Annotated in this window: 48 protein-coding genes and 4 pseudogenes (2 of these 52 only partly in view); 22 read left to right on the top strand and 30 right to left on the bottom strand. The window is 72.6% G+C overall.

The genetic code is table 11. The features are described 5' to 3' along the window. The 3 genes from E4N62_RS42785 to gap all read right to left on the bottom strand — a co-directional run. On the bottom strand, window positions 1-1,841 hold the 5' portion of the coding sequence (locus E4N62_RS42785; protein ID WP_230223541.1) for a bifunctional GNAT family N-acetyltransferase/acetate--CoA ligase family protein. Its footprint begins 853 nt before the window's first position; the window shows 1,841 of its 2,694 coding nt (coding positions 1-1,841); the start codon lies at window positions 1,839-1,841; the stop codon falls past the left edge of the window. A 123-nt stretch (window positions 1,842-1,964) separates the two neighbouring features. Next, window positions 1,965-4,340, bottom strand: coding sequence for a glycoside hydrolase family 65 protein (locus E4N62_RS42780; RefSeq protein ID WP_230223539.1), 2,376 nt, complete (start codon window positions 4,338-4,340; stop codon window positions 1,965-1,967). Between the two features lie 179 nt (window positions 4,341-4,519). Next, window positions 4,520-5,533 (bottom strand): type I glyceraldehyde-3-phosphate dehydrogenase, encoded by a 1,014-nt coding sequence (gene gap / locus E4N62_RS42775; RefSeq protein ID WP_230223537.1) that lies wholly within the window; start codon window positions 5,531-5,533, stop codon window positions 4,520-4,522. A 262-nt stretch (window positions 5,534-5,795) separates the two neighbouring features. On the opposite strand from gap, the gene E4N62_RS42770 reads away from it, so the two are divergent. Beyond that, window positions 5,796-6,503: a CBS domain-containing protein gene (locus E4N62_RS42770; RefSeq protein ID WP_230223535.1), complete on the top strand. Its 708-nt coding sequence runs from the start codon at window positions 5,796-5,798 to the stop codon at window positions 6,501-6,503. A gap of 151 nt (window positions 6,504-6,654) precedes the next feature. After that, window positions 6,655-7,122, top strand: coding sequence for a pyridoxamine 5'-phosphate oxidase family protein (locus tag E4N62_RS42765; protein WP_230223533.1), 468 nt, complete (start codon window positions 6,655-6,657; stop codon window positions 7,120-7,122). Window positions 7,123-7,239: 117 nt separating this feature from the next. On the opposite strand, the gene E4N62_RS42760 is transcribed toward E4N62_RS42765, so the two are convergent. Continuing rightward, complete coding sequence (locus E4N62_RS42760; RefSeq protein ID WP_230223531.1) at window positions 7,240-8,154, bottom strand: universal stress protein; 915 nt, start codon at window positions 8,152-8,154, stop codon at window positions 7,240-7,242. 259 nt (window positions 8,155-8,413) lie between these two features. Here E4N62_RS42760 and E4N62_RS42755 point away from each other — a divergent pair, with 259 nt between their 5' ends. After that, window positions 8,414-9,409, top strand: coding sequence for a hypothetical protein (locus E4N62_RS42755; RefSeq protein ID WP_230223529.1), 996 nt, complete (start codon window positions 8,414-8,416; stop codon window positions 9,407-9,409). A gap of 184 nt (window positions 9,410-9,593) precedes the next feature. Here E4N62_RS42755 and E4N62_RS48390 read toward each other — a convergent pair. The 3 genes and pseudogenes from E4N62_RS48390 to E4N62_RS42745 form a co-directional block, all read right to left on the bottom strand. Then, window positions 9,594-9,755, bottom strand: a pseudogene (locus E4N62_RS48390) (cation transporting ATPase C-terminal domain-containing protein); the annotation flags it as partial. 2 nt (window positions 9,756-9,757) lie between these two features. Further along, window positions 9,758-10,555 (bottom strand): HAD-IC family P-type ATPase, encoded by a 798-nt coding sequence (locus E4N62_RS42750; RefSeq protein WP_308186276.1) that lies wholly within the window; start codon window positions 10,553-10,555, stop codon window positions 9,758-9,760. Continuing rightward, on the bottom strand, window positions 10,455-11,003 hold the full coding sequence (locus tag E4N62_RS42745) for a hypothetical protein (RefSeq protein WP_230223527.1): 549 nt from the start codon (window positions 11,001-11,003) through the stop codon (window positions 10,455-10,457). Before E4N62_RS42745 ends, E4N62_RS42750 begins: the two co-directional genes overlap by 101 nt. Before the next feature lie 92 nt (window positions 11,004-11,095). Between E4N62_RS42745 and E4N62_RS48385 the strand changes: the two genes are divergently transcribed. Further along, entirely contained in the window at window positions 11,096-11,230 is a 135-nt protein-coding gene (locus E4N62_RS48385) for a hypothetical protein (protein WP_268270453.1), read from the top strand. Here the strand turns inward: E4N62_RS48385 and E4N62_RS42740 are convergent. Next, window positions 11,191-11,283: pseudogene (locus E4N62_RS42740) on the bottom strand (cation-transporting P-type ATPase); the annotation flags it as partial. The gene E4N62_RS48385 and the pseudogene E4N62_RS42740 overlap by 40 nt on opposite strands. A 116-nt stretch (window positions 11,284-11,399) precedes the next feature. Continuing rightward, window positions 11,400-12,281 (bottom strand): universal stress protein, encoded by an 882-nt coding sequence (locus E4N62_RS42735; protein WP_230223525.1) that lies wholly within the window; start codon window positions 12,279-12,281, stop codon window positions 11,400-11,402. Here E4N62_RS42735 and E4N62_RS49040 point away from each other — a divergent pair. The 8 genes and pseudogenes from E4N62_RS49040 to E4N62_RS42690 all read left to right on the top strand — a co-directional run. Then, window positions 12,171-12,944 (top strand): annotated as a pseudogene (locus E4N62_RS49040) (universal stress protein); the annotation flags it as partial. The gene E4N62_RS42735 and the pseudogene E4N62_RS49040 sit on opposite strands and share 111 nt — an antisense overlap. 634 nt (window positions 12,945-13,578) lie before the next feature. Continuing rightward, window positions 13,579-14,517, top strand: a complete 939-nt coding sequence (locus E4N62_RS42725) for an ABC transporter ATP-binding protein (protein WP_230223523.1) — start codon at window positions 13,579-13,581, stop codon at window positions 14,515-14,517. A 6-nt stretch (window positions 14,518-14,523) separates the two neighbouring features. Then, entirely contained in the window at window positions 14,524-15,693 is a 1,170-nt protein-coding gene (locus tag E4N62_RS42720; protein ID WP_230223522.1) for an ABC transporter permease, read from the top strand. Continuing rightward, the gene (locus E4N62_RS42715; protein ID WP_230223521.1) at window positions 15,690-16,865 is read left to right on the top strand and encodes an ABC transporter permease; all 1,176 of its coding nucleotides are present in this window, start codon (window positions 15,690-15,692) and stop codon (window positions 16,863-16,865) included. The genes E4N62_RS42720 and E4N62_RS42715 overlap by 4 nt, the downstream gene beginning before the upstream one ends. A gap of 1,320 nt (window positions 16,866-18,185) precedes the next feature. After that, entirely contained in the window at window positions 18,186-19,634 is a 1,449-nt protein-coding gene (locus E4N62_RS42705; protein WP_230223520.1) for a phosphoribosyltransferase, read from the top strand. A 557-nt stretch (window positions 19,635-20,191) separates the two neighbouring features. After that, window positions 20,192-20,644, top strand: coding sequence for an OsmC family protein (locus E4N62_RS42700; protein ID WP_230223519.1), 453 nt, complete (start codon window positions 20,192-20,194; stop codon window positions 20,642-20,644). Between the two features lie 101 nt (window positions 20,645-20,745). Then, window positions 20,746-21,006, top strand: a complete 261-nt coding sequence (locus E4N62_RS42695) for a DUF1876 domain-containing protein (RefSeq protein WP_374117237.1) — start codon at window positions 20,746-20,748, stop codon at window positions 21,004-21,006. Window positions 21,007-21,215: 209 nt separating this feature from the next. After that, complete coding sequence (locus E4N62_RS42690) at window positions 21,216-21,728, top strand: universal stress protein (protein ID WP_230223518.1); 513 nt, start codon at window positions 21,216-21,218, stop codon at window positions 21,726-21,728. A gap of 463 nt (window positions 21,729-22,191) precedes the next feature. Here the strand turns inward: E4N62_RS42690 and E4N62_RS42685 are convergent, their stop codons facing one another. Beyond that, on the bottom strand, window positions 22,192-22,596 hold the full coding sequence (locus E4N62_RS42685; RefSeq protein WP_230223516.1) for an Hsp20/alpha crystallin family protein: 405 nt from the start codon (window positions 22,594-22,596) through the stop codon (window positions 22,192-22,194). 263 nt (window positions 22,597-22,859) lie between these two features. On the opposite strand from E4N62_RS42685, the gene E4N62_RS42680 reads away from it, so the two are divergent. Then, on the top strand, window positions 22,860-24,818 hold the full coding sequence (locus E4N62_RS42680; RefSeq protein ID WP_230223514.1) for a PAS domain S-box protein: 1,959 nt from the start codon (window positions 22,860-22,862) through the stop codon (window positions 24,816-24,818). 87 nt (window positions 24,819-24,905) lie between these two features. Here E4N62_RS42680 and E4N62_RS42675 read toward each other — a convergent pair whose 3' ends face one another. The 9 genes from E4N62_RS42675 to E4N62_RS42635 form a co-directional block, all read right to left on the bottom strand. Further along, the gene (locus tag E4N62_RS42675; protein WP_230223512.1) at window positions 24,906-26,324 is read right to left on the bottom strand and encodes an NAD(P)(+) transhydrogenase (Re/Si-specific) subunit beta; all 1,419 of its coding nucleotides are present in this window, start codon (window positions 26,322-26,324) and stop codon (window positions 24,906-24,908) included. Between the two features lie 5 nt (window positions 26,325-26,329). Continuing rightward, entirely contained in the window at window positions 26,330-26,671 is a 342-nt protein-coding gene (locus E4N62_RS42670) for an NAD(P) transhydrogenase subunit alpha (RefSeq protein ID WP_230223510.1), read from the bottom strand. Then, complete coding sequence (locus E4N62_RS42665) at window positions 26,668-27,783, bottom strand: NAD(P) transhydrogenase subunit alpha (RefSeq protein ID WP_230223509.1); 1,116 nt, start codon at window positions 27,781-27,783, stop codon at window positions 26,668-26,670. The genes E4N62_RS42670 and E4N62_RS42665 overlap by 4 nt, the downstream gene beginning before the upstream one ends. Window positions 27,784-27,822: 39 nt before the next feature. Then, window positions 27,823-28,836: a zinc-dependent alcohol dehydrogenase gene (locus E4N62_RS42660; RefSeq protein ID WP_230223508.1), complete on the bottom strand. Its 1,014-nt coding sequence runs from the start codon at window positions 28,834-28,836 to the stop codon at window positions 27,823-27,825. A gap of 50 nt (window positions 28,837-28,886) precedes the next feature. Next, window positions 28,887-29,255, bottom strand: a complete 369-nt coding sequence (locus E4N62_RS42655; RefSeq protein WP_230223507.1) for a DUF779 domain-containing protein — start codon at window positions 29,253-29,255, stop codon at window positions 28,887-28,889. Window positions 29,256-29,270: 15 nt separating this feature from the next. Beyond that, a complete protein-coding gene (locus tag E4N62_RS42650) occupies window positions 29,271-30,791 on the bottom strand; it encodes an aldehyde dehydrogenase family protein (protein ID WP_230223506.1) in 1,521 nt (506 codons plus the stop codon). Window positions 30,792-30,847: 56 nt separating this feature from the next. Next, a complete protein-coding gene (locus E4N62_RS42645) occupies window positions 30,848-32,197 on the bottom strand; it encodes a GAF domain-containing protein (RefSeq protein ID WP_230223505.1) in 1,350 nt (449 codons plus the stop codon). 133 nt (window positions 32,198-32,330) lie between these two features. Continuing rightward, the gene (locus E4N62_RS42640) at window positions 32,331-32,633 is read right to left on the bottom strand and encodes a putative quinol monooxygenase (protein ID WP_230223504.1); all 303 of its coding nucleotides are present in this window, start codon (window positions 32,631-32,633) and stop codon (window positions 32,331-32,333) included. Between the two features lie 77 nt (window positions 32,634-32,710). Further along, window positions 32,711-33,673: a carbohydrate kinase gene (locus E4N62_RS42635; protein WP_230223502.1), complete on the bottom strand. Its 963-nt coding sequence runs from the start codon at window positions 33,671-33,673 to the stop codon at window positions 32,711-32,713. 250 nt (window positions 33,674-33,923) lie between these two features. On the opposite strand from E4N62_RS42635, the gene E4N62_RS42630 reads away from it, so the two are divergent. The 4 genes from E4N62_RS42630 (at window position 33,924) to E4N62_RS42615 (ending at window position 38,140) form a co-directional block, all read left to right on the top strand. Continuing rightward, window positions 33,924-34,952, top strand: a complete 1,029-nt coding sequence (locus E4N62_RS42630) for a sugar ABC transporter substrate-binding protein (RefSeq protein WP_184903148.1) — start codon at window positions 33,924-33,926, stop codon at window positions 34,950-34,952. Window positions 34,953-35,203: 251 nt separating this feature from the next. After that, window positions 35,204-36,217, top strand: coding sequence for an ABC transporter permease (locus E4N62_RS42625; RefSeq protein ID WP_230223500.1), 1,014 nt, complete (start codon window positions 35,204-35,206; stop codon window positions 36,215-36,217). Continuing rightward, complete coding sequence (locus E4N62_RS42620; protein ID WP_184903144.1) at window positions 36,214-37,044, top strand: ATP-binding cassette domain-containing protein; 831 nt, start codon at window positions 36,214-36,216, stop codon at window positions 37,042-37,044. Before E4N62_RS42625 ends, E4N62_RS42620 begins: the two co-directional genes overlap by 4 nt. 73 nt (window positions 37,045-37,117) lie before the next feature. Beyond that, window positions 37,118-38,140: a LacI family DNA-binding transcriptional regulator gene (locus E4N62_RS42615; RefSeq protein WP_230223497.1), complete on the top strand. Its 1,023-nt coding sequence runs from the start codon at window positions 37,118-37,120 to the stop codon at window positions 38,138-38,140. A gap of 326 nt (window positions 38,141-38,466) precedes the next feature. On the opposite strand, the gene E4N62_RS42610 is transcribed toward E4N62_RS42615, so the two are convergent. Further along, entirely contained in the window at window positions 38,467-39,159 is a 693-nt protein-coding gene (locus tag E4N62_RS42610) for a response regulator transcription factor (RefSeq protein ID WP_230223495.1), read from the bottom strand. 295 nt (window positions 39,160-39,454) lie between these two features. Here E4N62_RS42610 and E4N62_RS42605 point away from each other — a divergent pair. After that, window positions 39,455-40,413, top strand: a pseudogene (locus tag E4N62_RS42605) (bifunctional acetaldehyde-CoA/alcohol dehydrogenase); the annotation flags it as partial. A 174-nt stretch (window positions 40,414-40,587) separates the two neighbouring features. Here the strand turns inward: E4N62_RS42605 and E4N62_RS42600 are convergent. Both E4N62_RS42600 and E4N62_RS42595 read right to left on the bottom strand, forming a co-directional pair. Beyond that, window positions 40,588-41,028, bottom strand: coding sequence for a pyridoxamine 5'-phosphate oxidase family protein (locus E4N62_RS42600; RefSeq protein WP_230223493.1), 441 nt, complete (start codon window positions 41,026-41,028; stop codon window positions 40,588-40,590). Window positions 41,029-41,202: 174 nt separating this feature from the next. Beyond that, complete coding sequence (locus E4N62_RS42595; protein WP_230223491.1) at window positions 41,203-42,270, bottom strand: zinc-dependent alcohol dehydrogenase family protein; 1,068 nt, start codon at window positions 42,268-42,270, stop codon at window positions 41,203-41,205. A gap of 311 nt (window positions 42,271-42,581) precedes the next feature. On the opposite strand from E4N62_RS42595, the gene E4N62_RS42590 reads away from it, so the two are divergent. Next, window positions 42,582-43,172: a hypothetical protein gene (locus E4N62_RS42590; protein ID WP_230223489.1), complete on the top strand. Its 591-nt coding sequence runs from the start codon at window positions 42,582-42,584 to the stop codon at window positions 43,170-43,172. Window positions 43,173-43,237: 65 nt separating this feature from the next. Here the strand turns inward: E4N62_RS42590 and E4N62_RS42585 are convergent, their stop codons facing one another. The 3 genes from E4N62_RS42585 to E4N62_RS42575 form a co-directional block, all read right to left on the bottom strand. Continuing rightward, complete coding sequence (locus tag E4N62_RS42585; protein WP_230223488.1) at window positions 43,238-43,996, bottom strand: HAD family phosphatase; 759 nt, start codon at window positions 43,994-43,996, stop codon at window positions 43,238-43,240. 10 nt (window positions 43,997-44,006) lie between these two features. Further along, window positions 44,007-44,798: a CBS domain-containing protein gene (locus tag E4N62_RS42580; protein WP_230223487.1), complete on the bottom strand. Its 792-nt coding sequence runs from the start codon at window positions 44,796-44,798 to the stop codon at window positions 44,007-44,009. 107 nt (window positions 44,799-44,905) lie between these two features. Then, entirely contained in the window at window positions 44,906-46,624 is a 1,719-nt protein-coding gene (locus tag E4N62_RS42575; RefSeq protein WP_230223486.1) for a GAF domain-containing protein, read from the bottom strand. Between the two features lie 203 nt (window positions 46,625-46,827). Between E4N62_RS42575 and ppdK the strand changes: the two genes are divergently transcribed. Further along, the gene (gene ppdK, locus E4N62_RS42570; RefSeq protein ID WP_230223485.1) at window positions 46,828-49,533 is read left to right on the top strand and encodes a pyruvate, phosphate dikinase; all 2,706 of its coding nucleotides are present in this window, start codon (window positions 46,828-46,830) and stop codon (window positions 49,531-49,533) included. A 124-nt stretch (window positions 49,534-49,657) separates the two neighbouring features. Here the strand turns inward: ppdK and E4N62_RS42565 are convergent, their stop codons facing one another. Together E4N62_RS42565 and E4N62_RS42560 are read right to left on the bottom strand one after the other, a co-directional pair. Next, window positions 49,658-50,554 (bottom strand): universal stress protein, encoded by an 897-nt coding sequence (locus tag E4N62_RS42565; protein WP_230223484.1) that lies wholly within the window; start codon window positions 50,552-50,554, stop codon window positions 49,658-49,660. Between the two features lie 26 nt (window positions 50,555-50,580). Then, a complete protein-coding gene (locus E4N62_RS42560) occupies window positions 50,581-51,411 on the bottom strand; it encodes a universal stress protein (protein WP_230223483.1) in 831 nt (276 codons plus the stop codon). A 266-nt stretch (window positions 51,412-51,677) separates the two neighbouring features. Here E4N62_RS42560 and E4N62_RS42555 point away from each other — a divergent pair, with 266 nt between their 5' ends. Next, window positions 51,678-52,070: an STAS domain-containing protein gene (locus tag E4N62_RS42555; protein WP_230223481.1), complete on the top strand. Its 393-nt coding sequence runs from the start codon at window positions 51,678-51,680 to the stop codon at window positions 52,068-52,070. An 18-nt stretch (window positions 52,071-52,088) separates the two neighbouring features. Here E4N62_RS42555 and E4N62_RS42550 read toward each other — a convergent pair whose 3' ends face one another. After that, complete coding sequence (locus E4N62_RS42550; RefSeq protein ID WP_230223479.1) at window positions 52,089-54,467, bottom strand: phosphoketolase; 2,379 nt, start codon at window positions 54,465-54,467, stop codon at window positions 52,089-52,091. 49 nt (window positions 54,468-54,516) lie between these two features. On the opposite strand from E4N62_RS42550, the gene ppk2 reads away from it, so the two are divergent. Beyond that, a complete protein-coding gene (ppk2, locus tag E4N62_RS42545; RefSeq protein ID WP_230223477.1) occupies window positions 54,517-55,320 on the top strand; it encodes a polyphosphate kinase 2 in 804 nt (267 codons plus the stop codon). A 17-nt stretch (window positions 55,321-55,337) separates the two neighbouring features. Here ppk2 and E4N62_RS42540 read toward each other — a convergent pair whose 3' ends face one another. Together E4N62_RS42540 and adhP are read right to left on the bottom strand one after the other, a co-directional pair. Further along, on the bottom strand, window positions 55,338-56,216 hold the full coding sequence (locus E4N62_RS42540; protein ID WP_230223476.1) for a universal stress protein: 879 nt from the start codon (window positions 56,214-56,216) through the stop codon (window positions 55,338-55,340). Between the two features lie 5 nt (window positions 56,217-56,221). Continuing rightward, window positions 56,222-56,267, bottom strand: the 3' end of a protein-coding gene (adhP, locus tag E4N62_RS42535) for an alcohol dehydrogenase AdhP (protein WP_230223475.1). The gene runs 977 nt beyond the window's last position; only the last 46 of its 1,023 coding nucleotides appear in the window; its start codon lies beyond the right edge, outside the window; its stop codon occupies window positions 56,222-56,224.

Below are 56,267 nucleotides of genomic sequence, written 5' to 3'. Positions count from 1 at the left end.
CCGCCGCCGGTGGCGGGCAACAGCCTGACCGGCAGGTCCTGTTCGAGTCGTACCGCGACGACCGGTTTCGGCCTGGGGCCGGGGGCGTCGGTGAGGGCCCTGATGAGGTCGTCGCCGGTCGCCGCGGCGACGGCCGTGGGGACGAGGGCCAGCAGCACGGCGTCGATCCCGCCGTGCCGCAGCACCCGTTCCACGGCGTCCCCCAGCTGTTCCTCCGTGACGGCGGCGGTGGCGTCCACGGGGTTGCCGACGGAAGCGCCGCAGGGCAGCACGGCCAGCAGGTCGTCGACGAGTTCGGGGGTGAACGCCGGGAGGAGCAGTCCGGCCTCCACACAGGCGTCGGCGGCCAGGACGCCCGCGCCTCCGGCGTTGGTGAGGATGGCGACGCGGAATCCCTTCGGCAGGGGCTGGGAGTGCAGGAGGGCGGCGGTTTCGAGGAGTTCGCCGACCGAGCCGGTGGCGGTGACACCGGCCTGGGTGAACAGGGCCCGGCGGGTCATGGTCGGGGTGGCGGCGGCGGCCGTGTGCGAGGCGGCGGCCCGCCGCCCGGCCTCGGTGCGGCCCGCGTCGACGGTGAGCACCGGCATACGGCGGGTCACCCGGCGCGCGGTGCGCGAGAACGCCCTGGGGTTGCCGAAGGACTCCAGGTGGAGCAGGGCGAGGTCGGTGCGGCCGTCGCTCTCCCACCACTGGAGCATGTCGTTGCCGCTGACGTCGTACTTGTCGCCGAGCGAGGCGAAGGACGACACTCCGATGCCGAGCCGGGAGAGCCCGTCGAGCAGAGCGATGCCCACCCCGCCGGACTGCACGGCGACACCGGCGGTGCCGGGGCTCGGATGACCGGCGGCGAAGGTCGCGTCGAGGCGGACGGCGGGGTCGGTGTGCGAGATGCCCAGGCAGTTGGGGCCGACGAGGCGCATACCGTGTGCGCGGCAGGCCTCCCGCAGAGCGCGCGCCTGGGCACGGTCCAGGCCCGCCGTCACCACCAGCAGGGCCCGTACGCCGGCCTTGCCGCACTCCTCGGCCGTGGCGGGGATCGCGGCGGCGGGTACGGCGACCACCGCGAGGTCGGGGGTCTGGGGCAGTGCGGCGACGGACGGGTGGCACGGCACGCCGAGGAGGGATGTGGCGGCGGGGTTCACCGCGAACAGCCGTCCGGTGAACCCGCCGGTGCGCAGGTGGTGCAGGACTGCGCGTCCGACGGATCCCGGCTTGCGGCCCGCCCCGATCACGGCGACGGTGCGGGGTCGCAGCAGCGGTTCCAGGCTGGCGACGTCGGCGGCCCGGCCGCGGGCCTCGACGGCCGTGAGGTAGGTGTCGTCCTCGGTCAGGGTGATGGTGCAGCGCACCTCGGGGCCGTCGAAGCTGCGGGACATGCTCAGCCCGAGGTCGGAGAAGAGCCGGAGCACCTCGCTGTTCTCGCTGAGCGCGTCGGCGGTGAAGGTGGTGACCCCCTCCGCGCGGGCGGCCGAGACGAGATGCTCGATCAGCAGGGTGCCGACGCCCCGGTGGTGCAGTCCGTCGGCGACCGCGATGGAGATCTCGGCGGTGCCTGCGTCCTCGCCGGTTTCGTACTCGGCGAGGCCGATCACCTGGCCGGCGCGCTCCGCCAGGAGCGCCCGGTACCCCTGACGCGGTGGGGCACAGGCCCGGTCCGCCGCCAGCTTGGCCGAACGCCGGCTCGCCGCGAAGAACCGCAGCCGCAGGTTCTCCGAGGACATCTCCTCGTAGAGTCCTTGGAGCTGATCGTGATCGCCTCGCTCCACGGCCCGGATGCGAACGGTCGTTCCATCCGCGAGCAGGGCGTGGACAGGGGGGCGGCTGAGCAGGTCGTCCGTCATGGCAGGTCTCCTCCGGGCCGGTGACACTTCGAGCATCCAGCGGATCGGAAGGTGATTCCATGGGCTGTCCGGGGCGGGCAGGGGGCCGGTCGGCCCTCGGTGGGAGGGCCCGGCAGCCCTCCGTCAGTCCGGCAGGGCGAGCGTGCGGGACTCCCCCGGCGCGACCGAGACGGTGCGGTCGCCGAGGGCCACGGTGATGGGGTCGCGGTCGGAGTCGGGCACGGTGATGTGCAGTTGTCCGGACCGCAGCCGCAGGTGCACGCCCCAGTGGCCCCGGTAGCGGATGGAGAACCCGTACTCGGACAGCTCCGGGATCGGCACGGGGGTGAGCCTCAGCGTGTCGCCGCGCGTCTCCAGTCCGGTCAGACCGCGCTGCACGAGGTCGAGGGTGCCCGCCATGGCGCCGAGGTGGATGCCCTCGCCGGTGGTGCCGCCCTGCAGGTCGGCGATGTCGCCGGCGAGCGCTTCCTGGACGAAGGTCCACGCCTCCGAGCGGCGGGCCCTGGCGAGTACCCAGCCGTGCACGAGCGCGCTGAGCGTGGAGCCGTGGGACGTACGGGCCAGGTAGTAGTCCACCGTCCGCCGCCAGGTCTCGTCGTCGAGCCGGTACCCGAGCCGGTCGAAGAGCGCGCGCAGTTCGGCGGGTGAGAAGAGATGGCCGAGCATCAGCGCGTCGGCCTGCTTGGACGCCTTGTACCGGTTGACGGTGTCGCCCTCGGCCTCCAGGATCCGGTCCAGCCGTCGGATGTCGCCGTACTTCGCCGTGTACGCCGCCCAGTCGAGTTCGGCGAGCTCGCCGTACCCCTCGAACTGGCTGATCACACCGGCGTGGAACGGTACGTGGAGGGAGCGGGAGACGTCCTCCCACAGTTCGAGCTCGCCTCCGTCGAAGCCGGTGCGGTCGGCGAGCTCGCGGCGGCGCGGCCACGGGAGCGTCTCCAGCAGTTCGCAGGCGCGGGCGAGGACCCAGGCAGCGGTGACATTGGTGTACGTGTTGTCGTCGAGTCCCGGCCGGTCGGCCCCGGGGTATGCCTCGTGGTATTCGTCGGGCCCGACGACACCGCGGACGCGGTAGCGGCCGAGGCCCTCGTCCCAGGTGGCCGCGTTCGCCCAGAAACGGGCGATCTGGAGCAGCATCTCGGCGCCCTTGGTGTGCAGGAACTCGGTGTCGCCGCTGGCTTCGTAGTACCGCCACACGTTGTAGGCGATGGCCGATCCCACATGGTGCTGCAGGTGCGAGTGGTCGGGAAGCCAGCGCCCCGAACGCGGGTTGAGGTGCAGTCGCTGGGTCTCCTCACGGCCGTCGCTCGCGCTCTGCCAGGGGTACATGGCCCCGGTCCGCCCGATGTCCCTGGCCGCGGTCAGGGCCCGCGCCAGGCGGCGGTGACGATAGGTCAGCAGTGCCCGGGAGACCTCGGGGAAGTGCAGGTTCAGATAGGGCAGGACGAACAGTTCGTCCCAGAAGACGTGTCCGCGGTAGGCCTCGCCGTGCAGTCCGCGCGCGGGGACGCCGACGTCGAGGTCGGCGGTGTGCGGGGAGAGCGTCTGCAGGACGTGGAACAGATGCAGCCGGAGGATGTGGCCCGCCTTCCCGGGCACCTGCAGATCGGCACGCCGCCACAGCAGGTCCCACGCGGTGAGGTGGGACTCCAGCAGCTCGTCGAAGCCGGGGGCGTGGCCGACCCGGTCGACGGCCGCCTGGAGCGGGTCGTCGATCGCCGGGTCGCGTGAGGTGAACAGGGCGACGGTCTTGTCCACGGTGACGGTGCGGCCGGGCGCCAGTGCGAGGCGGAAACGCTGGACGGCCCGCCGCCCCGCGTGCCGGGCCTCGGACGGCTCCCCGCTCGCGCTGACGGTCCGTGCCGCCATGCCGATACGGATGTCGGAGGCGCTGGTGCGGCAGCGCAGCCACACCGTGTCGGCGTCCGCCGAGTCGGAGTGGACGTGCACGAGGTGCCTGGCCTCCAGGTCCCGGTAGCGCGCCACTCCGGTGTTGCGCACCCGGCCGTCCAGGGTGGCCTCCACCTCCAGTTCCCCCGAGAAGTCCTCGGCGGTGAACTCCGTGCGCAGCGCGGCGAGATGAGGGTCCCCCATGTGCACCAGCCGCAGCTGTCGTACCCGCAGACGGCGTCCGGCGCCGTCCTCGTACGTGGAGCGGCGCTCCAGGAGGCCGGTCCACAGGTCCAGGCCCAGGCCGTGGTCGAGCAGCCGGTGGCGGTCCGGGGTCAGCCAGTCGCCGCCGGTGAGACGGAAGCGCAGCGGCAGCCAGTTGGGCAGGTTGACCATGTCCTCGTTCTCGACGTGGTGGCCCGCCACCTCGGAGGTGAGCCGGTCGTAGCAGCCGGCCGCGTAGGTGCCCGGGTAGTGCACGGAGTCGGCGCCGCACTCGGGCAGTGCGCCGCGGGTGGCGAAGTAGCCGTTGCCGAGGGTGCACAGCGCCTCGCGCAGGCCCTCCTGCCCCGGGTCGTAGCCCTGGTACTCCCAGATCCAGTCACGCATCCGGTCCTCCGGCACGTCGGGCTCCGCGCGGCCCGCTTCGCGGCGGGGCCGCGCGAAGCCCGTGGGCGTCCCATCGTTCTGTCGAGCCTAGGCCCGCCGGCCCCGGTTCGACGCGGGTACGGCGGCGGACGGGGGACAGTGCTTGCTCGTGCCTCCCGTGTGTCCTCCGTCGTCGGTCGTCAGTCGTCGGCGACCAGTGCGGTCAGGTCGAGGAGGCGGTTGGTGTAGCCCCACTCGTTGTCGTACCAGCCGAAGACCTTGGCGAGGGTGCCGTTGACCTGGGTGAGGGCCGGGTCGAAGACGCAGGACGACGGGTCCCCGATCACGTCGCGGGAGACGATGGGAGCCTTCGACACGCGCAGGACGCCGTGGAGCGGCCCGTCGGCGGCCGTCGTGAACGCGGCGTTGACCTCCTCGGCCGTGGCCTCGCGCTCCAGCACGACGGCCAGGTCGGTCAGGGAGCCGTCCTCCACGGGCACCCGGACCGCGATCCCGTCCAGGGCGCCGGCCAGCTCCGGTACCACCAGTCCGACGGCGCGGGCGGCGCCCGTGCTGGTCGGGATGATGCTCAGTGCCGCCGAGCGTGCGCGGCGCAGGTCCTTGTGCGGGCCGTCCAGGAGGGCCTGGTCGTTGGTGTAGCCGTGGATGGTGGTCATGACGCCGCGTTCGACGCCGAAGGCGTCGTCGAGGACCTTCACCATCGGGGCCACGCAGTTGGTCGTGCAGGAGGCGGCCGAGACGATCCGGTCGCGGTGGCGGTCGTAGGTGCCGTCGTTGACGCCCATGACGATGGTGGCGTCCACGCCCTTGCCGGGAGCGGACAGCAGCACGGTGTGCGCGCCCGCCTTCAGGTGCAGGGCGGCGGACTCACGGTCGCGGAAGCGGCCGGTGGACTCCACGACGATGTCGGCGCCGTGGTCGGCCCAGCGCAGGGCGGCCGGGTCGCGTTCGGCGGTGACCGTGATGCGCCGGCCGTCGACGGTGATCGAGCTGTCGTCGTGGCTCACCTCGCGTCCGATGCGTCCGAACGTCGAGTCGTACTCCAGCAGGTGCGCGAGCGTGGCCGGCGAGGTGATGTCGTTGATCGCGACCACCTCGACGTCCTGGGTGCCGGCCTCGGCGCGGGCGAGGGCGGCGCGCAGGTAGGTGCGACCGATACGGCCGAAGCCGTTGATACCGACGCGAACGGTCATGGCGGTGTGCTCCTCATGGGGTCGGCCGACTGCGGGCGGGTCGGGCGGGGACGACGGTCTCCCCGGCCCCTCGCCGGGAGGCCGTCTCCCCGGCCTCGTGGCCGGACTCCCCGATTGCAGCGTCGTGGTGGCGGGTCCCCGGGGAGCAGGGGCCGCAGGTCCCTCGCCGGGGCCGACCGGCCCATGGAGCCCGGCCCGGCGCAGATGGAGAGTGGGTGGGAGGCAACTGGAGAGACACGAGTGATTTCAGGAGGCGAGGGCCATGCGGCACCGGTTGGTGAGCGACCTCATGACCACGTCGGTCGTCCGGGTGCACCCCGACACCGGGTTCAAGGAGATCGCCAAGCTGCTCGCCGAGTACGACATCACGGCCGTACCGGTGGTGGACGACGACGACCGTCCCGTGGGTGTCGTCTCCGAGGCGGACCTGTTGCGCAAGGAGGCCGCACAACTGGATCCGGCCGGTCTGCTGCCGGTGCTGCACCCGAAGCCCGCAAGCCGCGCGAAGGCTGAGGCGGCGACGGCCGCGGGGCTGATGAGCGCTCCGGCCGTGACCGCCCGACCGCAGTGGACGGTGGTGGAGGCCGCCCAGGTCATGGAGCGCCACCGGGTCAAGCGGCTGCCGGTCGTCGACGAGACGGGCCGGCTGGTCGGGATGATCAGCAGGGCGGACCTGCTCCGCGTGTTCCTGCGGGGCGACCGCGCCATCCGCGAGGAGATCAACGGAGACGTTCTCCTGCGCACCCTGGGCATCGCGCCCGACGCGATCCTCGTACGAGTGGTCGACGGACGGGTCACGCTCCGTGGCACCGTCGAGCGCAGGTCCCTCGTCCCGGTCGTGGTGCGGCTGTGCGGCGGTGTGGACGGAGTCGTCGACGTCTCCGCCGACCTGGAGCACCGCATCGACGACTCCGACACGTCGGCGGGCTCGGACCCGGGCACGTCGCGCCGGTCCCAGCTGGCGAGCTGAGCGATCCCGCCGGCGTCCTCGCCAGGAGGGGCCGGTTCGCCCGAGGGCCGGGGCCGAACGGCCCTACCGCGGCACTGGCGGTCACCGTTCCATGGAGGCCGCTCGTGCCGAATGCCGTCAGCACGCACACCCACCCGCGCGGAAGACCACTATGCCGATCAGCAAACCCAACGGAGCCGCCAAGCCCCGGAGGTCAGTCGACCTCGACAGCCACGAGGCACTGCGGCTGCTCGGCAGTGTGTCCTTCGGACGGATCGTCTTCACCCGGCACGCGCTGCCGACCGTCCGTCCCGTCAACCATGTGCTGGACAACGGCGACATCGTCATCCGCACCCATGAGGGCACGGCACTGACCGCGCGGGCCCAGGAGGCGGACGACCTGGGCGTCGTGGTGGCGTACGAGGCCGACGCCATCGATCCGGAGACGCACCTGGGCTGGAGCGTGGTCGTCACCGGCTACGCGCGCCCGGTCACCGATCCCGAGGAGCTGGCCCGCTACCAGGCGATGCTGCGGCCCTGGGTGAGCGGAACCATGGACCACGCGGTCCGTATCCGCCCGGATCTGGTCACCGGCATCCGCCTCACGGCCGTCGAGGCCGACGCCTCGGACCGACGCTGAGACCGACGCCTCGGACCGACGCCTGAGGCCGACCGGGAGACCGGTTGGAACCGGGGCCCCGGTCGGGACCGGTACATGGTCGTCTCAGGCGTCAGGTCGGCGCAAGGCCGGATCGGCTCAGGGGTGCGGGACGACGGCCACGGGGCAGCCGGCGTGGTGCAGCACCGCGTGGGTGACCGGACCGACCTGCGGACCGATCCCGAGACGGGTGTCCCGGATCCGGCGTCCCACGACGACCAGACCGGCCCCGGTCGCGGCCTGTACGAGCGCGGTGGCGGCCCGTTCCCGCACGACGCCCACCACGACGGGAACCCCGGGGAACTTGTCGCACCAGGGGCGCAGCGTCGCCACGACGGCACGCTCCCGCGCCGCGAGCAGCTCGGGCGCCGGTGTCGGTGCGGAGGTGTCGTCCGCCGTGTGGGCCGCGGGAACCCGGTACGCGTGGAGCACGCGGAGCCGGGCGTCACGCCGGGCGGCCGCGGCGAAGGCGAACTCGACGAGTTCGTCGCAGGGACGCGAGGTGTCCAGCCCGAGGACCACGTCCCGGTAGGGAGTCTCCGGTATCTCCTCGGGCGAGATGCCGTCCGGGGCCGGGAGGTGTTCGCCGGCGAGGGTCTGCCGGGCCCGGACGAGCACCACGGGACTGGGCGACCTGGCGACCAGACGCTGTGAGACCGAGCCGACGACGAACCCCGTGACCGCGCCCAGTCCACGGGAGCCGAGCACCAGCAGTTCCGCCTTGTCGGCCTCCTCCAGCAACGTGTCCACCGGGGAGTCCGCGACGAGCCGGTCGACGAGCCGCAGTCCGGGGTGTGCGGACCGCACGCTGACGACCGCCCGGTCCAGCGTCTGTTCGGCCCAGCGGCGCTCACTGAGGTCGGCCGGAACGGAGGCGGGCGGACGGGGGTGCCACGCCCAGGTGTGCACGAGCCTCAACTCGGCGCCCCGGCGCAGGGCTTCCCTGGCCGCCCAGTGGGCCGCGGCGAGGCTCTCGGTCGATTCGTCGACTCCGACGGTCACGTGTCGCTGCATGGTGCGCGCCTCCTGCGCTCGGGCCCGACTGCTCCTGTGTGCAGCCTCGTGGAGGACTGTCGCGCGCGCAGGGGGCCGCACAGTCCTTTCGCCGGGCCCTTCGGCCCCAACTGCCGCGCGGAGGCGACGGACCCGGGCCGACCGGCGGGGGACGGGACCGTACGGCCCATGCCGCGCCCGGCGTGGGGCCACCACACTGGGCAGGGTCCGCCTCCAAGGCCCACCGGCTCCGCGTACGCGGGACGGGGAGGAGTTTCTGATGTGGTCCGAGACCCTCGACGCCCGGACGCTGGAGACACTGATCTCGGCGGCCGTGGCCGCGCCCTCCATCCACAACACCCAGCCCTGGCGTTTCCGGCTCGATCCGGACACGGTGACGCTGGAGATCCGCGCCGTGGCGGATCGCGGCCTGCGCCACATCGACCCCACGGGCCGCGCCCTGCACCTCTCCGTCGGATGCGCCGTCCTCAACCTCAGGGTGGCGGTGGCCCACTTCGGCCGGGAGCCGGTGACCCGGCTGCTGCCCCGGCCCGACGAGCCGGACCTGCTCGCCACCGTACGGTTCGGCGGCCCGGTGCGGACCACGCCGTTTCCCGGGTTGTTCGAGGCGCTGTGGCGCCGACACAGCAGCCGGTTCCCCTTCTCCGACGTGCCCGTGCCCACCCCGGTGGCCGCGGAGCTGGCCGAGGCCGCCCACGGCGAGGGGGCCCTGCTCAGGCGTCCCGGGCCACGCGCCACGGACCGTCTGCTGCGGCTCACCCGTGACGCCGAACACCGCAACACCGCCGACGCCGACAGGGCCGCGGAGAGCCGTCGTTGGGTGCACGAACCCAACGCGGGGTCGCTGGGCATGCCGCCGGCGACGGTGGGTCCGCAGGACTTCCGCGAGCGGGTCCCCCTGCGGGACTTCGGCGCCCACCGGCACCCCTCCGCACTGGCCAGCCGGCCCTTCGAGTCGCGGCCGTCGATCAACGTGCTGTTCACCGCGCACGACCGCAGGGCCGACTGGCTGCGTGCCGGACAGGCCCTCGAACGCGTCCTGCTGGTGGCCACCGCCCGCGGGCTGCGGGCCTCCCTGCTGCACCAGGCCCTGGAATGGCCGGACCTGCGCGAGCGGCTCGTCCCGCCGGAGGAGGACCACCGCGCCCATGCCCAGATGGTGATCCGCCTGGGCTACGGGCCGGAAGGCCCCGCCTCACCGCGGCGGTCGGCGGGGCAGGCAATGGACGAGAGCGTGCTGCCCCTGTCCCGGTGAGCCGGGCCCGATACTCCCGTCGGGCCGGCCGCACGGGTCGAGGGTCGTCAGGGTCGTCGCAGCGTCGATCGCGCTCCGCGGACGGCCAGTTCGGCCAGTTCGGCCAGGAGCACGGTGGACGCGTGAGCGCGCACACGGCCCACTCGGCCGCGGTCAGGGGCACGGTGCCGAAGACGGTGCGCCCCCAGGGGAGGTGGACGGCGAGGACCTGGACGGCGAGGACGCCGGCCAGGCAGAGCCAGAGCGCGCGGTTGCGGAACTGATGGCGACCCAGGAGCGGACCGTCGTCCGCGCGGGCGCCGAGCGCGTTGAACAGCTGGAACAGTACGAACGTGGTGAACGCCATGGTCAGCGCGGTGTCCGTGCGACACGGGGACGGGCCAGGGCAAGCAGGGTCACCGTGCCGACGGACATCACCGCACCGGCCCGCCCGACGGCGAGGAGGCGGCGGAGGTCCAGGATCCGCTCGCCCGGGTCGCGCGGCGGGTGTCGCATGACGTCGTCGCGCGCGGGGTCGACGGCCAGGGCCATCGCCGGGGGCCCGTCCATGATGATGTTGATCCACAGCAGCTGGGCCGCCGTGAGCGGGGAGGGCAGTCCGGCGAGTGTGGCGCTGAGGAGGGTCAGGATCGCGCCGATGTTGGTGGCCAGTTGGAAGCGGACGAACTTGACGATGTTGGCGTAGATGGCCCGTCCTTCGCGGACGGCCCGCACGATGGTGGAGAAGTCGTCGTCGGTGAGGACCATGTCGGCGGCTTCCTTGGCCACGTCCGTGCCGGTGACGCCCATGGCCACGCCGATGTGGGCGGCCCGCAGGGCGGCCGCGTCGTTCACCCCGTCCCCGGTCATGGCGACGATGTGCCCCCGGCTCGCCAGCGCCCGTACGATCGCGACCTTGTGCTCGGGAGCGACCCTGGCGAACACCCCGATGCCCTCGATGCGGGCGGCGAGCCCTTCCCCCGTCGTCGCGTCCAGCTCCGCACCGGTGACGACCCCGCCGCCGATGTCCAGTTCACGCGCGATGGCGGCCGCGGTGTCCGCGTGGTCACCGGTGATCATCTTGACCTGGACGCCGGCGGTGCGGCACAGGTGGACGGCCTCCCGCGCCTGCGGGCGGGGCGGGTCGGCGATGCCCGCGACGGACACCAGGGTGAGGGCGGGCAGTCCGCCGGGTTCCGGCACATGGTCGGTCACGGCGGTGGCCGCGCCGAACCCGCAGTCCTTCGCCGCCCAGTCGCGCCATCACGCCGAGGATCTCGTCCCGGCGCGGCTCGTCGAGGTCGCGCACCCCGTCCTCGGTCCGCACCCGGACGCACAGTCCGAGCAGCACGTCCACCGCGCCTTTGACGTGGACACGAGTACGGCCGTCGGGTTCGGAGTGGAAGGTCGCCATGTACTTGGTGGTCGCGTCGAAGGGCACCTCGCCGACGCGCGGCCGGTCGCGACGTTCCTGGTCGGCGTCGACACCTTCCTTGGCCGCGAGCACGACCAGCGCGGCCTCCGTCGGGTCGCCGAGAAAGCCCTCTCCGGTCAGACGGGCGTCGTTGCACAGCGCGAAGGGCAGCACCGCCGCTCGGACCCTCCCGGAGGGCACGCACGAGCATGCGGCGCAGGGCTTCGAGACTCCGTTCGGCGCGCCGCTCCTGGAGATAGCCGAGCACGGCGTTGATCTGGAGGACGACGGTGATGACCACCGCGTCCTTGACGTCGCCGATGGCTTCGGCCACCACGGCGGCGATCAGCAGAATGCCGATGAGCCAGTTGCGGAACTGGTCGAGGAACTTCAGCCACTCCGGCCGCCGGGCCGGTTCGGCAAGCTGATTGGGACCGTACTCGGCCGCCCGCTCGGCGGCCTCCCGGGCACTCAGCCCCACGGCCGGATCGACACCCGCCCGGTCCGCCACCAGCGCGGGCGGCAGCCGATGGGCGTCCCGCACCCGGTGGGTGGGCCGGGGCCGTCCGGGGCCCGTGACGTCGGTACGTCCACCCGTCACTCCTTCGCCGAGCGGACGACGGCGACAGGGCAGTGCGCGTGGTGCAGCACGGCCTGGCTCACCGACCCCAGACGCAGCCCCGTGAAGCCTCCCCTCCCGCGTGCCCCGACCACGAGGAGCTGGGCCTCGGCGCTCGCCTCGATCAGCGACGCCCGTACCCGCCCCCTGACCAGCCGACGGTGCAGGGTCACCTCCGGGTGCCTCTCGCGCATCCCCGACAGCGACTCGGCGCACAGGCGCTCCTCCTCGTCGCGGAGCCGGTCCTCGTCGTACGTCACGAAGGGCGGGTCGGCGGCACCGTCGTAGACCCGTTCCGTCCGGGTGTTCCACACGTGCAGAGCGACCAGGTCCGTGCCGCGCATCGAGGCCTCGGCGAAGGCGAACTCGACGGCGCCCTCGGCCGCCGGGGAGCCGTCGACGGCCAGCAGCACGGGATCCTCCGGATGCGGGGTGCCGCGCACCACCATGACCGGGCAGTCGGCGTGGGCGGCCAGGTGCGCGGAGGTCGAGCCGAGCAGCAGGGCCGCGAAGGCACTCAGTCCCCGGCTGCCCACCACCACCAGCGCCGCGGTGCGCGACTCGATCTCCAGCACCATGATCGGTTCGCCGGCGACGACCTCACGGCTGATCTCCACACCGGGCGCCACGGTGCCGGCCCGCCGCTCGGCCTCCGCCATGGTCCCGTCCACCATCTCGCGCAGGCCGGCCCCGGCCGGATTCCAGGGCGGCGCACCGGGCGGCACACGGGCGCCCGGCCATCCGAAGGCATGGACCAGCCGCAGGCCGATCCCGCGCGCACCGGCCTCGCGCGCGGCGGTCTCCACGGCGGCCAGGCCGGACGGCGAGCCGTCCACTCCGACGACGACGGGAGCACTCATCGCGGCTCTCCTCTCTCTCGGCCCGGTCCGGGGCGCGGACGCGCACACCGGCCGGAGCGCCGAGTCAGACGGACGAGTGAGGGCAGCGCTGTGCGGCCGGACCGCGTGGCCCGGCCGCCCCGCACCGTTCCTTCGTACCTCAGCCTCTCCCCGCCGACCCCATCCCGCACTGGGCCGGACGGCCCCGGGGTACGTCCCGTCCGGCCCTCGCCCCGCCGCCTTCCCGCGAACACACTGAGTGACGACTTCAGCGGGGCGGACCGATGTCGCGGTGGCCGCGGCGACGCCCGCAGGTCACCCCGGAGGTGCGCCATGGCCGGCCCCGTCATCGTCGGGCTCGACGGCACCCCCGCCGGCGTCACGGCCGCCTGGTGGGCCGCGCGCGAGGCGACGCTGCGGCGGTTGCCCGTCGTACTGCTCCACTCGTGGACCACCCAGCCGCTGGACGTGCGGACGGTCCCGCAGGAGGCCCGCAGCAAGGAGCGGTACGGCCGCGAGATCCTGCACCGGACCGCGGCCGAACTGCTGCACCGTCACGGCGATCTGGAGCTCAGCACGGATCTCGTGTCGGCCCCGGCCGCGCGGGAACTCGTGGAGCGCGGCAAGGACGCCTCCCTGCTCGCGCTCGGCACCCGCGGTCACGGCTCCGTGGGAGGTTTCCTGCTGGGCTCCGTCAGCCTGCACGTGCTGGGACTCGCGCGCTGCCCGGCCGTGGCCGTACGGGCCGGTGACCCGGCCGTCGAGAACGGCTGGGCGCACCCGGCGGCCGCGGATCGGGACGAGGTCGTGGTCGGCGTGCGGGAGCCGGGGCCCGCAGCCGACCCTCTGCCGGAGTTCGCCTTCGCCGAGGCCGCGTCCGGCAGAACGCCCGTGCGTGTGCTGCGGGCTGTGCCCAGGGCCACGCTGTGGCCCCGCCCGCACGCACCGCACACCGCGGCGCACGGCGACTCGGTGGCCGGGGCGCGGGAACAGGCCCGCCTGGCCGCCGCGGTGGCGCCCTGGCGGCGGAAGTTCCCCGAGGTCTCCGTCACCGAGGAGGTCGTCACCGGCCGCCCTTCCCAGGTGCTGACGACCACGGGGCACGGCCGGCTCCTGGTCGTGGGACGCCGGCAGCACCCGGGCCCCTCACCTGGCGGCTCGGTCCGGTCGCGCACGCGGCGCTGCACCATGTGCCGACCCCGGTCGCGGTCGTCCCGCACGACTGAGGTCCGCGGCCGGCAGGGCGTCCGTCCCTGTCGGCGGCCGTCGCGTCCGCCGGAAAGTCCGCCGGGAAGTCCACACCTGTCGAGGGGATGCCATGAACGCCGTGCTCGAATGCGCCCATCTGGTCCGCCGGTTCGGGGACCGCACGGCCGTCGACGACGTCGGCCTGCGGATCGCGCCCGGCGAGACGTACGGTCTGCTCGGGCCGAACGGCGCGGGCAAGACCACCACGATCAGGATGGTCTGCGGACTGCTGCGGCCCGATGCCGGAACCGTGCGGGTGGCCGGCCGGCCGATGACGACGGCCGCGGGACCGGCAAAGCGGCTCATCGGTTTCGTCCCGCAGGACGTGGCGCTGTACCCGGACCTCAGCGTCCGTGAGAACCTCCGCTTCTTCGGCCGGCTGTACGGTCTGCGGCGCGGGCTGCTGGACCGGCGGGTGGACAGGGTCCTCGACCTCGTGGAACTGGGCGACCGGGCCGGCGACCGCGTCGACTCGCTGTCCGGCGGCATGCGCCGACGGCTCAACATCGGCGCCGGTCTGGTGCACGCGCCGACGCTCCTGGTGCTGGACGAGCCGACGGTCGGGGTCGACCCGCAGTCTCGCCACGCGATCCTCGAGAGCGTCCACCGTTTCGGCGAGGAGGGCATGGCCGTCCTCTACACCACGCACTACATGGAGGAGGCGGAACGGCTCTGCGACCGCGTCGGCGTCATCGACCGGGGCCGCCTGGTCGCCGAGGGCACACCGCGCGAACTGGTGGCGCTGGTGGCCGAGCGCGACCGAGTGCGGCTGACGGCCGTCGGGGACCTGGTCGGGTACACGGACGCCTGCCGCCGGCTCTCCCGCGTCGAGGGCGCGGCACGCCGCGGCGACGTGCTCGAACTGGTCGTCAAGGACGCTCGCAGCCTGCTCCCGCAACTCCACGACCTCGCCCACGACCTGGCCGTCGACATCCGCGGCGTGGAGATCGACGAACCGGACCTGGAGGCGGTGTTCCTCCATCTCACGGGCACCGCGCTGAGGGAGTGAGCCGCCGTGCGTGTGGTGATCGCCATCGCGGCCAAGGACCTCAGGCAGCGCCTGCGGGACCGTTCGGCGTGGGTCATCGTCTTCCTGGCGCCGGTCCTGATCTCGGCCCTGATGGCCCTGGCGTTCGGGAACAGCGGCGAGTTCCGCGCGGAGATCGGGGTCGTCGACCTGGACCGGGGCCCCGCCGCCACGGGCCTCACCCAGGTGCTGCGGAGCCCTGAGCTGGAAGGCACCGTCCAGGTGCGGTCGTACGACACCGAGCGCGCGGCACGCGGGGCCGTCGACGCGGGGGACGTGCATGCCGCGATCGTCGTGCCGGCGGGGTTCAGCCAGTCGCCGCACGGCGACGGCGCGGCGCCGGTCAGGGTCCTGGGCAGCGTCGACCACGGCCTCCAGGCCCAGCTCGCGCGCGCGGTCACCGAGTCGTACGTCGCCCAGGTCAACGCGGACCGGCTCTCGGTGGCCACCGCCGTCGCCGCGGGCGCCCCGGAGGCCGACGTGCCCGAACTGGCCGCCAGAGCGGCCCTGCTGCGGCTGCCCGAGGAGGTCGGGGCACAAGGGCTGAGCGGTGATCCGCTGAAGGTGATCAGCTACTTCGGACCCAGTATGGGCATGTTCTTCGTGCTGTTCTGCGTCGGCTTCGGCGCTCGCGGCTACTTCGTCGAGCGTCAGCAGGGGACCCTCGACCGGATCGCCGCCGCGCCGGTCGGGCGCGGTGCCCTGCTGCTCGGCAAGTCGTTGTCGACGTTCGTCTACAGTCTGGCCGGGCTCACCACCGTGACCCTGGTGTCCTGGCTCGCCTTCGACGCGCGGTGGGCCGATCCGGTGGGGGTCGCCGCGCTCAGTGTGGCGATGGCGGTGTGCGTGGTGTGTCTGACCGCCCTGGTCATCTCGCTCGTCCGGACCGAGCAGCAGGCGCAGGGATTCGCCTCGATCCTGGTCTTCGCCCTCGTCCTGCTCGGTGGGAACTTCGTGTTCGCCGCGAACACCACGCCGACGATCCGTATCCTCGCCCTCTTCACGCCCAACGGCTGGGCACTGCGCGGCTTCACCGACCTGGGCACCGGAGTACGCGGCTGGGACGCGGTCGGTGCCCCGCTGCTCGGCATCGCGGTGTTCTCTCTGGCCGTGGCCGCGACGACCACGCTGATCCTGTGGCTGAGGAGAACGCCATGACCGCACTCGCCGTGACCGGGGCCACCCTCACGCGCATGTTGCGCGACCGCACCGCGCTGTTCTTCATGGTGCTGCTGCCGGTCGCCGTCATCGTGCTCATCGGGGTCACCGTCAGCGGGTTCGACCGGTTCCGGGTCGGGCTCGTCCCGGCCCACCGAACCGGCCCCGTGGCAGGCGAGTTGGTGTCGGAGCTGCGGGAGGCTCCCGGGCTGCGCACCCTTGGTTACGACAGTCCGGACGACGCGCGCACCGCGCTGCGGCGCTCGGAGCTGGACGCGGTCGTCGTGATACCGGACGGTCTCGACAGGGACGTGCGCGCCGGGCGGCCGGTGACCGTGCGGGTGCTGGTGGAGCCCTCGGGCAGTGCCGGGCACGGGGCCGTGTCCTCGGTGTCGGCCGTCGTCGCCGGGCACGCCGCTCGTCTGCAGGCAGCCCGGTTCGCCGCCGACGAGACCCAGGGCTCCTTCGACGACGCCCTCGCTCTCGCCCGTGGCGCCGAGCAGGCCGCGTCCCCGATCGTCGTACGCGGCGAGACCGTCGACGGCCACAGCGACTTCCTGCCGCTCGGCTACGGCTACAGCACCCCGACCATGCTGGTGTTGTTCGTGTTCATCAACGCCCTGGGAGGCGGGGCGACCATCGTGCAGACCCGTCGCACGGGTGTGTACGCCCGCGCCCTGGCCGCCCCGGTCTCCGCCCGCACGCTGGTCGCCGGCGAGACCCTCGCCCATCTGCTGCTGGCGCTGGCGCAGTCCCTGTTGATCGTCACCGTCGGCGCGCTCGCCTTCGACGTCGCCTGGGGCGATCCGGTGGCCGCCGGAGCTCTTGTCACGGTGTGGGCGCTGGTCGGCACGGGCTCCGCTCTGTTGGTCGGTGCCCTGTTCCGGACCCCGGAGCAGGTGCACGCGATCGGCCCGGCCTTCGGCATCGGGATGGGCATGCTGGGCGGCTGCATGTGGCCCCTGGCCTTCGTGCCCGACTGGCTGCGCACCGTGGGCCACGCCGTGCCGCAGGCCTGGGCCGTCGACGCGTGGACCACCGTGCTCTCCCGGGCGGGCGACCTGTCGGCGATCCTGCCCGAACTCGCCGTCCTCGCGGCGTTCGCGACCGCCCTGCTGGTCCTGGCGGCGCTGGCCCTGCGGCACCGGCTGACGACGGGCGCGGGGACCTGACCGGCACAGGGCCCCCGCAGGGCCGGCCTCGCGGGCCGGGCAGCCGGTCGGGCGAGGGGGCGGCACCCTCAAGTGATGTCGAGGACGTCCCGGACGGGGCGGCGGGCCGTGCGGGCCGTAGCCGAGACGCAGCACCATCTGGACGTACCCCCGCCCGGAGACCGGGTCGCGGGCGAGGGTGCGCAGGTCGTCGTTCTCCAGCGGGTGGGAGGTCAGCGCGCCGGCCAGTCCGGCTGTCGTGGCCTCCAGCAGGACGTGTTCCAGCGCCTGCCCGGCGCGCAGCCAGTCGAGGAGCCCGTCACCGCGGGTGTACAGCAGGGCCAGGTGGGGGCTGCTCTCGAAGGCGGTGCTGCCGCGGTCGGCCACCGGCCGTCGCCCCGCGAAGTCACGCAGCGGTGCCCGGCCGTCCCGGCGGCGCGGGCCGAACGCGTACTCGGGTACGCCGTCGGTGGCGATGTCGGCCTCGGGGCCGAGCCGGGTCCAGCGCTCCAGGTCCTCGCGGCCTCCGGGGTCCAGGATGTCGCGGCTCTCGGCGTCCCGGACCAGCTCCAGGACGGTGTCGAGGTGCCAGGCACCGGGGAACGTGAGCTCGGCGTCCTCCCTGGCGGCGGCCACCCGCAGCCGCGACCGCACGTCCTCGGGGACGTCCCGGTCGTCGAAGGGGTAGCGGCTGGTGTGCCGCCGGCGGATGGCGGGGTACAGCCGGGCCAGATCCCGCTCGTCCGCTGTCGGCCCCCTGTGGTCCGCCGGGTGCGCGGCGGCCAGCTGGACGGCGGCCAGCAGCCGGGGGTCGCCCGGGTCGGGCAGCAGCCGGACCAGCGGGGACAGGCCCGCGTGCGCCGCGGCGACGCGGAGGTTGAACAGCGCCGCCCCGCATCCGATGTGCAGTGCCCGATGGGTGGGGTCGGTGCGGCGCATGGCCCGGTCGAGGTCGGCGCGCAGCAGCAGGACGCGCTCGTCGGTCACGAAGTGGAAGCGCCAGGGCTGCGCGTTGTGCATGGACGGGGCGGCCGTGGCGTCGGCCACGAGATCGGTCACCGTCTTCGTGTCCAGCTCTCGCGTGGTCATCGCAACCTCCCGGCGAGACAGTCCGGTATCCGCTCCACGAAAAGTCTGCGGCGCGTTGAAAAATTCGCGGCCCATGAAAAGTCTGCGGCGGTGGCGCCGGAACCGCGAGGGACCGTCCGGCCCTCACCTGGGCCGAAGGCCCCTCGCGCGCTCGCGCCACGACGCGGTGCAATGGGGGGAACGACAGGAGGCGCCTTTCTTCCGACACCGACTCCCCCGCTTCGTCGCGGTGGGCGCACGAGGAGGTGGCGTATGCCCTTCGACGACCGTACGGACGCCGGACGCCGACTGGCCCGACGTCTCGGGCATCTGCGCGACGAGGACGTCGTGGTCCTGGGACTGCCTCGGGGCGGCGTACCGGTCGCGTACGAGGTGGCCGGAGCACTGGAGGCACCGCTGGACGTGCTGGTGGTGCGCAAGCTGGGGGTGCCGTGGCAGCCGGAGCTGGCCTTCGGCGCCATCGGCGAGCACGGGGTCCGTGTCCTCAACCAGGACGTGATCGACAGCTGCGGGCTGCGGGACGAGGGGCTGGCCGACGTCGAGCGCGCCGAACGGGCGGAGCTGGAGCGGCGTGTGGCCCGTTACCGGTCCGGGCGTGCCCGTGTGTCCCTGGCGGGTTGCACCGCGCTGGTCGTGGACGACGGGCTGGCCACCGGCGCCACGGCCGAGGCGGCCTGCCGGGTGGTGCGGGGCCAGGGCGCGACGCGGGTCGTCCTCGCCGTCCCGGTGGGATCGGTGGAGGCCGTCGCCCGGCTGAGCGCGGTGACCGATCACGTCGTCTGCCTGGAGACGGTGGCAGACCTGGGCTCGGTCGGCGCGTGGTACCGCGACTTCACGCAGACGCGCGACTCCGAGGTGATCGATCTCCTCACCCGTGCCACCCCGACCCAGACGCCGCCTCCCGCCCCCGGCGCTGTCCTGTTCGAACCGTCGCGTCCGGGCCGACGGACGGATGTCCCGGTGGGCCGGGCCGGGGCCGGGGTGAGGTCCACGGGCCTGTCCCGGCGCCCGTCCCCGGCCCGCCCGGCCCGGCGGTCGCAAGGGCCCGTGGTCCGCGAGGTGCGGGTGCCCGCCGGACACGTACGGCTGCCCGCGCGGCTGGTGCTGCCCGACGCGGCCCCGGTGGTGGTCGTCTTCGCGCACGGCAGCGGCAGCGGCAGGCACAGTCCGCGCAATCGGTACGTCGCCGACGTCCTCGACCGGGCGGGCCTGGGCACCCTGCTGCTCGATCTGCTCACGGCGGAGGAGGAGGGCGACCGCCGCAATGTCTTCGACGTCGCACTGCTGGCCGACCGGCTGCACGCCGCCGCCACCTGGCTGCATGCGGGAACCGGGCTGCCGGTGGCCTTTTTCGGTGCCAGCACCGGAGCCGCGGCCGCCCTGGAGGCCGCCGCCGCGCCGGGGGCCGACATCCGCGCGATCGTCTCCCGGGGCGGGCGCCCCGACCTGGCGACCCCCGCGGCTCTGGCCCGGGTGCGGGCCCCGACCCTCTTCGTCGTGGGGAGTCTGGACTCCATGGTGCTCAGCCTCAACCGTCTCGCCGCCGACCGGCTCCGCTGTGAACACCGGCTCGCCGTCGTGCCCGGCGCCACCCATCTGTTCGAGGAACCGGGGACCCTGGCCATGGCGGCCGAACTGGCCCGCGACTGGTTCACCACCCACCTCGCCAGGCCGGACACCGGACACCGCCGCCCGGCCTGAGCACGGCTGGACACGCGCGCCGCCGAGCCGACCGCTGCCGTCGCCGCCCGGCGGGGCGGGACGACACCCGCCCGGCAGCCGCAGCCCGTACCCGGGCCCGTCACCCCACCCGGGCAAGAGCCCCACGTACGGGCCCGGTTCACCCGTCGCGGTCGAGGCGTGGCGGCAGGGGCCCAGCGTCCCGGGACCAGGGCCGGTGGGCCCTGCGGCCGCGACGTCGAGGGGCCGAGACTGTAATCGGGCACGAACGTCACGGGTGACTTGCCGCCACCCGCCTCCGCTGGAGGGCCTTCGTGCCGGGGACCGCTTTCGGGCGAGGCGGTGGCCGCGCGTGGATCGTCGGTCGGCGTGCCCGTGAGCAATGGCTCACCCCCGGCGGGCACGTCCCCACAGGCCCTCACCCCCCAGAGGGTGGGGGCCTGCCCGCGCCTCCCGCGGCCGGTGGTCGCGAAGAGGGACGGACGGCACCGGTCGCGCCCGTTCGGCCCATTCCGGGACCGTTGCCCGCGCGGTCCCCTGAAGGGGAGACGAGGTCCACCCGACGAGGAGGTCCGGTCATGACCGGCACCGCAGCACAGACGGCCACCGCTCCCGGCGCCCCGGAGGCGCAGGTGCACCATCTCGACGTCACCCATGTCCACCAGGACGCGTACGCGGTCGACATCCGCGGTCACCGGATCATGGTCGACCAGCCCACGGAGGCGGGCGGCACGGACACCGCGCCGACGCCGACCGAACTCTTCGCCGCCTCCCTGGCCACCTGCGTCGCCTTCTACGCCGGCCGGTACCTCAGGAGGCACGGCCTGAGCCACGCCGGGCTGCGGGTCCACGCGGAATTCGTCATGGCACCCGACCGGCCGGCCCGCGTCGGCGCCGTCCGCATCGTCATCGGTCTGCCGCCGGTGTTGTCCGAGCAGCGGCGGGCCGCCCTGCTGGCCGTCGCCTCCCACTGCACCGTCCACAACACGTTGCGTGAACCTCCGGAGATCCGCCTGGAGCTGGAGTCCTGAACGCGCGGCTCCGCGAAGGCCGGGGCCGACGGGCCCTGGACCGACCCTCGGGACCGGCGCACGCTGAGAAGTGGAACACGAGGAGCGGGACGGAAGTGATCATGATGGAAGCCAAGCGGTGGACCGTCCAGATCTACATCAGCGAAGAGGGTGACGAGACGCACGCGCGTGCCGTCCTGGGCACGCAGGACACCGCGCACCTCACCGGCAGGGGGGTGGCCCGGCGCAACCCGATCGACCGCCCCATTCCGGAGATCGGCGACGAACTCGCCGCGAGCCGTGCGCTGGAGGACCTGGCCATCCGCCTCCACGATGTCGCGTCCGACGACATCGTTCAGCTCACCGGCCCTGTCCAGGCGTGAGAGCGAACCGTGGGCCCGGGGGGCGGCCGGGGCCCTCCGAGGCGGTCGCCCCGGAGCAGTCGCCACCCGACGGCAGGGTGAGGGAGTCGCTCCCGCCGGGCGGCCGGGCGGCAAGGGGCCGTTGAGCCGCCCGGACGGGTCCCCCGGCCCACGTCCCGCGGCGTCGGTGAGTGGCACGGTGGGACCAGAGACCGTCCAGGGAGGCCGTCATGCCGGACCCGACCGCCGGGAACCATATCGTCGTCGGCGTCGACGGATCCGACGCGTCCGTGGCCGCGCTGCGGTGGGCCGTACGGCAGGCCCACGCCCAGCGCGCGGACGTCGTCGCCGTCCACGCCTGGGAGACCGCCGGCTCCGCGCTCGCCCCCTACGCTCCGGCGTCGGCCCACCCGGACGCCGCCGAGGAACGTCTTCGGGCCGCGCGGTTGCTCGCGGGAACAGTCCGCCGGGCCCTCGGCCCGCGCTTCGACGGCGCCGTGCGCGCCGTCGTGGTGGAGGGGTCGCCCGCGCGGGTCCTGCTGAAGCACGCCCGCGGCGCGCAACTGCTCGCACTGGGGCGCGGCGACCACCACGAGTACGGGCACCCCGCTGTCGGCGCGGTCGCCCGTGACTGTCTGCGGCACGCCACGGTCCCGGTCGTCACGGTGCCCGTCCCCGAACGGCACGCCTCACCGCCGGACCCCTCCGGGACGCCGCCCTTCGCCGGACGTGGGGCCGCGTAGGCGCACGGCGGCGGGGTGTGGTCGTTCCTGCGCCCGGGCGCCCGGTCGGCGGCGGAGATTGCCTCGGGCCCCCGCGCACGCGCGGCGGTCGTACGACGAGCGTGTCGAGCCCGCACGGTCAGGACGAGGGTGACACCCGCGGCCACGACCGGCAGAAGGGCCGTCGACCCCCTGGTGCTCTCGTACGTCCCTCGGCCATCACCCGGACGGCCGCGGTGCCTTCCCGGCCCGCGAGCCGTGCCGGCACCGGGGCGGCGGTTCTTGCGACGTTCGGCCGGGACCGGTCCCGGCCGGTCCTTCGTCCGGGACCGGCCGCCCCGTTCCCGTACGGGCGACGCCGGACGAAGCTCGTCGGGCGGGCCCTACGGAGCCCGGGCGGTCACGCGCGCGAGTGTGTACAGCGGACATGGGCGCAGCCGGAGGTGATCGGCTGCGCCCGTGGTGTGGTCCGGAGTCGTCCCGGTCAGGCAGCCCGCACCTGGATCGTCCGGGTGGCCGTCCTCGTCTCCGGCACCGGGACCGTGACGGTCAGTACGCCGTCCTTGTACTCCGCGGTCGCCTCGTCGCCCCTGGCTCCGGCCGGGAGCCGTACGGACCGGGTGAAGGTCCCGTAGCGGAACTCGGCGCGGTGCTTCTCCGCGATCTCCTCACGGCGCTCGGCCCGCAGGGTCAGCATGCCCTCGGTGACCGTGATCTCGACGTCCTTCTCGGGGGTGATCCCCGGCAGTTCGGCGCGCACCACGTACCTGCCGTCCGCCAGGTGTTCCTCGACACGGATGCCGTGTGGCCCGGTCAGGCCGGTCTCGGCCCAGCCGAACAGGTCGGGCAGTGCCGGCCAGAGGGGCAGCCGCTCGATCATGCCGCTCATGTCTGCCTCCTTCCTCGTCACTTTCAGCGTCTCTCCGCGGGGCATCCACCCGTGTGAGCCGATCGGTCCCGAAGGGAGCCTGTCGGCCCTGGACTTCCGACGTGTCCTGGCTCTCTCGGACAGCGAACGCGGCAGGACGGGCATTTGAGGCGCCAATCATGCAAATTCATTCGATAAAAGCACAGTTGATGACAAACAGTGGCCCGTCCGGCACGGATGCAGTGGGATGACCGGATCGTCAGGGAAGGCGGGGTGGGACGGACATGAACGACTTCGTCCCGGTGGCGTCGGCGCGACGCGCCGGGACCACCGATCGGGAGTGCGGTCGCTGCGCTGTGCGACTGGAAGGCGGCGGTGGACCGAGCGTGGTCGAGGAGCGCTTCCGGGGGCTGCTGGAGGCCGCGCCGGACGCCATGGTCATCGTCGACGACACCGGAACCATCCGGCTGGTCAACGCCCAGACGGAGGCACTCTTCGGCTACCGGCGCGAGGAACTGCTGGGCAGGCCGGTCGAGTTGCTCATCCCGCACCGCTTCCGTGACCACCACACCCGGCACCGCGACGGTTACGCCGCCAACCGGCAGGTGCGCCCGATGGGCGCCGGACTGGAGCTGCACGGGCTACGGAGGGACGGCACGGAGTTCCCGGTCGAGATCAGCCTCAGTCCGCTGGAGACCGCGGACGGACTGCTGGTGTCCGCCGCCGTCCGTGACGTCAGCGACCGCAAGGCCGCCGAGCGGCGCATCAACGAGCTGGCCGCGCTCGTCGAGTCGTCCCAGGACGCGATCCTCGCCAAGACCCTCGACGGCCAGATCACGTACTGGAACGCGGCCGCCCACCGGTTGTACGGCTACACGGCCGAGCAGGCCATCGGTCGCCACATGTCGTTCCTCGCCCCGATGGACCGCAGGCACGAGATCAGCGCGCTCATGGAGCGGCTGCGGCAGGGCGAGAAGGTGGAGCACTTCGAGACGCTGCGCCTCACCCGGGCGGGGGCCCTGCTGGACGTCGACGTCACGCTGTGGCCGACCAGGGACACCGACGGCACGGTCGTCGATGCCTGCGCCATCGTGCGGGACATCAGTGACCGCAAGCGAGCCGAGGCCGAACTCACCGCCCTGTACGAGCAGCAACGGCACATCGCGCTCACCCTGCAGCGCAGCCTGATGGGGACCCCGCCCGCGATCGCCGGGCTGGCCACCGCGAGCCGCTACCGACCCGCCACCCAGGGCGCCGGCGTCGGCGGCGACTGGTTCGACCTCGTGCCGCTGGGCGCGGGCCGGGTCGGCGTGCTGATCGGAGACGTCATGGGCCGCGGTTTGGAGGCCGCCGCCGTGATGGGCCAGCTGCGATCCGCCGCGCACGCGCTGGCCAAGACCGGTATGCAACCGCGTCAGCTGATGCAGGCCCTCGACACCTGCGTCGCCGACCTCGACGTCCCCGACCAGCTCGTGACCTGCTGCTACCTGGTCATCGCGCCGGACACGGGCACCGTGACCGTCTGTTCGGCCGGCCATCTGCCGACGCTGATCGCCTCTCCCGGCGACCACGTCCGCCGGCTCACCACACCCGTCAACGCGCCCCTCGGCGTCGGGGGCATCCTCTACCAGCAGTCCTGCGAGGAGATCCCGCCGGGGGCCACGCTCGTCCTCTACACGGACGGCCTGGTCGAGACCCCCGGCAGCGACATCGACGACCACATCGGGGAACTCGTCTCCTCCCTCGACGGGTTCTTCGTCCAGGACTCGTGTCTGGAGGCGGCCGCCGACCATGTGCTCGCCCGGCTGCTGCCCGACGCCGAGAGCCACAACGACGACGTCACGCTGCTCCTCGCCCAGCTGCCGGCCGCCCCGCTCGCGTCCGTCACCACCGATCTGCCGGCCGTTCCCTCCTCGGTGCCCGAGGGCCGGGCGTTCCTCACCAAGACGCTCACCTCCTGGGACTGCGCCGCGCCGGCCGACCACGCGCTGCTGCTGCTCTCCGAGACCCTGACGAACGCCGTCCAGCACGCCGAGGGCCCCGTCGGGCTGCGGGTGTGCCGTACGGCCACGGATCTGACGGTCGAGGTCAGCGACAACAGCCCGCACCTCCCCCAGCCGCGCCTCGCGGCGGAGGACGAGGAGTCGGGACGTGGTCTGCATCTGGTCCGCGCGCTCTCCGAGAGCTGGGGAGTGCGCCCGACGGACGACGGGAAGACCACCTGGTTCACGCTCAAGTTGTGACACCACCGACGGGACCCGGCCGAGCCGGAGGGCTCCCTCGCCCTCCGGCTCTCCCCCGGACCTCTCCCCCCGGTCCCGTCCTCCCTCTCAGGCGACGAACTCCCTTACCGCCGACTTCAGTTGCGCCAGTCCCTTCTTGGCGTCGGTGAAGAACATGCCGGTCCTGGGGTCGGTGTAGAGCTCGTTGTCGACGCCCGCGTAGCCGTGCCCCATGGAACGTTTGATGACGACGACGCTCTTGGCCCTGTCGACATCGAGGATCGGCATTCCGGAGATGGCGTTGCCGGGGCGGCGGGCCATCGGGTTGGTCACGTCGTTGGCGCCGACCACCAGGGCCACGTCCGCCTGGGGGAACTGCGGGTTGATGTCCTCCATCTCCTTCAGCTGCGTGTAGGGCACGTTCGCCTCCGCCAGGAGCACGTTCATATGGCCCGGCATACGGCCCGCGACCGGATGGACGGCGTAGCTGACGTCGATGCCGTGGTCGGTCAACAGCTGTGCCAGGTCGCCGAGTTCGTGCTGGGCCTGGGCGGCGGCCAGTCCGTAGCCCGGGACGAGGACGACCTTGCTCGCGTACGCCAGCTGGACGGCCACGTCGTCGGCGAAGACCGCCCGCACCTGGGCGGGTGTCCCGCCCGCGGGGGCTGTCGCCGGGGCGCTGTCACCCGTACCGAAGCCGCCCACGACGACGTTGGCGACGGACCGGTTCATGGCGTCGGCCATCAGCTTGGTGAGGATGCCGCCGGAGGAGCTGACGAGCATGCCGGCGACGATGAGCGCGGTCTCGTCGAGCACGAAGCCGGCCATCGCGACCGCCGACCCGGTGAAGGCGTTCAGCAGGGCGATGACCACCGGCATGTCGGCGCCGCCGATCGGCAGCACCATCGTCACGCCGAACAGGAGTGCCACGGCCGTCAGCCCGTACAGGGCCGTGCGGGAGTCCGGGGCGAGCACCAGCCAGACCGTGCCGACGACGAAGGAGACCGGCAGCAGCGCGTTGAGCAGCCGTGCCCCGGGAAACACCACCGGCGCCCCGGACACGACGCCCTGGAGTTTGCCGGCGGCGATCAGGGATCCGGAGAAGGTCACCGCGCCGATGACGATGTCCAGCGCCCCGGGAAGCGCGACCCGGGCGCCGATCGCGGCCGGGTCGTCGGCCTGGAGCAGATCGTTGATCGCGATGAGGGCGGCGGCGCCACCGCCGACGGCGTTGAAGACACTCACCAGTTGCGGCATCGCGGTCATCCGCACCTCACGCGCGGCCCACAGACCGAGCGCCGCGCCGACGAGTCCGCCGGTGCCCAGGACGAGCCAGCCGGCGCGGTCGATCACGCCCTCGTCCGCCACCAGCCAGACGGTCGCCGCGATCGCCGCCGCCATGGCCATGGCGGAGAGGGTGTTGCCGCGGCGGGCGGTGCGGGGATGGTTCATCAGGTGCAGACCCAGCACGAAGCACGCGGCAGCGCCGAGGAAGATGTAGTGGACGGCGTTCGAGACGGTGTCCATGCCGCTCACACCTCCGCCTTCTCACGTGTGCCGGTGGCGGACCGCTCCGGCTTCGGTACGCCCGGCCTGGCCTTGAACATCTCCAGCATCCGGTCGGTGACGACGTACCCGCCGACGACGTTCATGGCACCGAACACCATCGCCACGAAGGCCAGCGTCCAGCCGATCCAGTCGTGCGACTCGGCGGCGATCAGCATGGCGCCGATGACGACGATCCCGTGCACGGCGTTGGAGCCGGACATCAGGGGTGTGTGGAGGGTCGCGGGGACCTTGCTGATGACTTCGACACCTACCAGCACGCTCAGCACGAACACGGTGATCGCGGTAAGCAGATCGAGGTCGTTCATGATGTTCCGCCTCCCATCAGGGCTCCGGTGATCTCGTCCGTCGGGTCGAGGACGAGTTCTCCGTCGCGCACGAGGTGGCGAAGCAGCGCGACGAGGTTGCGGGCGTACGCCGTGGACGCGGCGGTCGCCATCGCCGACGGCAGTCGTCCGGCGCCGATGACGGTGACCCCGCCCGCTCGCACGTCCGTCTTGTCGGGCTCGGAGCCCTCGACGTTCCCGCCGAGTTCGCTCGCCGCGAGGTCGACGACGACCGAGCCCGGCTTCATGCCCGCCAGTGCGGTGCCGGTCACCAGCAGCGGGGGCTTGCGTCCGGGGACCTGGGCGGTGGTGATCACGACGTCGGAGCGGGCGATGTGCGCGTCCAGCGCCTCGCGTTGGGCCCGCTGCTCGTTCTCGGTCAGCTCCCGTGCGTAGCCCCCCTGTCCGGCGCCCGATTCCGCTTGGTGAGGGCTCCGGATGTCGAGGAACCGGGCGCCGAGGGATTCCACCTCCCCTCGGGATGCGGGGCGTACGTCGTACGCCGTGACGACGGCGCCGAGGCGCCGGGCGGTGGCGATCGCCTGGAGCCCGGCGACACCGGCGCCGAGGACCATCACCTGAGCGGGACGCATGGTGCCCGCGGCGGTGGTGAGCATCGGGAAGAACCGGTCGTAGGCGTCGGCGGCGAGCAGGGCCGCCTTGTAGCCGGCGACGCTCGCCTGGGACGTCAGCGCGTCCATGGACTGGGCGCGACTGAGGGTGCGCGGCAGCAGATCGAGGCTGACCGTGTGCACTCCGCGGTCCGTCAGCCCGGCGACGACCTCGGGGTCGCGCAGTGGTTCGAGCAGGCCGACGAGGGTCTGGCCGGGGTGGAGCAACCCTGCGGCGTCCGCGTCGGGCGGCCCGACGCACAGGACGACGTCCGCGGCTGCGAGCAGTTCGCCCAGGACCACGACGGTCGCGCCCGCCTCGGCGTACTCGGCGTCGGTGAACCAGGCGCCGCTGCCGGCACCGGTCTCGACGAGAACGTCGATGCCGGCCCGGCGCAGCAGGGTGACGGCCTCGGGGACGAGGGCGACGCGACGTTCGCTGGGCGCTCGTTCCCGTACGGCTCCCACGATGACGGTGGCCATGATCTGCTGCCTCTCCCTGTGGTCCGGGGTGCCCGGGCCTCAGAACCGGAAGACGAGCCGTGCTTCGGCACGTCCGCCGAGCACCTCGTCGAAGGAGTCGTTGACCTGGTCCAGGCGGCGCGGCTCGGCGATGACCTGGGTGCGTCCGGCGGCGTGCAGGGCGAACACCTCGCTGAGGTCCTGACGGGTGCCGACGATGGAGCCGATGACGGAGATCCCGCCGAGGACGGTCTCGAAGATCGGCACGTCGATCGCCGCGTCGTCGGCGGGCAGGGCGACCATGACCAGGCGTCCACCGCGGTTGAGCGACCGGTAGGCCTGCTCGAACGCCTTGGGTGCGGCGGCGAGCACGACGGCCACGTCCGCGCCGCCCGCGTTCCTGATCTCCTCGACCGGGTCGTGCGTACGGGCGTTGACGAGGTGGTCGGCGCCGAGCCGGTGGGCGAGGCCGAGCTTGTCCGGTTCCAGGTCGACGGCGGTGACGAAGCCTCCGACGAGCCGGGCGTACTGGACGGCGAGGTGGCCGAGTCCGCCGATGCCGAAGACGGCGACGCGTTCGGCGGGGACCACGTGCGCGACCTTGACGGCCTTGTACGTGGTGACGCCCGCGCAGGTCAGGGGTGCCGCGTCGAACGAACTCACGCCCTCGGGGACCCGGACGACGGCGCCCGCGTCCGCGACGGCGTACTCGGCGTAGCAACCGTCCACGGAGTAGCCGGAGTTGACCTGGCTCTCGCACAGGGTCTCCCAGCCGGAGACGCAGAAGCGGCAGGTGCCGCAGGACGAGCCGAGCCAAGGGACGGCCACGCGTGTGCCGACCAGGTCGGCCGGTACGCCCGCGCCGACGGCGTGGACCGGGCCGATGCCTTCGTGACCCGGGACGAACGGGGGCCGCGGCTTGACGGGCCAGTCGCCGTGGGCCGCGTGGATGTCGGTGTGGCAGAGTCCCGAGGCCTCCATCCGGACGAGCACCTGACCGGGGCCGGGCTCGGGGACGGGACGTTCCTGGATCTCCAGGGGCTTGCCGAAGTCGGTGACGACCGCTGCCTTCATGATCTTTCCCTCTCCCAGCGTTGTACTGCGGTGTGGTGGCTGTCGGCCGGTCAGCCGGCCTTGCGGCGGGGTTCCTTGACGCGGGTCACGAACCTCAGCCCCTCCCCGGCCGGGAGGGAGAACCCGCCCGGTGTGCCGGGCTCGACGTCCAGGACGAAGAGGGGGCGGCCGAGGGCTTCGTACTGGTCGGCGTCCATGTGGAAGGTGCAACCGACGATCACACCGACCAGCATGTCGCCCTCACCGACGGCGAACTCACCGGCGGGGAAGCACATCGGGTCGCTCCCGTCGCAGCAGCCGCCGGACTGGACGAACATCACCGGCCCCCCGTGGGCGGCATGCAGGGCCTCGATGGCCCGGCGCGCCGCCCGGGTGGCCGTGACGCGCCCGGCGGTGCCGTACTCGACGTGCGCGGGCATGTCCGACCACTCCCCTCAGAACAGTCCCAGGGGCTTGTCGCTGTAGCTGACCAGCAGGTTCTTGGTCTGGCTGTAGTGGTCCAGCATCATCTTGTGGGTCTCGCGGCCGATGCCGGACACCTTGTAGCCACCGAACGCGGCACCGGCCGGGTACTGGTGGTAGCAGTTGGTCCAGACGCGGCCCGCCTTGATGGCGCGGCCCATGCGGTAGGTGCGCCCGGTGTCGCGGCTCCACACGCCGGCCCCGAGGCCGTACAGGGTGTCGTTGGCGATGCGCAGTGCCTCCGCCTCGTCCTTGAACGTGGTGACGGAGAGGACGGGTCCGAAGATCTCCTCCTGGAAGACCCGCATGCGGTTGTGGCCCTTGAGGACGGTCGGCTCGTAGAAGTAGCCGTCGGCGAGTTCTCCGTCGAGGGTGGGCCGGTGGCCTCCGACGAGCAGTTCGGCGCCCTCCTTGACGCCGATGTCGACGTAGGAGGCGATCTTCTCGACCTGCTGCCTGGACACCTGCGGGCCGATCATGGTGTCGGTGTCGAGCGGGTGGCCCTGCTTGATGGCGCGGATGCGCTCCAGGCAGCGGCCCATGAACTCCTCGTAGATGTCCTCCTGGACGAGTGCGCGCGAGGGAGCGGTGCAGACCTCGCCCTTGTTGAACGCGTACAGCACCAGTCCCTCGACCGCCTTGTCCAGGAAGTCGTCGTCGCGGGCCAGCACGTCGTCGAAGAAGATGTTCGGCGACTTGCCGCCCAGCTCCAGGGTGACCGGGATGATGTTCTGGGCCGCGTACTGCATGATCAGCCGGCCGGTGGTGGTCTCTCCGGTGAAGGCCACCTTGGCGATGCGCTTGTTGGTGGCGAGCGCCTTGCCGATCTCGGCGCCCGGTCCGTTGACGACGTTGAGGACGCCGGGCGGCACGATGTCGCCGATGACCTCCATCAGCTTCAGGATCGACCACGGGGTGGGCGACGCGGGCTTGATGACGGTGGCGTTGCCCGCGGCGAGCGCGGGGGCGAGCTTCCACGCGGCCATCAGCAGCGGGAAGTTGAACGGGATGATCTGTCCGACCACGCCGAGCGGCTCGTGGAAGTGGTAGGCGATGGTGTCCTTGTCGATCTCGGTGATCCCGCTCTCCTCCGCGCGGATCGCCGCGGCGAAGTAGCGGAAGTGGTCGGCCGCGAGGGGGATGTCGGCGGCGAGGGTCTCACGGACCGGCTTGCCGTTCTCCCAGCTCTCGGCGACGGCGAGTTCCTCACGGTGGGCGTCGATGGCGTCGGCCACCTTGTTCAGCACCGCGGCCCGCTGGGCCGTGGAGGCCTCGCCCCACGCTTCCTTCGCCGAGTGCGCGGCGTCGAGGGCGAGTTCGATGTCCGCGGGCCCGGACTTGGGGATCTCGCAGATCGGCTTGGCGGTGGCGGGGCACAGGTTGGTCGAGTACTGACCCGTGGTGGGTGCCTCCCACTTGCCGCCGATGAAGTTCTCGTACCGGGGGGCGACGTCGACGACGCTGCCCGGCCTGCCCGGAGGCTCGTACTTCATGGCCGTCCCCTTTCCCTTCGGTGTCCCGTCACGACGATCGGGGTGATGTCACCACGCTAGGAAGGGGAACGCTGCAACTGCGCTGCATACCGCCGGGCCTGGGGTGGCACGAGGATCTCGGGGTCCAGTGCGCGGGCGCGCGCCGCGGCGGCGGCGCGCTGTGCCGAACCGCCGGGAAGCAGGTGGGCGAGCGTCCGCCACGCGACGGCGTCGTCGGCCCCCCAGGCCGTGTCGACCCAGCGGCGCAGCAGCCGGGGGTCGCCGGCGCCGAGCACGGCACCGCGCACCTGCTGTTCCAGGGCGCGCCGGTGTTCCACGACGACCGGCGCCTCGGAGCGTGGCAGCAGCGGTCCGCGGTACCGGTCCAGCGCCTGCTCCGCCCGCCCCTCGGCGAGCAGCGCGGCGACGTCCCCGAAGTCGCTGCGCACGGGCCGCAGCAGCGCGTAGGGCCGGGAGCCGAGGAGGCCGGGACCGAGCGCCGCCCGCAGCCGGGTGAGTTCGGCTCGCAGTGTCGACGGGGGCACCTCCCGTTCGGAGAGGTCCACGGCGAGTCGGCCGCCGGGCACGCCCCGGCCTTCCAGGGCGAGCGCCACGACGATCTCGCTGTGCCGTGGGCTGAGCCGGTGCACGCGGCCGGCGTGCGCCAGCAGGACGCTGTCCCGGCCCAGCGCCGTCAGCCCTACGTCGGTGCCGTACCGCGTGGCGACGGCTTCGGGCGGGCTCAGCGGTCGTCCGTCGGGCCCGAGCAGGACGGGCGGTGCGGGGAGTCCGCGCGCGAGTTCCGCCTCGGCGGCCAGCGCGGCGGCACGCACCGCCGCGAGCGCGGGGGGCGTGGCGATGGTGCGGCCACCGGTCAGGTCGACCACGCCCAGCAGCAGCCCGGTGGCGGGGTCGCGTACGGGGGCCGCCGCGCAGGACCAGGCGTGTGCGGCGGAGTTGTAGTGCTCGCCGTTCACGATCTGGACGGGGTGGCCCAGCGCCAGTGCGGTGCCGGGGGCGTTCGTTCCGGCCTGCCCCTCGGACCACCCGGCTCCTTCCGCGAAGTGCATCCTCTCGGCGCGCGCGACGGTCCTGGTGTCACCCTCGACCCACAGCAGGGTTCCCTCGACGTCCCCGACCGCGAACACGTGCCCGTCGTCCGCCGCCCCGGAACCGAGCAGCTCCCGTAGCAGGGGCATGACAGCGGCCAGGGGGTGCGTGCTCCGGTAGGCCGCCAGGTCCTGGGACGTGCGGCGCAGCGGCGGCAGTCGGCTTCCGTCGGGCCGCACGCCGCACGACTCACAGCGTTGCCATGACTCGAACACCAGAGGTCGTGTCTCGGGCGGGGCTCCGCGCGAGGGCTCGGCCACGTACGGCTCGTGCGGGGCGAGCGACGCGGGCATCGACGGGGAGGTCGACGCGTCCATGGCACCTCCCGCGTCCTTGCTTCCTGCCTGCCCCCACAGCCTCGCCCGGGTGCCGCGACGCTCCGCAGATGCCGAACGGCCCTCGGTTGAGGGCCTGTTGGCCCCACCCGCGACGCTCACGGCCGTGAGCGGGTCACCCTCGCGTGTCCAGCGGTTCGAGGAACGTCAGCACCGAGGCGTCCTCCTCGATCAGCGGAGTGAGGGCGGCGTTGAACGGGGCGCCGTAGGGAGCGTTCAGGTGCGCCTGGAAGGCGTCCTCGTCCCGGTAGACCTCGAAGATCCAGTAGGCACGCGGCGCGGCCTCCTTGGTGTAGACGTCGAAGGCGAGGTTGCCTTCTTCGGCGCGCACCTTGAGGGCGTAGTCCCGGATCAGGCGGGTGACTTCGTCCTCCGCTCCCTCACGGGCGGTGAACTCGGCGAGCAGGGTCTTCGTCATGGTGGCGTGTCCTTGTCCGTGGCTGGGCCGGGGGGGTGCGGGGTCGCTGGTTCAGGAGCCGGGCGGCGTACGCGCCGTCACGCGTCGGCGGCGGTGACCGGCTGCGCCACCTGCTCCCGCCAGGGCGGATTGGGGCCGGCGACCGAGCAGGTCAGGGCAGCGACCCGGGCGGCGAAACGGCAGGCCTCGGCCACGTCGCCGACGTCGGGACCGGCCAGCCGGCCACCGAGGAGGTCGCCTTCCGCGAGGTGGTGCAGCAGCCCGGCGGTGAAGGAGTCCCCGGCGCCCACGGTGTCGACGACCCGGGTGGTCACCCCGGGCACCCGTACCCGTTCGCCGTCGAGGGAGGCGAGGGCACCGTCGGCGCCGAGCGTGATCACGACCAGGCGTACCCCCGCGGCGTGCCAGATGTCGCAGGCCTGCTCCGGCGAGGTGCCGGGCAGCAGCAGTTCGAGGTCGTCCTCGCTCAGCCGCAGGATGTCGGCGACGCGGCACCAGCGCGCGAGCCGCTCCCGGTAGACGTCGGGGTGGACCAGCAGCGGCCGGACGTTGGGGTCGATGCTGACGGTGGCCCGGGGCGCCGCCCGGTCGAGGAACTCCTCCACCGCGGTCGCGCCCGGCGCGCGGACCAGCGCCAGTGAGCCGGTGTGCACGCAGACGGCTTCCGACAGGTCCACCCGCTCCAGTTCTCCCGGCGTCCACTGCCAGTCGGCGGTGTTCTGGGCGTGGAAGGAGAACGCGGCCTGCCCCCGCGCGTCCAGCTCCGCCACGGCCAGCGTGCTGGGCTCGGCGGCGGCCACGGCGTACGACAGATCCACGCCGGACGCTTCCAGATGGCTCCGGAAGAGACGGCCGAACAGGTCGTCGGAGAGGCGGGCGAGGAAACGAGCCGGGGTGCCCAGACGAGCCAGTGCCACCGCCGTGTTCGCGGGTCCGCCACCGGGCAGGACGCGCAGCGCGAGTTCGTTCGGGGCGGCCGGGGTTTCGGCGAAGGCGTCCGCTACGCACTCCCCCAGGACGGTGATCTGGCGCGGGCTCATGGGCTGCTCTTCTCTCCGGGAGGACCGGGACAGCGGGCGCTCGGTGACACGGCCGTGGAACGGGGCGCGGGGACCGCGGTCGTGGACGTTGCCGATTTGTGACGGGTGCAAGGCATTGACGTTGCCGCGAGACGGAGTCCATCATCCTCGCCATGCAGTGTCAACGATGACATAAGTCAGCGATGACACATCGGGGCGGCATGCTCCGAACTCCCGGCCCCGTGCCGCTCGAAATCCCACAGGAGTGTTCATGTCTCGCACCGCTCGCCTGTCTTCCGCCGTCCTCAGAGCCGCCGCCGTGACCGGTGTCGCGGCACTCGCCCTCACCGCCTGCGGGCCCGGTTCCGGCGCCGACTCCGGCTCGGACTCCTCCGGCTCCGGCTCGGGCGACGTCAAGGTCGGTCTGATCACCAAGACCGACACCAACCCGTTCTTCGTGAAGATGAAGGAAGGCGCGGAGAAGACCGCGAAGGCCGAGGGCGTCGAGCTGATGACCGCGGCCGGCAAGTTCGACGGGGACAACGCCGGTCAGGTCACCGCCATCGAGAACATGGTGGCCGCCGGGGTGAAGGGCATCCTGATCACCCCCAGCGACTCCAAGGCGATCGTCCCCGCGATCGAGAAGGCGAAGGCCAAGGGTGTCCTGGTCATCGCCCTGGACACCCCGACCGAGCCGGAGAGCGCGGTCGACGCCCTCTTCGCCACCGACAACGTCAAGGCGGGCGAACTGATCGGCGAGTACGCCAAGGCCGCGATGAAGGGCAAGGAGGCGAAGATAGCCGCCCTCGACCTCGCACCCGGGGTCTCCGTCGGCGTGCAGCGCCACGAGGGCTTCCTGAAGGGCTTCGGCGCCACCGACAAGGACGTCGCCTGTGCCCAGGACACCGGCGGCGACCAGGCCAAGGGGCAGACGGCGATGGAGAACTGCCTCCAGAAGGAGCCGGACATCAACGTCGTCTACACCATCAACGAGCCGGCCGCCCTCGGCGCCTACACCGCCCTGAAGGCCAAGGGCCGGGAGAAGGACGTCCTGATCGTCTCCGTCGACGGCGGCTGCACCGGCACCCAGGCCGTCAAGGACGGAAAGATCGCCGCGACCTCGCAGCAGTACCCGCTGAAGATGGCCGCCGAGGGCGTCAAAGCCGTGGTGACCTACGCGAAGGACGGCAAGAAGGCGTCCGGTTACACCGACACCGGCGTCACGCTGATCTCCGACAAGGCACAGGACGGCGTCGCGTCGAAGGACACCGCCTACGGCCTGGAGAACTGCTGGGGCTGAGCCGTCCCCGAGGAGTTGTCGTCCGGATCACGCCTGAGCCGCGGGGCCCGGTACGCACCGAGCCCCGCTCACCGGTGGCCTTCAGGCGCCGCGGCCCGAAGCCGACGTGATCCGAACGACAGGCCCCAGACTCGTACGAGACCGCCACCTCCCTGTGCGGGGCGGCCGGCCCGCCACCTCCCCGACTCCGGCGGGGGCGGCCGCCCCCCTTGTCCTGGCGACAAGGATCTGTCTTCCGACAAGGACTTCGCATGACAGCCACGTCCACGCCCCCGAGCACCTCCTCGCCGTACGCGGAGCTGAAAGCCCCGACGACGGCCCGCAGGCTGCTCACGGCTCCGACCACCGGGCCCCTGGCCGCCCTGCTCCTGGCCTGTGCCTTCTTCTCCCTCTCGACCGACCAGTTCCTCACCGGCGGCAACTTCTCCCTGATCATTCAGCAGGTCATGGTCGTCGGCACGCTCGCCATCGGCCAGACCCTGATCATCCTCACCGCCGGCATCGACCTGTCGTGCGGTGCCGTGATGGCGTTCGGCAGCATCGTGATCGCCAGGATGGCGGCCGAGGGCACACTCCCGCCGCTGGCCGCCATCGGCCTGGGCCTGGTCGTCTGCGGCGGATTCGGCCTGCTCAACGGGGTGTTGGTGCAGAAGATCCCGCTGCCGCCGTTCATCGTCACCCTCGGCATGCTCAATGTGGCGTTCGCCCTGACCCACATCTACTCCGAGGAGCAGACGGTCACCAACCTGCCCGGTCCGCTGACGGCGCTCGGGGAGACCTTCCCGCTCGGCCACACCGACGTGACCTACGGCTCGCTGGTCACCATCGCCCTGTTCCTCCTCCTCGCCTACGCGCTGAGCAGCACCGGCTGGGGCCGGCACGTCTACGCGCTGGGCAACAGCCCGGAGGCGGCCCGGCTGAACGGTATCCGCACCTCCCGTCTGACCATCGGCGTCTACACCGTGGCGGGCGTGCTCTACGGCATCGCCGCCCTGCTGCTCATCTCCCGTACCGGCGTGGGCGATCCGCAGGCCGGGCAGACCGACAACCTGGACAGCATCACCGCCGTGGTCCTCGGCGGCACCAGCCTGTTCGGCGGACGCGGTTCGGTCCTGGGCACCTTCATCGGTGTGCTGATCGTCGGTGTGTTCCGCAACGGCCTGCAGCTGATGGGTGTCGCCTCGATCTACCAGACCCTGATCACCGGTGTGCTGGTGATCCTCGCGGTGACCGTCGACCAGATCTCCCGGAAGAAGGCCCGATGACCGCCACCCCGACCCCCGTTCTGCAGGCCCGCGGTCTGGTCAAGCGGTACGGCCATGTCACCGCCATCGACGGCGCCGACTTCGACCTCATGCCGGGCGAGGTGCTGGCCGTCATCGGTGACAACGGCGCCGGCAAGACCAGCATGATCAAGGCCCTCACCGGCGCGGTGACCCCGGACGCGGGCGAGATCCGCCTCAACGGCGAGCCCATCACCTTCTCCGGTCCGCAGAGCGCACGCGCCCACGGCATCGAGACGGTGTACCAGGACCTCGCCGTGGCCGCGTCCATGGACATCGCCTCGAACATGTTCCTCGGCCGTGAGCTGCGCCGCCCCGGTGTGCTCGGCAGCGCCTTCCGCATGCTGGACAAGAAGCGCATGCGGCAGGAGGCCGCGGAGCACATGGCCGATCTGAAGATCGGCCTGCGCTCGCTCACGCAGGCCGTCGAGACTCTCTCCGGGGGACAGCGGCAGGCCGTCGCGGTGGCCCGTGCCGTCGCCTGGGCCCGCAGCGTCGTCGTCATGGACGAGCCCACCGCCGCCCTCGGCGTCAAGGAGTCCGGTCAGGTCCTCGACCTCATCCGCCGGGTCCGTGACAAGGGCATGCCGGTCGTCCTGATCAGCCACAACATGCCGCATGTCTTCGAGATCGCCGACCGGATCCACGTCCACCGCCTCGGCAGGCGCGCGGCCGTGATCAAGCCGTCGGACTACTCGATGGCGGAGGTCGTCGCCATCATGACCGGCGCGCTCACCGTGGACGCGGCCGGCGCTACTGTCGTAGCGGATTCGGAGGCCGCGAAGGCCGCCGGAGTACAGGCCACCTGACAGCACGACACGCTCTCGCAGTTCCGGCCGAAGGCCGCGGCCGGGACCGAGAGCCCACAGGAGACTTTCCTCCATGGCAGCGAACCGCCGCCCCACCCTGGCCGACGTCGCCCGAGAAGTCGGCGTCAGTGCCAAGACGGTCTCCCGCGTCCTCAACGAGGACGGACCCGTCTCGGCGCAGACCCGGGAGCAAGTCCTCGCCGCGGTGGCCCAGTTGGGCTTCCAGCCGAACCTCATGGCCCGCAACATGCGCGTCGGCGGCCCGGACACCACTGTCGGACTGGTCGTTCCCGACCTCGGCAACCCGTTCTTCGGGGCCGTCGCCCGGGGCATCGAGGACAGCGTCCGCGAACGCGGGCTGACGCTGCTCATGGGGTCGTCCGCCGACGACCCCGACCGTGAACGCTCCCTGACGGCCAAGTTCCTGGCCCGGCGCGTCAGCATCCTGATCGTCGTGCCGTCGGTCGGCGCCGACCACTCCCACCTGCGGGCGCAGCGTACGGCGGGGCTGCCCGTCGTCTTCCTCGACCGCCCCGGGGTCGGACTCACCACGGACAGCATCGTCAGCTCCAACCGGGCGGGTGCCCTGGACGGCGTCACCCATCTCATCGCCCACGGGCACCGACGCATCGGCTTCGTCGGCGACCTGCCCGCCAAGCTGTACACCCGCCGCGAGCGGCTCGCCGGCTACCGCGCCGCGCTGGGGGAGGCGGGCATCCCCTACGACCCCGCGCTGGTCGCCGACGCACACGACCAGCGGGGTGCCGAGGCCGCGACCGCCCAGCTCCTCGAACTGCCCGACCCGCCCACCGCCCTGTTCGCCGGGAACAACATCATGGCGCTGGGCATAGTGGCCGAACTCGCCCGCGGCAAGCGCAAGGAGGTGGCGGTGGTCGCCTTCGACGACGTGGCCCTCGCCGAGGCGCTGGAACCCGCCCTGACCGTCGTCGCGCAGGACCCCGAGGAGCTCGGCCGGACCGCCGCGACCACCGCTCTGGCCCGACTCGACGGCGACCGCTCCCGCGCACGCACGCTCACCGTCCCCACCCGGCTGATCGTCCGTGGTTCGGGCGAGCAGCCGGCGTCCGCCTCGTAGGGTTCCGCGCCGAGGTTCCTCCGCTACCGAACACGTGCCCAGTACTCCAGCCTTCAGGGTGGAGGTGCAGGGCATCCTCACCTCGGCGGCCCGTAGGGGCGCAGCGCCAGCCGCTGAAGTCGCTTTGCCCGACAGCGTAGTTGGCGGACCTACCGCCGGACGGGCGGGAAGTCAGGCCTGTGGAGGCCTTGTAGGACCACCTCCGGGTGGCAGAGGCCCGTGAAGCAGGAACCCGAGGTGGCACCGCGCAGCGGTGCTGACCCGCGCCTGCCCCGACCGGGCGGACGCACGGCGTCCGGCCTGCGGCTGCACCCGGCGTCCGCGGTCTACTGCCCTTCCTGCCGCAGCCGGTCCTGGGCCTGGGTGGCGATGACGGCGGCCTGCACGCGCCGCTCCACACCGAGCTTGGCGAGCAGACGGGAGATGTGGTTCTTGACCGTCTTCTCGGCGAGGAAGAGCCGCTGACCGATCTGACGGTTGGTCAGGCCCTCCCCGATCAGGGCCAGGATCTCCCGCTCCCGCTCGGTCAGGCCCGGCAGCGCCTCGGGTTCCTGCTCCTCCTTCGGCCCCTGCCGCAGGCGCGCCATCAGCCGCGCGGTGGCACTGGGGTCGAGCAGGGACTGGCCCGCGGCCACCGTGCGCACCGCCGACACCAGGTCCGAGCCTCGGATCTGCTTCAGGACGTACCCGGAGGCCCCCGCCATGATCGAGTCCAGGAGGGCCTCCTCGTCGTCGAAGGAGGTCAGCATCAGACAGATGAGTTCCGGCATGCGGGAGCGCAGTTCCCGGCACACGGTGATCCCGTCGCCGTCGGGCAGGCGGACGTCGAGCACCGCCACCTGCGGTCGCAGGGCGGGGACCCGCACCAGGGCCTGCTCCACTGTTCCGGCCTCGCCGATCACCGAGATGTCCGGCTCGTCGTTCAGCAGGTCGCGCACTCCACGGCGTACGACCTCGTGGTCGTCCAGCAGGAAGACCCGGATCTGGTCCTCCGAACCCGGCTGCTCGCTGACCGGCATCGCTTCACTCCTCGGTTCCGCACTCACGCCCCCCTGTCCACCACGAACAGTATGGGCCTCGACCCGATGATCCTCGTCGTACCGGGGCCGGACGGCCAGGGCCTGTCGGCCCTGTTTCAGGGCGGATCACCTGCTCATCGGCCCCTGTCGGGCCGTTCAGTCCCGACGAGAGACCATCGGCACCTCCGGGACCCGGCCGCGGCGGACGAGAGGGAGCGGCTGAGCGACACCGGTCCCAGGGCGGCGGACCCGTGCGGCGCCGCCCTCCACCCCGTACGCCACCGCTCCCACAGCGGTGGCGCTCGGCCCCATGGACCGTCTGGTCACGGACGGCCTCACGGCACTCGCCGACTACGACGGCCTCACCCAGGAACAGGCCGACCACATCGTCAAGAAGGCGCCGTGGCCGACCTGGACCAGTACACGGCCCTGGCCCGCCTCGCGGTGGAGGAGACCGGCCGCGGTGTGTTCGAGGACATGGTGGAGATCGCCGAACCGGTGGGGGTGGTGCGCGCGTTCACGCCTGTCACCAACCCGACGTCGACCACAGCGCGCGGGCGGCAGCCGGGCGTCTCGCTGATCCTCGCCACCGGCGGCAACACCATGGTCAAGGCCGCCTACTCGGCCGGCAAGCCGGCTCTTGGCGTCGGGGCGGGCAACGTCCCGGCGTACGTGCACAGGAGCGCCGAGCTGCGGCGGACGGTCAACGACCTGGTGCTGTCGAAGTCCTTCGACAACGGGATGATCTGCGCCTCCGAGCAGGCCGTCATCCTGGACGACGAGATCTACGCCGCGGCACTCGCCGAATTCCGCGCCCTGCGTGCCCACTTGGCGACCGCCGAGGAGAAGGAGAAGCTGGAGTCCTTCCTCTTCCCGGGCGGCAGGGCACGGGCGGCGGCTGCGAGCCGAGGGTCAACTCCGCGGCCGTCGGGCAGAGCCCGGAGTGGATCGCCGAGCAGGCCGGCTTCACCGTGCCCGCCGGCATCTCCCTCATCCTCGTCGAGGCCGAACGGGTCGGTCCCGTGGAGCCGTTGACCCGGGAGAAGCTCTGCCCGGTGCTCACGGTGCTGCGCGCCGGTTCCCAGGAGCAAGGCTTCGAACTGACGGCCGCCGACATGGTCGCCTTCCACGGCCAAGGGCACAGTGCCGTGATCCACGCCGAGGACCGGGCGGTCACCGAGGAGTACGGCAGGCGACGGCAGGCGGATGAAGACCGTGCGGATCATCATCAACTCCCCCTCCTCACAGGGTGCCACGCCGCCCGGCGCCCCACATGCCGAACCACGCCGCCGTGGCGGAACGCGGGTCGCGTCGCGTGGGCGGGTGCGACGACTTCGACCGGTGCGACGGGTGCGACCCCCTACCGCCCACCGGGGTTCCGGAGGCGGCACGGGGCTCAGGCCTGGGGTGGGGCCGTGGGGCTGGAGGTCAGTTCGTCAGATCCACCCCGTACATCGTCCGGCCGCCGACGAGTTCGCGGCCGGTGACCAGTTCCGCCTGGATCCGGACGAAGACGTCCCGCGGCGCGGCGACCCACGAGCGCGGGCCGGTGCGGGCCAGTCTCGCGCGCTCGGCCGGATCGGTCACGATCGATGCCCTCCCGGTGACGACGACGCTCCAGCCCGAGTGGGCGACCGTGTCGACCTCGTCGGCCTCGAAGGCGACGACGACTCCGTCCACGGCGCGGGCGAGTTCCGACGCGGCCGACGTACGCAGCAGCACCGAACCCTCCGCGTCCAGACAGAAGTTGACCGGCAGAACGGCCGGCAGCGCCTGGCGGGTGTGGACGATACGGCCGAGGGGCACCTTCGCGAGCAACCGCAGGCACTCCTGCCTGTCCAGTTCGCGGAATCCGTCGTTGGCGTACATCGGCCCATCCGTCTCCTGCTTCGCGCACGATCCACCCGGACATCGGGTGTGCGCTCCATCGTCCGTCCGGTGCGTGCCCGGCTTGAGGGCCATCGGTCCCTGCCGGGCCGGAGAGCGGTCCCTCCTACGGAGGTCCACCCGGCCCGGTTCCGCCGGACACGTTCCGAAGGCCGATCAGGCCGGAACCGCGACGACGTCGTGCCGGGGCCCGCCGAGCACGACCTTGAGCGCCCCGGTGTCGGCCGCGCGGGAGAAGACGTCGTACGCCTCCTCCATGTCGTCCAGCGGGAAGGTGTGCGTGACCAGGGACGAGGTGGGCAGCCGGCCGGCGGCGGCCATCCGCAGCAGGGTGGGTGTGGAGTGGGTGTCCACCAGGCCCGTGGTGATGGTGACGTTCTTGATCCACAGGTCTTCGAGGTGCAGCGTGGCCGGTTTGCCGTGCACGCCGACGTTGGCCACGTGTCCGCCGGGACGCACCATACGGGTGCAGAGCTCGAAGCTCTCCGGTACGCCGACGGCCTCGATCACGACGTCCGCGCCGAGCCCGTCGGTGAGGTCGGCGACCAGTTGGTCCGGAGCCTCCCTGGGGTCGGCCACGGCGTCCGCCCCGAGCCGCCTCGCGGCCTCCAGGCGCGCGGGGGCCAGGTCCACGGCGACGATCCGCTCGGGCGAGAACAGCCGAGCGGTGGCGATCGCCGCGAGACCGATGGGGCCGGCGCCGACGACGGCGACGGTGTCGCCGGGGCGGACGCGCCCGTTGACCACGCCCACCTCGTAGGAGGTGGGGAAGATGTCCGCCAGCAGCACGGCGTCCTCGGTGGGCAGGGTGCTGGGCAGCGCGTGGACGGACAGGTCGGCGTAGGGGACGCGGACGTACTCGGCCTGGGTCCCGTCGATCAGGTGGCCGAGGATCCAGCCTCCCCCGCCCAGGCACTGGCCGTACGCTCCCTCCCGGCAGTAGCGGCACCGGCCGCAGGCGGTGATGCAGGAGACGAGCACCCGGTCGCCGGGCCGCACGGTCCGTACGTCGTTGCCGACCTCGACGATCTCCCCGACGGCCTCGTGCCCCAGGACCGTGCCGGGTCGGACCTCGGGCACGTCGCCCTTGAGGATGTGCAGGTCCGTCCCGCAGATCGTGACGGTGTCGACCCGGACGATCGCGTCGGTGGGGTCCTTGATCCCCGGATCAGGCACTTCCTGCCACGACGACTGTCCGGGGCCGTGGAAGACCAAGCCCTTCATGACGATCCCTGCCTTTCTCTGTCTCCCCCGGGTCCGCGGACCGGTCGTTTCACCCATGGACCGCTGCGCCCGGACACAGGTGCGGGTGCCGGGATTGCCCCGCAGATCCAGCTTGGCCCTCCAGGCCGGACCTCGCATGGGCCGGTCGGCCCCCTCGGTCGCCGGGCCCCGACCGGGCCAGGGCTGAAGGTCCCTTCCGCGCGGCGGACTTGGTCCCGATCGGCCCGGGGTCGGCGCCTGCTCGGCCCATGTTCCGGCCGTTCCCCGGCTGTCACCTTCCTGAGGAGACGGCTACGAGGAGGCTCGGACCGATGAACGGCGGCAGGCACCCGAGGAAGACCAGCAGGGCACTGTGGCGGTGGCGGCGGAACCCGCTGCGACGACGCGACGACGCGACGGAGGCGTGGATCGTGCTGGCCGTGTGGATCGCCGTCGTGGTCGGCGGCACGATCACCGGAGTCGTGACGGCCCGCTCCGCCGAGGGGGTCTTCACCGCACAGCGCGCCGACCGTCGTCCCGTTTCGGCCGTGCTCGTCTCCGACGTCCCGCGGACGGCCACGGGTGTGGGCGGCACGTACGACAGAGCCTCGGCGAAGGTGCGCTGGACCAGCCCCGAAGGCGCCATCCGTGAGGGTTCGACCCTGGTGGAGACCGGGCAGCGGGCCGGGACCGAGGTGAAGGTCTGGACCGACGGTCGGGGTGGACTGAGCACGGAGCCGCCCACGCCGGCCGAGGCGGCCGTGGAGGCGGGTGTCCTGGGCGTCGCCACCGGGCTCGCCCTGAGTGGTCTGGTGTTCGGTGTCGGCGGCGCCGGACGCTGGTGGCTCGACCGGCGTCGGGTCGCGCTGTGGGGCACCGAGTGGGCCCGGATCGGCCCGCTGTGGAGCCAGAAGACGGGCTGACCGGGCGGGAGCCGAGCCCGGAACCCGCGCGGCGCGTCCCGTGCGATGTGGGTCCCGGCGGCTCCTCACCGCCGAGGTCCGCCGTCGAGGAGTTCACCGAGGTCACCGACGACCAGGTCGGCACCGTGCCGCAGCAGGCGCTCTGCGGTGCCGGGGCCCTGGGCACGGTCCACTCCGACGACCAGGAGGAAGCCGCCGCGCCGTCCCGCCTCGACTCCCGCCAGGGCGTCCTCGACGACGGCCGCACGGTCCGGGGGGACACCCAGTCGGCGAGCCGCCTCCAGGAACAGGTCGGGGCACGGCTTGCCGGCGAGACCCAGCCGGGCCGCCTCTCCCCCGTCGACCAGGGCGTCGAAGAGCTCCACCACCCCCGCCCCGGTCAGCAGCTCACGGGCGTGCCGGGAGGCCGACACCGCCGCCACGGGGACGCGTGCAGCCCGAAGGGCACGGACCAGCCGTACCGTCCCCGGGTAGGCGTCGACGCCCTGTTCGCTCAGCCGCCGGGTGAACAGCCGTTCCTTGTCCGCCGCCACGTCACGCACCGTCCGCTCGGACGGCTCGAAGCCACGCGACGCGAGGAAGGCCGCGGCCCCGTCGAGCCGGGACCTGCCGTCCACGAAGCGCAGATAGTCGTCGCGGACGTCGAAGGGGCGCCCCTGCCACGGGGCTCCGGGCGGGTGCGCACGCAGGAAGGCGTCGAAGGCGGTCTTCCAGGCCGCGGCGTGCACCCGTGCCGAGTCGGTGATCACTCCGTCGGTGTCGAACACGACCGCCCGGACTGGCCCCAGCACCGGAGCGAGCGGTTCCCGGGTTATGCCGGCCATGCGGCCTCCTTCACGGTCGGGCGTTCACTTCCCTGTCCGGGGCGCCTTCACGATGTGTCGCACTGCCGCACGGTCCCTGCCCGGCTTCACGATCCGACGCGCTGGTCGAGGTCGGGGCGGTGGCCGGGCCGGTGAGCCCGCAGTCGACGTCCACGACTCCCTCGACGGCGCGTGCGAGACGAGTGGCCACCGGGACGAGGACGGCGTGCCGGACCCGGCCCCTGAGGATCACGACGCCTTTGCGTACATCCACCCGAACCGGTTCGTCAGCGTCCGGGGTGAGCCTCGGCAGAACTTCGCGCCGGATCTCGTCTGCGATGTCGGCATCGTCGCGCAGGAACACCTTCAGCAGATCGGAGCGGCTGACCACACCGCACAGCCGACCGTTGGCGTCGACCACGGGAAGCCGCTTGACCCGGTGCCGGGCCATCAGCCGGGCGGCCTGGGCCAAGGTCGTGTCCGCTCGGACGGTGACCGCCGGCGCGGTCATGAGTTCCCCCGCCGCCACCGCGGCCGCCTTGGAGAGGTCCGACAGACGCCGGAGCGGCGGATACGGGGGCCCGGCCCTGGGGGTGTGTCCGGCCCTGGGCAGGTCCGGGTCACCGTCACGCAGTGCTTCCTTGTGCAGCAGGTCGGCCTCGGAGAGGACGCCCACGACATGCCCTTCGTCGTCCACGACGGGAACCGCGCTGACGTGCCACTGCCGCATGGCCCGCACGACGTCCTTGAATGCCGCCCGATGACGCACGGCCCCCACGGTGCGGGTCATCACATCGCTCACGAGATGGGGTGTACCGGCCATGACGACCTCCAGGGCGCTCGGGTGACGCAGCGCTACACCCTCAGCGTCGGGCTCCGGGCCTGTCCTGGCACGGGGCCGAGCGGCCCCGTCGCCGCGCCGGACGTCCCCTACGACCGCGCCACCGGCACCCGCCACACCAGCGTGGTGCCGCCTTCCTCGGGGCACTGCCACTCCATCCGGCCGCCGAGCTGTTCGGCCCGTTCGGCCATGTTGCGCAGGCCGCCGCGGCGGCCGTCCGGCGGTATGCCGACCCCGTGGTCCCGGACCGTCAGCACCAGCTCCCGCCCGTCGGTCGTCACCACGATCTCGGCGCGGTCCGCGCCGGCGTGGCGGGCGATGTTGGTCAACGCCTCGGACAGCACGGCGACCAGGTGGTCGGCGGTCTCCTTCGGTACGTCGGTGTCGATGAGCCCCTCCATCCGGATGCTCGGGGCGAATCCCAGGGTCGGCGCCGATTCCGCGGCGACCCGCACCACGCGGGTCCGCAGGCCGACGTCGGCCGCGCCGTCCCGCGTGCGCAGCCCGAAGATGGTCGATCTGATGATCTTGATGGTCTCGTCGAGGTCGTCCACGGCCCGCAGTACGCGCTCGGAGGCCTCCGGGTGCTCGATGAGGCGGCCCGCGCTCTGCAGGGTCATGCCGGTGGCGAAGAGACGCTGGATGGCGAGGTCGTGCAGGTCCCGGGCGATCCGGTCGCGGTCCTTGAGGACCGCGACCTCCTCGACGTCCCGTCGGCGTTCGGCCAGTTCCATGGCGATGGCCGCCTGAGCGGCGAAGACGCGCAGCGGCTCGGTCTCCTTCGCGGTGAAGGGCGACTGTCCCGCCTCCCGGACCAGGAGGACGACGCCACGGATGCCTTCGTCGCGGGTGCCGACGGGGACGGCCACGGCCGGGCCGAGATCGTCGAAGCGTGGCGGTCCGGCCCACACCCGCTCATCGTGGGTGACGTCCTCGCTGGTGACCGCGGTCGCGGCGGCGAAGGCCTCGCCGATCAGGGTGCCCTCGACGGGCAGGACCAGCCCGCTCAGCGTCCGCGCCTCCTCTCCGATGGCCAGATCCACCGTGAGCGAGTCGGTGCCCGCCATCGGCACCGCGACGACCGTGAGAGCGGCGCCGGTGATCTCGCTGGCCCGCCCGGCGATCAGCCTGAGCACCAGGGCCTGCTCCGCTCCCGACATCAGGCTGTGGGTGATCTCGGCGTTGGCGCGCAGCCACCGCTCCCGCAACCGCGACTCCTCGTACAACCGCGCGTTGTCGATCGCCACACCCGCCGCCACCGCCAACGTCGACAGCACCGACTCGTCCTCCTCGTCGAACCGCGCCCCACCCCGCTTCTCCGTCAGATACAAATTCCCGAACACCTGCTCACGCACCCGGATCGGCACACCCAGAAACGAATTCATCGGCGGATGATTCGGCGGAAAACCGTACGACGCCGGATGCTCCGACAACCTCGCCAGACGCAACGGCTCCGGATGACTGATCAACTCCCCCAGAATCCCGTGCCCCTCCGGAAACGGACCGATCAACGCAATCCGCTCCTCACTCACCCCCACCGTATGAAACGCCGACAACCGCTTCCCGTCCGGCCCGATCACACCCAACGCCGCATACTCCGCGTCCACCAGCACCGCAGCCGCCTCCACGATGCCCCGCAACGCCTGCTCCAACTCCAGCTCACGCCCGACCGACAGCACCGCCTCCAACAGACTGTGCACCCGATCCCGCGTCCCCCGCGCCGCATCCAGACGCGCCTGCAACTCCTCCAGCAGCTCATCCAGCCTCAGCTGCGGCAGCCTCACACGGGCTTCGTCGGAGCTTGCCACCGTGCTCCTCCGTCCTCGGTTCCAGCGAGGGGGCACCGACCCTTCCGGTCACGAGCCACGGTAGTCCGCGCAGCCGGGGTCGAACAGCGGACCAGGGCCCATCGGCCCGCCGCGGGGGACGGACAGCACCTGCCGGGCGGAGCGCCGGCCGTCCGACGCTGGAGCTGAGGCGAGTCCGCAGCCAACCGGAGGAGACCGGCGTCATGGCCCGTTACGTGTACGACTTCACGGAGGGCGGCCGGGACATGGCCGACCTGCTCGGCGGCAAGGGAGCGAACCTGGCCGAGATGACCCGGCTGGGTCTCCCGGTCCCGCCCGGTTTCATCGTCACCACCGAGGCCTGTCGGGCCTTCCTCGCCACCGGTGACGAACCGGAGGGGATGACGGCGGAGATCTCCCGGCATCTGACGGCCGTGGAGCGGGCGGCCGGACGGTCCCTGGGGCAGCGGGACGACCCGTTGCTGCTGTCGGTCCGCTCGGGAGCACGGTTCTCCATGCCCGGCATGATGGAGACGGTCCTGGACATCGGTCTGAACGACGAATCGGTCCAGGGACTCGCCAAGACGTCGGGGAACGAGCGGTTCGCCTGGGACTCCTACCGTCGGCTCGTCCAGATGTTCGGCAGCACGGTGATGGGGGTCAACGCGGCCCTCTTCGAAGGCGCCATCACCCTGCTCAAGGAGGCGCGGGAGGTCCACGACGACGTGCAGCTCGACGCGGGTGACCTCGCCTGGCTCGTGGAGACCTACAAGTCCCTGATCCACGACGAGACCGGGGAGGAATTCCCCCAGGCCCCGGCGGAGCAGCTGCGCCTCGCCGTCCTCGCGGTCTTCCGCTCCTGGAACGGCGAGCGCGCCCGGCTGTACCGCAGGCGGGAGCACATCCCCGACGATCTGGGCACCGCGGTCACCGTGCAGCGCATGGTCTTCGGCAACCTCGGGAACGACTCCGGCAGCGGTGTGGCCTTCACCCGGGACCCGGCCACCGGGCGCCCCGGGCTCTACGGGGACTATCTGTCCAACGCCCAGGGCGAGGACGTCGTCGCCGGTACCCGCAACACCGTCCCGCTGGCGGACCTGGAACGGCTGGACCCGGATGCGTACCGGCGGCTGCGCGACCACATGGGCACGCTGGAGCGGCACTACCGCGACCTGTGCGACATCGAGTTCACCATCGAGCGAGGTCGGCTGTGGATGCTGCAGACCCGGGTCGGCAAGCGCACCGCCGAGGCCGCGTTCGCCATCGCCGCCGAGCTGGTCGAGGAGGGGCTCATCACTGCGGACGAGGCGCTCGCCCGGGTGAGCGGGGACGGGCTGGCGCGGCTGATGTTCCCGCGCTTCGACACCACCGCGACCGGTGAGGCCCTCGCCCACGGGCTGCCCGCCTCGCCCGGTGCCGCGGTCGGCGCGGCGGTCTTCGACTCGGCCGAGGCCGTACGCCGGGCCGCCGCCGGCGAGAAGGTCGTCCTCGTACGTCAGGAGACCACCCCCGACGACCTGCCCGGGATGCTGGCCGCCGAGGCGGTGCTGACCAGCCGCGGGGGCAGGACCAGCCACGCCGCCGTCGTGGCCCGCGGCCTGGGCAAGGTCTGTGTGTGCGGCGCCGAGGACCTCACCGTGAACACCGACGCCCGCCGCTTCACCACACCTGACGGCACCGTCGTCGAGGAGGGGACGGTCGTCTCGGTCGACGGATCGAGCGGTGCCGTGTACCTGGGTGGCGTTCCGTTGGTGGCCTCGGCGTTCATGCGCTGCCTGGAGACCGGCGAGCAGGCGGACGCGATCGTCGCGGCCGGCGCCCGGGCCCTGCGACACGCCGACTCCGTGCGCCGGCTGGAGGTGCGCGCCAACGCCGACACGCCCGAGGACGCGGCCCGCGCCAGGCGGTTCGGCGCGCAGGGCATCGGGTTGTGCCGCACCGAGCACATGTTCCTCGGCGAGCGGCGCACGCTGGTCGAGGCGATGATCCTGGCCCGCTCCGACACCGAGCGCAAGCGGGCGCTCGGGTCGCTGCTGCCCCTGCAACGACGGGACTTCGTCGGCATCCTGGAGGCGATGGACGGCCTGCCGGTCACCATCCGTCTGCTGGACCCGCCGCTGCACGAGTTCCTGCCCGACCGCACCGAACTCGCCGTCCGTGTCGCCACCGCCGAGGCCAGGGGCGAGCTGCCCGCCGCGCACGACACCGAACTGCTGGAGGCGGTCGACCGCATGCACGAGGTGAACCCGATGCTCGGGCTGCGGGGCGTGCGCCTCGGGCTGGTGGTGCCCGGACTGGTCGCCATGCAGGTCCGGGCGATCGCCGAGGCGGTCGTGGAACGCGTCCGGGCCGGCGGCGCGCCACATGCGGAGATCATGGTCCCGCTGGTGGGCGCGGTGGAGGAGCTCCGGCTCGCGCGCGAGGAGGTGGAGCGGGTGCTGGCCGAGGTCGAGGAGGAGACCGGTGTGGCCGTGCGTTGTCCCGTCGGCACGATGATCGAACTGCCCAGGGCCGCGCTCACCGCGGGCCGGATCGCCGAGCAGGCGGAGTTCTTCTCCTTCGGCACCAACGACCTCACCCAGACCGCGTGGGGCTTCTCCCGCGACGACGTCGAGGCGGCCTTCTTCTCCGCCTACCTCGACAAGGGCGTCTTCACAGCCTCTCCGTTCGAGACGATCGACCGTGACGGTGTGGGCCGCCTGGTGCGGATCGCGGTCGACGAGGGCCGCGCCGCCCGTCCCGACCTGACGATCGGGGTGTGCGGCGAGCACGGCGGCGACCCGGAGTCCGTGCACTTCTTCCACGCGGCAGGGCTCGACTACGTCTCCTGCTCCCCGTTCCGCGTCCCCGTGGCCCGCCTGGAGGCCGGCCGGGCCACCCTGATCGGGACCAACGGCACTCGTGCGGCACCGCGCTCAGCGGGACAGTGAGAGACAGGAGCGGCGCCGATCCCCCGCGGTGTCGCTCCGCCCCGTACCCGTGAAGACGCCCGCACCCGCGAAAGCGCCGCCCTGCCCCTCCTGTCCGGGGCGGGGCGGTCGGGCGGGCGCCGCGTCAGGGGTGCGGGACGACGGCCACCGGTGCCCTCGATCGCCGTACGACCGCGTAGGTCACGGGACCGATGTGCGGGGCCAACGGGGTTCGGCGGATGCGGCGGCCCACGACCACCAGGCAGGCGTCGGCGGAGGCGTCCACCAGATGCGCGTCGGCGCGGCCGACCACGGCCTCCTCGCTCACCCGCACGCCGGGGAATTTCTCCCGCCAGGGAGTGAGTACGGCGGACAACCCCTGCTCGTCCTCGGCCCTGGACGGCGCCTGCTCGGCCCCTGTCTCTCCTCTGTCGCCGTACGGCAGCGTGCCGTGTCCGTGGACGACGCGCAGCCCCGTCGCACGCCGTGCCGCCGCTTCGAAGGCGAACGCGACGACCGTGTCGTCGGGCTCGTCGAGGTCCAGCCCCAGCACGACGTCCCGGTAGGCGGTCGTCCCGATTCCGGGGGCGTCGGTCCGGTACTCACCCGCTGCCTCGGCGCGGACGAGGACGACCGGTCGTCCGGCCCGCGCCACCACGGCCGCCGCGACCGAGCCGAGCAGGAACCCGGCGGCCCTGCCCAGCCCCCGTGACCCGAGCACCAGCACCTCGCTGTCCCCGGCCACCGCGACCAGGGCCGACGCGGGGTGCCCGGGGATCCGCTCGGCCTCGATCGGCAGGCCCGGGTGGCGGTGGGCCAGTCGGGTGACCGACTCGCGCAGCAGCGCGGCGGAGCGGTCGGCGCCGGGCGGAGCGACGCGTTCGCCGGCGAAGGGCACGTAGTTGTGCGGGGGAAGGTCGTCGGCGTGCACGACCCGCAGGGGCAGGGAGTACATCCGGGCCTCACGTGCGGCCCAGTCGGCGGCCGCACGGCTCTCCGACGATCCGTCCAGTCCGACGGCGACGAAACGGGACGGTGACATGGGCCGGTCTCCTTGCGTCTGCACGGTCATGCGGCGGGTACGACGACCACCGGACAGTGCGCGTGGCGCAGCAGGACGGGGGCGACCTGCGTGTGGGGCGGGACGACGGCGGACGTCCGGTGGTGCGAGCCGACGACCACCAGACCAGCCTCGCGGGTCGACGCCAGCAACGCCTCCGGCGCACTCGTCCGCACCGTGACGGCTTCCACCGCGACATCGGCGTACCGCTCCCGCAGGGCGGCGAGGGCGAAGCGCGGGACGGCTTCCTCCACTCGCTCGTACGAGGTGGCCGGGTCCCGTCGGGGGCCCTGTGTGCCCACGAGCGGCGGCAGCGCGGGCGTGACGTGGCGGTGGGGCCAGGAGTGCAGGACACGCAGCCGGGCGCCGCGCCGCCGGGCCTCCTCGAAGGCGTAGACGGCGGCCCGCTCGTCCCTGTCGTCCTCCAGGCCGAGCACCACCTCACACCCGCTGTCGCAGGGGTGGTCCCCGCGGACGACGAGCAGGGGGCCGCGCGCACGTCGGGCCAGCCCCAGGCCGACCGACCCGAGGAGCAGGCCGGCGACGCGCCCCATGCCCCGGGAGCCCACGACGGTGAGCGCCGCGTCGGCGCCCTCCCGCGCCAGCGCCCGTACGGCGCCACCCTCGGCCGCGACGGTCCGCACCGGGAGGCCGGGGTGCCGCGCGCGGACGCGTGAGACGGCGGCGGCCAGGATCGGTACCGTCTCGGCGCGGTCCTGAGCGGCGCACACCAGCCGCAGCTCGGCGTCGCGCCGGATCGCTTCCCCCGCCGCCCAGTCCAGGGCCCTGGTGGAGGACAGGGTGCCGTCCACTCCTACGACGACATGGTGGTGGGTCATGGCTCGGCCTCTCTCGACAGGCTGTGACCGGGGGGCACCGGACGGTGGCCCCCACCCACGATGCTCGCCGTGTGCCGCCCGCGGGGGCAGGAGCCGGGTGAACCCGGCGGCGTGCCGAACGTCCCCTGTCCGCAGGGACGTTCGGGCCGTGGCGCGGGGGTCGTGATGTGCGGGGTGCCGCGGGGTGGGCCGACCGGGCCGTGCGGATCCCCGGTAGGGACCGAACGGCCCTACCGCCGATCGCGCAGGTTGGCTTGTCTTTCTCCATGGACGGCAACCACACGAGGTCCTCCCCGTACCGCACGACGCGGGCGGCCGACGGCAGCACGGTCGTGACGCTGCGCGGGGAGCTCGACCTGCTGGCGGTACCGGCCCTCTCGGCGGCCCTGGACGCCCTGACCGCCGTGTCCCGTCCCGACCTGGTGCTGGATCTGCGTTCCGTGTCCTTCGTCGACTGTTCCGGTCTCGGTGTCCTGTGCCGGGCGAAGAGCCGGATCCGGGCCCGGCACGGCCGGCTGCGGCTGGTCACGCGCGCGAGCGCGTTCCGGCGGCTGCTGCGGTGCACGGGGCTGAGCAACGCCTTCGAGGTGCACCCGGACCTGCCCGAGGTGCTCGGCGACGGGGTGCCGGTGCAACGGGCCACGGCCTCACGCGGGTGAGACCGTGGCCCGGCGGCGTCAGGCCCAGTGCCAGTCGGCGATCTCCGGCAGATCGGTCCCGTGCTCGCGGATCCAGGCGTGGTGACGGGTCCGCGCGTCCGCCATCTGCTGGCGTACGGCGGCGGCGCGGACGGCGAGGCCGGGGACGCGGTCGATGACGTCCATGACGAGGCGGTAGCGGTCGAGGTCGTTGCGGACGACCATGTCGAACGGAGTGGTCGTCGTCCCTGACTCCTTGTAGCCGCGGACGTGTGTGTTGCCGTGGCCCGCGCGGCGGTAGGCGAGGCGGTGGATGAGCCACGGATAGCCGTGGTAGGCGAAGATCACCGGCTTGTCCGTGGTGAACAGGCCGTCGTACTCGAAGTCGGTCATGCCGTGCGGGTGCTCCTCACGGGGCAGCAGCCGGGTCATGTCCACGACGTTGACCACCCGCACGGCGAGCTGGGGCAGATGCCGGCGCAGCAGCTGGGCCGCTGCCAGGACCTCCTGGGTGGGCACGTCGCCGGCGCAGGCGAGCACGACGTCCGGTTCGCCGCCGTTCTCGCTGCCCGCCCAGTCCCAGATCCCGGCGCCGCGCGTGCAGTGGGCGCGCGCCTCGTCCATCGACAGCCAGTCGAAGCAGGGCTGTTTGCCGGCCACGATCACGTTGACGTAGTCGCGGCTGCGCAGGGCGTGGTCCGCGACCGACAGCAGCGTGTTGGCGTCCGGCGGCAGATAGACGCGGACGACCTCGGGGCTCTTGTTGAGGACGTGGTCGACGAAGCCGGGGTCCTGGTGGGAGAAGCCGTTGTGGTCCTGCCGCCAGACGTGCGAGGTGAGCAGGTAGTTGAGGGAGGCGATCGGGGCCCGCCAGGGCAACTCCCTCGATGTCCTGAGCCACTTGATGTGCTGGTTGACCATGGAGTCGACGATGTGCACGAACGCCTCGTAGCAGGAGAACAGTCCGTGCCGGCCGGTGAGGAGGTAGCCCTCCAGCCAGCCCTGGCAGAGGTGTTCGGAGAGGATCTCCAGGACCCGGCCGTGCCGGTCGAGGTGTTCGTCGACCGGCAGGTGCTCGGCCTGCCAGGCCTTGCCGCTGGCGTCGAAGACGGCCTGCAGGCGGTTGGAGGCGGTCTCGTCCGGTCCGACGACGCGGAAGTCCCGGCGCAGGCGGGTGTCCTTCATGACCTGGGCCAGGAGGTCGCCGAGGACCCGGGTCGGCTCGTGGAGCGTCGTGCCGGGCTTCTCGACCGGCACGGCGAAGTCGTCCAGGGAGCGGACGGGCAGGTCGCGGACGAGGAGTCCGCCGTTGGCATGCGGGGTGGCGCCCAGCCGCCGGGTGCCGGAGGGGACGCAGGCGAGCACGTCGGCGACCGGGCGGCCGTCGGGGCCGAACAGCTCGTGCGGCCGGTACGAGCGCAGCCAGGCCTCCAGCTGGCGCAGGTGCTCGGGGTTCTCCCGTACGGCGGCGAGCGGGACCTGGTGGGCACGCCAGGTGCCCTCCACGGGCCGGCCGTCGACCTCGGCGGGGCCGGTCCAGCCCTTGGGGGTGCGCAGCACGATCATCGGCCAGTGCACACGTTCGGCGACACCGTCCTCGCGGGCGGTGCGCTGCATCAGGGCGATGCTGTCCAGCGCCTCGTCGAAGGCGTGCGCCAATGCGCGGTGGACGGTGGCCGGGTCGTCGCCGGTGACGTGCAGGGGGGTGTGGCCGTAGCCGCGCAGGAGGGCGTCGAGTTCGGCCTGCGGGAGGCGGGAGAGCACCGTCGGGTTGGCGATCTTGTAGCCGTTGAGGTGCAGGATGGGCAGGACGGCGCCGTCGTGGACCGGGTCGAGGAACTTGTTGGAGTGCCAGGAGGCGGCCAGGGGGCCGGTCTCCGCCTCGCCGTCGCCGATGACACAGGCCACCAGCAGGTCGGGGTTGTCGAAGGCGGCGCCGTAGGCGTGGGCGAGGGAGTAGCCGAGCTCACCGCCCTCGTGGATCGAGCCCGGGACCTCGGGCGCCACGTGGCTCGGCACCCCGCCCGGGAAGGAGAACTGCCGGAAGAGCCGTTCCATGCCGGGCGCGTCGCGGGTGACGTCCGGGTAGGTCTCGCTGTAGCTGCCGTCCAACCAGGAGCCGGCCAGTACGGACGGCCCGCCGTGGCCGGGGCCCCACACGCACAGGGCGTCGAGGTCGCGCGCCTTGATCACCCGGTTGAGGTGGGTGTACACGAGGTTGAGGCCCGGCGAGGTGCCCCAGTGCCCGAGCAGCCGCGGCTTGATGTGCTCCGGGAGCAGCGGTTCGGTCAGCAGGGGGTTGGACATCAGGTAGATCTGTCCGGCCGCGAGGTAGTTGGCGGCCCGCCAGTGGGCGTCCAGGGTGCGCAGCTCGTCGTCGGAAAGTACGGTGACGTTCTGGTGTTCGACCTGGGTCATGGGTGACTCCGGAACTCATCGACGGGGTCGTCGGGCGGTGGAGGACGGCATGGCCGGCAAGAAGGCGACCAAGGTGTCGCGTGCGGCGTACGAGCAGGAACTGCTGCGCCTGCAGACGGAGTTGGTGAAACTCCAGGAGTGGGTGCGGGCCGAGAGCGCCCGGCTGGTCGTGGTCTTCGAGGGGCGGGACGCGGCGGGCAAGGGCGGCACGATCAAGCGGGTCGCCGAGCACCTCAACCCCCGTGTCGCCCGGATCGCCGCGCTCCCCAAGCCGACGGAACGCGAGCGCACCCAATGGTACTTCCAGCGGTACGTCGAGCAGTTGCCGGCCGCCGGGGAGATCGTGCTGTTCGACCGGTCCTGGTACAACCGGGCCGGTGTGGAGCACGTCATGGGCTTCTGCACACAGGAGGAGTATCAGCTTTTTCTCCGTCAATGCCCCATTTTCGAGCGCATGTTGATCGAGGACGGGATCCTGCTGCGCAAGTACTGGTTCTCGGTCAGCGACACCGAGCAGCAGGACCGCTTCCGGCGACGTCTGGAGGACCCGCTGCGGCGCTGGAAGCTGTCGCCGATGGACCTGGAGTCGCTCACCCGCTGGGAGGCGTACTCGCGCGCCAAGGACACGATGATGGTGCACACCGACATCACCGAGGCGCCGTGGTACGTCGTGGAGAGCGACGACAAACGCCGGGCCCGGCTGAACATGATCGCCCATCTGCTGGCGTCCGTGCCGTACCGCGAGGTGCCGCCCCCGGTGCTCGAACTGCCGGAGCGCCCGCCGTCGACCGGCTACGAGCGTCCGCCGCGTGATCTGCAGACCTACGTCCCCGATCACGCGGCGGGTCTCTGAACAGCCGGTCACCCTGCTCACTCCGGCTCGGGCACGATCACGACCGGGCAGGCGGAGTGGTGCAGCACGCCGTGGGTCACCCGGCCCAACTGGAGCCCGAAGTGCCGCTGCCGGCGCCTGGCCCCGATGACGAGCAGGTCGGCGTCGCGGGAGGCGTCCGACAGCACGGTCCGGGCATGGCCCTCGGCGGTACGGCGGCGCAGCCGGACGTCGTCGGGGGCCTTCTCCAGGGCCGCCTCCAACCCCTCCACGGCCCGCTCCTCGTGCGCCCGCGCGGGCTCCCCGGTCAGGAGAGGGTGGTCGGTGCTCTCGTGCGCGGGGCACCGCCAGGCCCGTACGGCCTCGACCTCGGCGCCGCGCCGCCGGGCCTCCTCGAAGGCGAACCGGACCGCCGCCGAGGACGTCGGCCTCTCCCCGACACCGACGACGATCCGGCCGTGCGTGGCGGGCAGGGCCCGGTTGTCGTGGCTGCCGCGTACCACCACCATCGGGCAGTGCGCGTGCGCGGCCACCGTCAGGCTCACCGAACCCAGGAGCGCCTCGGTGAGGCTGCTGCGGCCCCGGGTGCCCGTCACCAGCAGGGAGGCGGTGCGGCTCTCCCGCAGCAGCGTGTACTCGGGCTCCTCGGGCAGCACCTCGGCGGTGATCTTCACCTCCGGACGGCGGAGGCCGGCCCGCTGGGCGGCGCTCTCCACGATCACCTCGGGCCGCTCCCCCTCGGACGCCTCGCCCACGTCCTCGGCCACGTGAGCGCCCTCGTACCGCTCCCACAGCGAGGCGTACACCAGCCGCAGGGGCGCCCCGCGCAGTGCGGCCTCGTCGGCCGCCCAGTCCACGGCCCTGAGGCTCGGCTCGGAGCCGTCCACGCCGACGACGACCGGCAGGTCCCTCGACATCTCGCTCACCGTCCCGTACCCATGTCGAACACGATCCGGGCCTTGACCTGG

Origin of the sequence: Streptomyces sp. MNU76, assembly GCF_020982545.1 — a bacterium.
In the GTDB taxonomy this organism is placed as follows: Bacteria; Actinomycetota; Actinomycetes; order Streptomycetales; family Streptomycetaceae; genus Streptomyces.
Note: the sequence above shows the minus strand (reverse complement) of the source record. Positions and strands in the feature narration are given on the sequence as shown.

Excerpts from the sequence above, each read along its gene's own strand:
- E4N62_RS42780 (WP_230223539.1), bottom strand. The coding sequence starts at position 4,340 with ATGCGTGACTGGATCTGGGAGTACCAGGGCTACGACCCGGGGCAGGAG.
- gap (WP_230223537.1), bottom strand. The coding sequence starts at position 5,533 with ATGACCGTTCGCGTCGGTATCAACGGCTTCGGCCGTATCGGTCGCACC.
- E4N62_RS42770 (WP_230223535.1), top strand. The coding sequence starts at position 5,796 with ATGCGGCACCGGTTGGTGAGCGACCTCATGACCACGTCGGTCGTCCGG.
- E4N62_RS42765 (WP_230223533.1), top strand. The coding sequence starts at position 6,655 with ATGCCGATCAGCAAACCCAACGGAGCCGCCAAGCCCCGGAGGTCAGTC.
- E4N62_RS42760 (WP_230223531.1), bottom strand. The coding sequence starts at position 8,154 with ATGCAGCGACACGTGACCGTCGGAGTCGACGAATCGACCGAGAGCCTC.
- E4N62_RS42755 (WP_230223529.1), top strand. The coding sequence starts at position 8,414 with ATGTGGTCCGAGACCCTCGACGCCCGGACGCTGGAGACACTGATCTCG.
- E4N62_RS48385 (WP_268270453.1), top strand. The coding sequence starts at position 11,096 with ATGACCACCGCGTCCTTGACGTCGCCGATGGCTTCGGCCACCACGGCG.
- E4N62_RS42735 (WP_230223525.1), bottom strand. The coding sequence starts at position 12,281 with ATGAGTGCTCCCGTCGTCGTCGGAGTGGACGGCTCGCCGTCCGGCCTG.
- E4N62_RS42725 (WP_230223523.1), top strand. The coding sequence starts at position 13,579 with ATGAACGCCGTGCTCGAATGCGCCCATCTGGTCCGCCGGTTCGGGGAC.
- E4N62_RS42715 (WP_230223521.1), top strand. The coding sequence starts at position 15,690 with ATGACCGCACTCGCCGTGACCGGGGCCACCCTCACGCGCATGTTGCGC.
- E4N62_RS42705 (WP_230223520.1), top strand. The coding sequence starts at position 18,186 with ATGCCCTTCGACGACCGTACGGACGCCGGACGCCGACTGGCCCGACGT.
- E4N62_RS42700 (WP_230223519.1), top strand. The coding sequence starts at position 20,192 with ATGACCGGCACCGCAGCACAGACGGCCACCGCTCCCGGCGCCCCGGAG.
- E4N62_RS42695 (WP_374117237.1), top strand. The coding sequence starts at position 20,746 with ATGATGGAAGCCAAGCGGTGGACCGTCCAGATCTACATCAGCGAAGAG.
- E4N62_RS42690 (WP_230223518.1), top strand. The coding sequence starts at position 21,216 with ATGCCGGACCCGACCGCCGGGAACCATATCGTCGTCGGCGTCGACGGA.
- E4N62_RS42685 (WP_230223516.1), bottom strand. The coding sequence starts at position 22,596 with ATGAGCGGCATGATCGAGCGGCTGCCCCTCTGGCCGGCACTGCCCGAC.
- E4N62_RS42680 (WP_230223514.1), top strand. The coding sequence starts at position 22,860 with ATGAACGACTTCGTCCCGGTGGCGTCGGCGCGACGCGCCGGGACCACC.
- E4N62_RS42675 (WP_230223512.1), bottom strand. The coding sequence starts at position 26,324 with ATGGACACCGTCTCGAACGCCGTCCACTACATCTTCCTCGGCGCTGCC.
- E4N62_RS42670 (WP_230223510.1), bottom strand. The coding sequence starts at position 26,671 with ATGAACGACCTCGATCTGCTTACCGCGATCACCGTGTTCGTGCTGAGC.
- E4N62_RS42665 (WP_230223509.1), bottom strand. The coding sequence starts at position 27,783 with ATGGCCACCGTCATCGTGGGAGCCGTACGGGAACGAGCGCCCAGCGAA.
- E4N62_RS42660 (WP_230223508.1), bottom strand. The coding sequence starts at position 28,836 with ATGAAGGCAGCGGTCGTCACCGACTTCGGCAAGCCCCTGGAGATCCAG.
- E4N62_RS42655 (WP_230223507.1), bottom strand. The coding sequence starts at position 29,255 with ATGCCCGCGCACGTCGAGTACGGCACCGCCGGGCGCGTCACGGCCACC.
- E4N62_RS42650 (WP_230223506.1), bottom strand. The coding sequence starts at position 30,791 with ATGAAGTACGAGCCTCCGGGCAGGCCGGGCAGCGTCGTCGACGTCGCC.
- E4N62_RS42645 (WP_230223505.1), bottom strand. The coding sequence starts at position 32,197 with ATGGACGCGTCGACCTCCCCGTCGATGCCCGCGTCGCTCGCCCCGCAC.
- E4N62_RS42640 (WP_230223504.1), bottom strand. The coding sequence starts at position 32,633 with ATGACGAAGACCCTGCTCGCCGAGTTCACCGCCCGTGAGGGAGCGGAG.
- E4N62_RS42635 (WP_230223502.1), bottom strand. The coding sequence starts at position 33,673 with ATGAGCCCGCGCCAGATCACCGTCCTGGGGGAGTGCGTAGCGGACGCC.
- E4N62_RS42630 (WP_184903148.1), top strand. The coding sequence starts at position 33,924 with ATGTCTCGCACCGCTCGCCTGTCTTCCGCCGTCCTCAGAGCCGCCGCC.
- E4N62_RS42625 (WP_230223500.1), top strand. The coding sequence starts at position 35,204 with ATGACAGCCACGTCCACGCCCCCGAGCACCTCCTCGCCGTACGCGGAG.
- E4N62_RS42620 (WP_184903144.1), top strand. The coding sequence starts at position 36,214 with ATGACCGCCACCCCGACCCCCGTTCTGCAGGCCCGCGGTCTGGTCAAG.
- E4N62_RS42615 (WP_230223497.1), top strand. The coding sequence starts at position 37,118 with ATGGCAGCGAACCGCCGCCCCACCCTGGCCGACGTCGCCCGAGAAGTC.
- E4N62_RS42610 (WP_230223495.1), bottom strand. The coding sequence starts at position 39,159 with ATGCCGGTCAGCGAGCAGCCGGGTTCGGAGGACCAGATCCGGGTCTTC.
- E4N62_RS42600 (WP_230223493.1), bottom strand. The coding sequence starts at position 41,028 with ATGTACGCCAACGACGGATTCCGCGAACTGGACAGGCAGGAGTGCCTG.
- E4N62_RS42595 (WP_230223491.1), bottom strand. The coding sequence starts at position 42,270 with ATGAAGGGCTTGGTCTTCCACGGCCCCGGACAGTCGTCGTGGCAGGAA.
- E4N62_RS42590 (WP_230223489.1), top strand. The coding sequence starts at position 42,582 with ATGAACGGCGGCAGGCACCCGAGGAAGACCAGCAGGGCACTGTGGCGG.
- E4N62_RS42585 (WP_230223488.1), bottom strand. The coding sequence starts at position 43,996 with ATGGCCGGCATAACCCGGGAACCGCTCGCTCCGGTGCTGGGGCCAGTC.
- E4N62_RS42580 (WP_230223487.1), bottom strand. The coding sequence starts at position 44,798 with ATGGCCGGTACACCCCATCTCGTGAGCGATGTGATGACCCGCACCGTG.
- ppdK (WP_230223485.1), top strand. The coding sequence starts at position 46,828 with ATGGCCCGTTACGTGTACGACTTCACGGAGGGCGGCCGGGACATGGCC.
- E4N62_RS42565 (WP_230223484.1), bottom strand. The coding sequence starts at position 50,554 with ATGTCACCGTCCCGTTTCGTCGCCGTCGGACTGGACGGATCGTCGGAG.
- E4N62_RS42560 (WP_230223483.1), bottom strand. The coding sequence starts at position 51,411 with ATGACCCACCACCATGTCGTCGTAGGAGTGGACGGCACCCTGTCCTCC.
- E4N62_RS42555 (WP_230223481.1), top strand. The coding sequence starts at position 51,678 with ATGGACGGCAACCACACGAGGTCCTCCCCGTACCGCACGACGCGGGCG.
- E4N62_RS42550 (WP_230223479.1), bottom strand. The coding sequence starts at position 54,467 with ATGACCCAGGTCGAACACCAGAACGTCACCGTACTTTCCGACGACGAG.
- ppk2 (WP_230223477.1), top strand. The coding sequence starts at position 54,517 with ATGGCCGGCAAGAAGGCGACCAAGGTGTCGCGTGCGGCGTACGAGCAG.
- E4N62_RS42540 (WP_230223476.1), bottom strand. The coding sequence starts at position 56,216 with ATGTCGAGGGACCTGCCGGTCGTCGTCGGCGTGGACGGCTCCGAGCCG.